Genomic DNA, 40,693 nt, shown 5'->3' with positions numbered 1-40,693 from the left:
GCAACGGAAGTAACTGTGTGGGTTATGATAATGCCATGGCGCGGAATTATAGGGCCTTTAGAAGAGGTATTTTTTCAAATTGGGGAGGGCCAGCGTCTGATTGTGACCATATAAATATACGAAATTGTATTTTAGATATAGATAATAATTTTCACCTAGAATACACCACTGGTTTCTCCACTGAAACAGTCTCTCATAAACTTTATGGTAGAAAATTAAATTAGAAAATTCTTCTCTGGCTTGAATGGATTATTATTTTTAATGTTTATCCGTTACTTTCCCCAATAAATAGTGTTCTTAAAATCAAAAGATCCTTCGGAAAACAACAAGAAACAAGTTTTTGTGTTTTTGCATCAGGATAACAGGTTCAGTAGAAAAGTGGGTAAAAGGTAATTGGTAATTTATATTATCTGTCATCCTTATGGAGTGAAACTCCGAAGGGTCTTTTAATTTTTCACATATCGAGAATTATCGTGGGGAAACAAGCGAACAAGCATTTTATTTTTTAATAAAACATGTCGAAAAAGAATCGGGAAAAGAGGGGCTAGGCGCGTCAAAAAAATAATTTTATCGAAAGATCAAAGAAACGGATGAACGAGTCGAACTATTCTTCAATCGTTATTTTGATATATACAAGGATTGAAAATTAGGATAAAACACCTGAAAAAGGATAAAGAAATCTTTTTTTGTAATTACTTCCTGAGAAAAATCATTCATTTCACATTATAAAGATTACAATTGTCAGTTAATTCCTTAATTTTGTAGCAAAATTTTAATTTCACATCCTGATTGATGGATTATGGGGGCAAGTTCTAAAATTAAAGATTACGTACTTTTTACCAAGTTTAGATTATCATTTTCAGTAATCATATCTGCTTTGTCAGGTTTTTTGTTTGCAGGAGGTGGAACATGGATAGAGGCATTCTATCTTTTAATTGGTGGCTTACTTGTTACAGCAGCAAGCAACGGAAGCAATCAGATTTGGGAAAGAAACTTGGATAAAAAAATGTCGCGAACAGAAAAGCGGCCTTTACCAAGAGGATCAATGCATATAGCCGAAGCGGTTACAGTAGTTGTTTTATCTTTAATCGTTGGTTCGTGGATGTTGTATCAACTCAATCTTAACGCTATGATTTTAGGTTTAACAGCCTATGTTTCTTATGCGTTTATATATACACCACTTAAACAAGTAACTCCTTGGTCTGTAATTGTAGGTGCCTTTCCTGGTGCAATACCACCCATGCTTGGTGCAATAGCGGTTACGAATGAGTTTTCTGCAATGCCTGGAGCTTTGTTTTTTGTGCAGTTTGTTTGGCAGTTGCCTCATTTCTGGGCCATTGCTTGGGTTGCCCACGAAGATTATCAAAAAGCAGGATTTTACCTGTTGCCTTCACGGTCTGGAAAGTCCAAAACATCTGCGTTTAGAATAGCGTTGTCTGCTCTCTTACTTGTTCCTTTTACATTATTTCCATGGGTGTTAAACTTTGTAGGTGCTTTTAGTGTTATGGCTGCATCAATATTAGGCTTGTTGTTTTTTCTATATGCCTACAAACTTTATCTCACATTGTCAGATAAAGACGCAAAAAAATTAATGTTCGCATCGTTCATTTATTTACCTTTGATACAGTTTGTCTATGTAATAGATAAGTATTTCTTTTTTTCAAATTAACGATGCCAAATTATAAAATATAAAGTCATGAAAAAGAATTTCGATGATTCCTATCCGATTGAAGTCCAGACTAAAGTGAAGAGAAACTTGGTTTGGGTGGTTCTTTTAAGTATTTCGATGATGTTTGCAGGGTTTACCTCGGCCTACATTGTTTCAATGGGTGATAGCTTTTGGGTTAAGGTAGATATTCCCACCGCTTTTTTCATCAGTACAGCAATCATTATCCTGAGTAGTATTGTCTTGTTTTTAGCCAATAAAGCTGCTAAAGCTAGCGATGTGAAAAAAGCCCGCGCATTTATTGTTGTTACTTTATTGTTAGGGATTGGTTTTGGTGTTTTTCAATTTATGGGATACAAATCCTTAGTTAAAAGTGGAGCGCATTGGGTGACACATATTATTGTGGATGATGGGCGCTATGGAGATTATTATGAGATAAAGAAAAATGGCGAATATCTGACTGTAGAAAACAACCAGTATTACTATAAAGGAGAACAACTAACAGGAGAAGATAAAAAGGCATTCAAAACCTTTGCAGCACAGTTTAATGTTCAGCAGTTATCAGATCTAAAAAACAAAAACATCAATTACGAAAACTTTACTTTACTTTATAAAAGTGAACCCCTAAGTTTTATTGATGGAGAATTTATACGTCCGAATGGAGAACGATTGGAGGAGCTCGATTTTCAGCGTTTGAGGTATTTAGTGCAAAATATTCAAGATGACCGTGCAGATTTCTTCATGCAAGGAGAAATGGGAAAAGATTTTAAACTGTATTATAACGGAAATGAACTAGATTATAAGGAGCGTACCCTAATGTACAAGGGAAAACCATTAAGTGCAAATCTCCAAAATAAGCTTTTAAGAGGTAATTCTGATATGAGTACTGCTTATTTTTATGTTATAACCATTTTACATTTGCTTCATGTAGTCGCTGGATTAATCATGTTGATTGTGATGGCAAGTCGTTCATATACAGCTGAAAACGCTTACAAAATGTCGATTTCTCTTGGAGCTGGATCTATCTTTTGGCACTTTTTAGGTGTATTATGGATCTATTTATTACTATTTTTACTTTTTATTCATTAAATTCGCACAAAACAATTTTAAAAAAATGTCTGGACACACTTCTAATGAGATGAAAGCTGAAGCGAGCTGGGGTGGAAAAGCCTCTCCGTTTAGCGTTAGTTACGGTAAGTTAATGATGTGGTTTTTCCTCGTATCGGATGCCTTAACATTCGGTGGGTTTCTTGTAGCCTTCGGTTTAACAAGGTATTCATATGGTGGAGCATGGCCGATTGGAGAAGAAACTTTCGACGCATTGCCGTTTTTGAGTGGTAGTTATCCTTTAGCTTATGTTGCTTTGATGACTTTCATTTTGATAATTAGTTCTGTTACGATGGTACTTGCCGTTGAAGCAGGACACAGAATGGATAGAAAAGGAGTAACAAAATGGTTATTTGCTACAATTATCGGTGGACTTGTTTTTATTGGTTCACAAGCCTGGGAATGGTCGCACTTTATTCATGGAACCAAATTTGGTCGTGTTGAATTAAGTGATGGCTCGATTGCAACAGCAAAGGGTAAGTTTGGAGAAATCCAAAGCTTTGAAGTGGTACGTCCAGGAGCCCATTATGCGGGTGTTGGAACTCTAATTACCAATGACAATATCACACAGGAAGACGGTGATTTAATGCATGCTTTTCAACATGCAGCAGCAAAAAGAAAACTTACGGGGACTGCAGGTGCAATGATGATTACATTGCATGATGGAACCGTTGCTAAAGTAAATAAGGAAGCCGATCAAGATCTACAATTAATTGTAAAAGTTCCTGGAAATGATCATGCAGTATCATCTGCAGCTGATGAAAGCACGAGAATAAGTGAAGAGGAAGGATCTGTTTCATTATATTATGAGGCTTTGTCAAAAGGTAATGTCGTTTATGGCGCTAACCTTGACGAAAACGAATATGGACCGCAAACTTATGGACACTTCTTTTTCTTTGTAACAGGGTTTCACGGTTTCCACGTATCTATAGGAATCATTTTGAATATTGTAATCTTCTTAAATGTTCTGAAAGGTACTTACCACAGAAGAGGACATTACGAAATGGTTGAAAAAGGTGGTCTTTATTGGCACTTTGTTGATTTAGTTTGGGTATTTGTATTTACCTTCTTTTACCTAATATAAATCAGATAAAATAGAAATTTAACGCATTATAAATTTTAGAACATGGAAGAAAGAGACGACATAATAGAATATTCTTTGTACAACCATCACTCAGAAGAGGAAGGTAAAAAGCAAAGAAAAAAGATTTGGAAAGTAACCTTAATCTTATCTATAGTTACAGCTGTAGAGGTGCTTTTTGGTGCTATGGTGAAACAAGGTAGTAGCATGTGGTTAACAGTAAAGGTACTTTTTATTGTGCTAACTGTAATCAAAGCTGCTTATATTGTACTTACTTTTATGCACCTTGGCGATGAAAAGAAAACCCTTAAATGGATTGTGCTTTTACCGTATCTTATATTTATGATTTACCTTATTTTTATTGGATTAACAGAGGGAGCAGCACTCTTTCCACGTATGTAATTCTTTTAATAGAAATTAATTATTTTGGATAAAACAAATAATACAAAAAGGGGCTTCTGGAAGCCCCTTATTTTAATTTTGGTGGTTTTCGGACCCGCAATATTGCTTATTTTGATTTCAATGGGGAGATGTAGACATAATTTCCAAGAACTCCCTGTGTTTGCTGAAATGCCAAAGTATGAATTTGTAGGTGCAGATGGTCAACTCATAACAAATGAAACACAAGAAGGGAAAGTAACTCTTTTTACTACCCTTCAAACTACTTGTCCGCAACAGTGCGCAATTGATATTTTTAAATTTAATCTACAGATCTATCAAGATTATAGAAAAAATCAAAAGGGACTCGGACACGTAAAGATTATTTCTATCGTTACTGATGAAAAAGGAAATCCTGTAGATAATCTCGATGAATTATTGTTTACGATGAACGACATGATTGAAGGTTATGACTCTTCGATATGGAATTTAGCAACTGGTGATCCAAAGCAGATTTATGATATTGAAAATAATGGCATAAACTTATACTCAACCACTTCGGATAGCGCTTTTGCAAAAAAATCTTTCTTAGAAACCATGCTTATTGTTGATAAGGAAAATCAATTACGTTTAGTAAGGCGTGGAAACCAAGAAGGATTGATTAGAGATTTCAAACAACATGTTGCACTTTTAGAAAAGCAGTATGACAAAGCAGAAAAAGAACAAGATTAATTTCGATATCAACTCAACTCCTTTTATTTTAAGAAACCTTAAAGTAATACCCATTTTATTGGTTTTTCTTTTTTATGTATCGTGTGAAGATCAAAAAAGTACATCAAAAGAGGTTGATTTACCATTTATAGGACATCATGATATAGCCTTTGAAGAAACGGAAGAATATAAAGTTGGTGACACCATTTTTCATACCGTTCCTTCTTGGACGTACCTAACGCAGGATTCAATTATGCTTTCATCTGATGAAATTGATGATCAAATTTGGATTGCCGATTTTTTCTTTTCCTACTGTCCAACCATTTGTCCACCAATGACAAAAGCAATGCGTGAGTTAACAGATTCCTTATCCCAATATCGCACTGAGCTTACTTTTCTTTCTTTCTCAATTGATCCCGATCGAGATACGCCTTCAAGATTGCGCTTATATCGAGATAGACATGATGCAACTGCTGAGAATTGGTACTTTCTTACTGGCGACGAAGCAGCAACTCATCGTTTAGGAATTGATGGATTTCAATTGTTTGCAAATGCAGATGAAAATGCACCAGGAGGTTTTGCACATAGTTCAAACTTTGTATTAATTGATAAAAATCAACATATTCGTGGTCTATATGACGGACTAGATCCTGAAAGCAGATCAAAATTAATCCACGACGCAAAATTATTACTTGATGGAAACTAAAAATCCTTCACCACAAAAAGTGAAATCTTTTAAGCGACTAATTCTTGTTCTTTCAATTATTATCCCTTTGTCAGTTGCCCTTTTATTTGAAATTAAAGTCGATGGTTTAGATTTTTCTTTTTTACCTCCTATATATGCCTCTATTAACGGTATTACTGCTGTTCTTCTTGTAATTGCAGTTCTGGCTATTAGAAATGGTAATGTGAAGCTACACCAAGGTCTTATGAAAACTGCTTTGGCTTGCTCCTTAGCTTTTTTAGTTTTATATGTTTTGTACCATATTTCAGCTGAAAGTACTTCCTACGGAGGTCAATATCCTATGATTTACTATTTTATTTTAATATCGCATATCATCCTAAGTGTAGGTGTTGTTCCACTTGTACTTTATACTTATTTTTATGCATGGAAAGGAGACTTTAAAAGACATAAAAAGTGGACACGTTTTTCCTTTCCTATATGGCTTTATGTTGCCGTGACTGGAGTTGTAGTTTATATTATGATTTCACCTTTCTATGGTAATTAACAGTAAATATTCCTATTCTTTTGTAACGAAAATCTATTGAAGGTAATCATTTATTTGCCTTAATAGTGATAGATCTTCAAAAGTACTACTTGTTTACCACGAAGGCATAAATAACGCCAGGTAACCAGCCTACCAAGGTTAATAACAGACTAATGCCAAACTTGGCACTAATACCATGATTTAAAAATACTGAAAGTGGTGGAAGAAGAATATTTAATAGTATTGTTAGCATATTTTTTTAGATTAAAATATAATAAAAATGAACAATCTAAATATAAACACCTTACTGTCAACTGTTAATGTTTATTAATGTTCATTACTTTTTACTTTAATTTTATTTTATCTATCAGATTTTATGTTTCTTTCTGACACATAAAATATACTTCATGAAATTATTCTCCTTTTTTGCGCAAGTTAATAATCAAAATCTTACTGATTTAGCGAATTCATTTACTCAATTTATCGACCGGTTGATTAATGCTGTTCCAAATATAATCTTGGGTCTTGTTATCATAATCCTAGGTGTTTTAATTGCCACTTTATTTGGAAACTTTGCGCGAAAACGTATTTCTAAAAGAACTCAAGATCCTTTAATGAGTAAGTTTCTAGGTAGAGCAATAAAGATTTCCTTTATCTTACTTTTTGTAATGATTGGTTTGAGAGCTGCCGGATTAGGTTATATCGCAACAGGCATATTGACTGCCGCAGGAGCAAGTGCGCTTGTGCTTGGATTTGCATTTAAAGATATTGGCGAGAATTTTATTGCAGGTGTTATTTTAGCTTTTAAACGTCCCTACAACGTAAATGATACTGTTGAGATTGGTTCTCATTTTGGTAAGATTAAATCGTTAGAGTTTCGGTATACGAAATTAAAAACATTTGATGGTAAAGATGTTTATATTCCAAACAGCGATGTGCTTACTAAACCCGTTATTAATTTTACAGAAGATGGTTATTTTAGATGGGATTTCGTTGTGGGAATTGCCTATGAAAATAATATTGATGAAGCTAAATTGATTATTAATAATACACTCGACAATATTAAGGATGTAATTTCTGATGAAGAACACCAAAATTTTGTGATTGAAAAACAGTTGGCAACAAGCACAGTTAATCTCCAAGTTTTCTTCTGGGTCGACACCAAGGATTTCCGTAAGAGTGCTTTAATTACAAAAGGTCATGTGATCAAAAAAGTAAAAGAAGCCCTGGAGAAGGGTGGATTTTATATGCCGGCAGATATTCAAGAAATCAAGCTATATGGCGGGGAAAAAGATTTCCCAATCCGATATTCGAAGTAAATTAACCTTTAATAATCAAAATTACTAATCTACTTTAGGATTTACATTAGAAAAAATTAAGTAATCTTATTGATTAGTTTTAGTTCCTTTATAATCGTTTAGATTCTGTTTTGTATAACGCTTATCAGGGATCAAGACTAATTGTTGGGGATTAAGCATAAATTTTAGTCAATCGGAATAAAAAACATCATTAAAACTTTAAGTATAAAAGTGGTTAAAACCACTCCCACCTCAACTTTTGAGACTGATCTCTTGTCAATACATTTAACCCGGATTATTAACTCCTTTAGTCGTTGAGCTCGCAGGCTCGGTTCATGCATTTAATTTTAAATCTATTCTAGGCACAAGTCCTAAAGTAATATATGTATATTTCGCGGGGCTTGTAACGACGAATAGATCAAAATTAAATCAAAATCTTACAAATACACAAGTATCCAAAAATGGGTTTCTCAAAGTTTATAGTAAATATAGTTAAAATATTGACTTACAGATGTTAATATTCTTAGACTTTAAGATTGGTGAATAATTTGGGTTAATAAATGAATACCTTGCTATTTAAAAACAAAAAACCGACGTATTTCTACATCGGTTTTTTAATTCAAATATGATAATTATTGGATTTATAACCTTTCAATAACTCCTGCTGCACCCTGACCTGTACCTACACACATCGTTACAACACCATATTTTTCATTACGTTTTTTCAATTCATTCATTATTTGAACTGTAAGTTTTGCACCAGTGCACCCTAAAGGATGTCCTAAAGCAATTGCACCGCCATTCACGTTAACAATATCTGGGTTTAATCCAGCTTCTCTTATAACGGCAAGTGACTGAGAAGCAAATGCTTCATTTAATTCAAATAGACTAATGTCATTTAGTTTTAATCCAGCCGAACTAATTGCTGCTGGGATAGCATCTACTGGCCCAATTCCCATAATTCTTGGCTCAACTCCAACTACATTGTATGAAGCTAATCGCGCCACTGGTTCTAAACCTAGTTCTTTGACCATTTTTTCAGACATAACGAGTGTAAAAGCTGCTCCATCACTAGTTTGAGATGAATTACCGGCAGTAACACTACCACCTTGAGCAAACACAGGGCGTAAACGAGATAAAGCCTCTACTGAAGAGCCTTTTCTTGGACCTTCATCAGTATCGACCGTGTAGTTTTTTACCTGCCTCTTTTCGTTTTCATCTAAATAAATATGTTCAACGTCAATAGGTACAATGTCGTCTTTAAATCTACCTTCTGCTATTGCTTTTAAAGCACGTTCATGAGATTGAAGTGCAAATTTATCTTGGTCTTCACGAGAAACATCATATTGTTTGGCAACTGCTTCCGCAGTTAATCCCATACCCCAATACCAAGTTGGATTCTCTTTTCCGACTTTCGGGTTAGGAACAATTCTCCATCCACCCATTGGCATTACAGACATAGATTCAACACCTCCTGCGATGATGCAATCCGCCATTCCCATGTTTATTTTAGCGGTTGCAATAGCAATTGTTTCTAAACCTGAAGAACAGTAACGGTTTACGGTTACCCCTGGCACCTTATCAGTGTCTAATCCCATTAAAGAAACTAAACGTCCCATGTTTAATCCTTGTTCTGCTTCTGGACTTGCATTTCCAACGATTACATCATCTATACGTTTTGGATCCAAATTAGGAACATCTTTCATGATTCGTTTGATAACATTAGCGGCTAAATCATCAGGACGGTAAAAACGAAATCCTCCACGACCTGATTTTCCAACAGCTGTTCTATATCCAGTAACTATATATGCATTTTTATTTGTCATTTTCTATAAGTTTTTAAGATGTTATTTTAATAAAGCAATAAAACATGACTTCTTTTCAAACAACATCTGTGATTATTTAAAGTCTTTTAATTTCTCAACACTTTTCCTTTCTTAACCATACTTTCTAATCGCTCGAGTGTCTTGCGTTCTGCACATAACTCTAAGAAAGCCTTGCGTTCAAGGTCTAAAAGATATTGTTCTGAAACTTGAACACGTTCAGATATATCACCACCACAAAGAACATTTCCTAATTTTTCAGAAATTAACTGATCATGTTCAGACATATAATTTCCAGACATCATTGAATGCGCTCCTACATAAACGATTCCCAATCCTTCTTGACCAGAAATGGTAATGTTTTTCTCTTTTGGAGGTGCAGTATAACCTTTATTGGCTAACTCTAAACATGCAGCCTTTGCTCTTGTTAACTGACGTTCACGACTCACGATGACTTCATCTGTTCCTTCACGTAAATAACCTAAATCGAAAGCTTCATGAGCAGATGTAGATACCTTGGCTTGTCCTATAGTTAAAAATCTTTCTCTCAAACGGTTAATTCTAATGTCGCCATCTTTTAATCCATCAGAAAATCGCTTAGCGAATTCTTTTGATCCACCTCCACCAGGGATTAAGCCAACACCAAATTCTACCAAACCAATGTAAGATTCTGCGTGAGCAACAACTTTATCAGCATGCATTGATAACTCACATCCACCTCCAAGGGTAAGATTGTGCGGAGCAACAATTACTGGGGCATCAGCGTATCTTACACGCATCATTGTGTCTTGGAAAGCCTTTACAGAGAAGTTTAATTCATCGAAGTCTTGTTCTACGGCCATCATAAAAATCATTCCGACATTTGCTCCAGCACTAAAGTTTTGCCCGTTATTGGAAATAACCAATCCATTATATTTTGTTTCGGCTAAGTCTAACGCTTTATTGATTCCGTTAATTACTCCACTACCAATTGTATTCATTTTGGTATGGAATTCTAAATTAATAATTCCATCTCCTAGATCTACAATGGTTGTGTCTGCATTACTCCAAACTGTATTTTCATCGCGTAATGCATCTAACATTACTATATCCTCAGTTCCTGGAATTACTTTGTAAGATTTAGATTTTAAATCATAAAACAGCTTTTGTCCATTTTCTTTTTTATAGAATTTGGTTACCCCGTTTTCTTTCATATCAAGAATCCACTGAGCTGCTTTTTTACCTTCTTCTTCAATGAGTGCTAATCCTTTGTCTAAACCTAGGATATCCCAAGTTTCGAATGGACCAAGTCCCCAGCCAAATCCAGCTTTAATTGCGTCATCAATTTGGTATAAGTCTTCCGCAATTTCTGGTACGCGATTACTGGCGTATGCAAATAAACCTCCAAACATTTTCTTGTAAAATGTTGCAGCCTTATCTTTTCCTTGAATAAGCATTGCTGTTCTTTTCTCAAGATCATCAATAGGCTTAGCCATATCTAAAGTTGGAAACTTAACTTTTTTCTGGTCTGTGTATTCTAATGTATTTAAATCGAGTGAAAGAATCTTTCTTTTTCCATTTTCATCTTTCGTTTTCTTATAAAATCCTTGCCCTGATTTTGAACCCAACCATTTATTGTCTACCATTTTGCTGATAAAATCGGGTAGTTCAAATAAATTATTTTCTTCATCCTTCGGACAATTGTCTTTAACGCCATTAGCAACCAGTACTAAAGTGTCTAATCCAACGACATCAGCTGTTCTGAATGTTGCAGATTTTTGTCTACCAAGCACCGTTCCGGTTAATTTATCAACTTCTTCTACCGTTAAATCAAGTTCTTTAATACTATGGAATAAAGACATGATGGAATAAACACCGATTCTATTTGCAATAAATGCTGGTGTATCTTTACACAATACTGTTTTCTTACCAAGGAATTTACTTCCGTATTCCATGAAGAAATCAATCACTTGTGGATTCGTTTCTTTTGTTGGAATAATTTCTAATAATTGTAAATAACGAGGAGGATTGAAAAAATGTGTTCCGCAGAAATGCTGTTTGAAATCTTCAGATCGATCTTCTAACATCATGTTGATCGGAATTCCAGAAGTATTGGATGTAATTAAAGTTCCAGGCTTTCTATATTTTTCAACATTTTCAAATACCGATTTTTTAATGTCTAAACGCTCTATCACCACTTCAATGATCCAGTCAGCTTCACTTATTTTCTGCATATCGTCTTCCAAATTTCCAGTGGTAATGCGATTTGCAAATTCCTTTTTATAGATAGGAGAGGGGCTCATTTTTAATGCAGATGCCAATGCAGTATCTACAATTCTGTTCCTAACAGGTTTATCTGTAAGCTTTAATCCCTTTTTTTCTTCTTTTTCATTTAGTTCTTTGGGTACAATATCCAATAAAAGAACTTCAACACCTATATTGGCAAAATGACAGGCAATTTGTGATCCCATCACTCCAGATCCCAATACGGCAACCTTATTTATTTTTCTTTCCATTATTTTTTAATTATTAGTTTATAATAGTTATAGATTTGAGTTCATCTTCAACATGGTCATCAACGATTTCCATGACTTCAAAAAATGCTTTTAGTTTTTTATCTGGTATTGATTTTAAGAGTCTTTCATTAAATTCAATAACTACCTTTTTAACTTCCTTCCTTAGAATAACGCCTTGTTCAGTGAGGAAGATGAGCACTTTACGTTTGTCGTCTTTGTCAATCTCACGATATATATAGCCTTTTGTTTCCATGGTTTTCAGTGTGCGAGATAAACTGGTCGGTTCCATACCCATTCTTGGACCAAGCTGAGTACTGGGTGTACCTTCCTTATCGACAATTAATAAAATAAAACCAATCGACATAGTAAGACCGTGCGCCTTGGCTTTTTGATTATACATTCTTGATATCTTGTGCCAAGCATGACGTAGATAAAAATCTACATAATTATCTTTTTGTGAATGCTCCATGGAGGTTAAAAGTACAAAATATTATTAAGCATGCACAATAAAATGCATAAAAAAATATTTTGACTTAGTTGATTTTCCGATATGCTTTTCTAGCTTCAGTAACAAATAAGCTTCCGGGATAGTCACGCATGATTTTAAAGTAGTATTTTGCAGCGAGTTCATTATTGAAAAGATGATTTTCATGAATTTGTGCAATTTGATATAGTGCGTCATCAGCGAGGATATCATCCGCATGGTTATCCACTACTTCTTGAAGGTATTTAATTGCTTCTTTCCATTTTCCTTGGTTTTGGAAAGCCTCTGCTTTCCTCATCAATATATCGTCTTTTAATTTATGATCTGGGAATATGTCAGTTATAGAATCATAAAGTGCGAAAGCTTCATTGTATTTATGTTGCTCCAACAATAAGTCGGCCTTAGCAAACTGTCGCATGGCAACAAAGTTTGAATCTAAACCGAGGTTGTCGGTAATTAAAATAGATAAATTCATGGCGTCATTAGCAATTAATCTTGTAGTTGCTTCTTTTAAAACATCGAGTTGGGATTGTGCAAAAAGAAAATCCCCATCATAATAGAAAATACGAGCATTTTTAAACTTCGCTTCTTGGCCAATAGGTTCGTATTTTAGTTTCTTTTCAACTTGCATGTAGAGCAAAGATGCCTCCCACACGTCATCTTGAAGTACGAGTATATCAGCCAAAAGGGTTTTAATCTTTGCTTCTTCTAAATCATTGTACTTTGGTAATTCTAGTGCTTTTTCCAATGTGTTCTTTGCTGCTTCACTTTGATTACCATAATAGGCTTGTATATAGGCTTTTTCTCTAATGATAGGTAATGCTTTTCCATTTTTAGGCATCCGTTCAAGCGCATTTTCATATTCTTGGATCGTTTCTTGAATTTGTGATGCGGTGTAATTTCTTAAGGTAGTAATTTCTTTATAGCGGGTGTTTAATAATCGTTGCTCAGCTGCATAATAATAAGGTGAGTCTGTTCCTAAATTAATAATGTATTTAAAAGCATTTCTAGCGGTTGAAAATTGGTTACTTCTCGAAGCTTGATTTCCTAATTTATATACTTCTCTTCCATCGTTTGCCGTTCTTCTATCTAATCCTTTGGCTTGAATTAAAGCAGCTGGAAAGTTTTTCTTTTGGATTAATGCCCAAATAAGTAATTCAGAGTATACGTTGTCATTCGGATTTTTTTGAATTTTTCGAATTAATTCATTTTGGAACATTTTAAATCGCTCATTATCCTCTTCTTCAAAGTCAATCATTCTCGGTATAATTCGCTTTAAAGAAGAGATCATCCCAGGATTATAGTCTAAAAGGTTAATATAAGACTGTATCATCAACTCTGTTTCATTAAGCGCGCCATACACTTCTGCATATTGAATGTGTAATGGATAACGACCTTTGAGGATTTGATCACCCTTTTTTAAAGTTTGTAAAGCCAGTTGATGTTTCCCAAGTGCTGAAAATGACTTTTGAAGATCAATAACGATTCTAGGACTTGCAGCCAAGTTATCGATTAGGGATTGATAAATTTTATCCGCTTTTCGGGTATTATTCTGTCTTTCATATTCTTCTCCTAAGGCGACTTGATATTCCAATTTATTGGGGTATATCGATCCTTGTCTTTTAATCAATGCTATTGCAGCTTTATCTTCACTTTTATTGCGTAAACACGTGAGATAACGACTGTAGATAAAATCAACTGGATTTTTATTGTATACTTTCTCAAAATACGGGAGTGCCTTTTCACAATCTCCTTCATTGAAGTAATAATTAGCCAATTGTTCATCTGTGCTTTGTGCAAAGCATGAAAATGAGATAAACAAAAATAATATGTTAAAGAGGATTTTATTCATTAGTTACTGCTGAATTCGCTTCACTTATTTTTTTGATTTGAGGGTGAAGTGTGTCAAAAGCATTATATTGTTCATGCTTCGTTTTTATGAAAAAAGCCAATGTTTCTTCTATTTCTTCAATTTTCCCTTTTTCAAAATTGATAAATTCTTGATATTTATCGCGATCATTTACTCCATTCTCAATATCGTGCTTTAGGTCACTAAGCTTTTCCCTAACTTCTGGGATTGCACTTTTTACTTTTGATAAATTCTTCGAATTTTTTGATAAAACCTTACGAATATCTTTGTAAGCATTCATTTTGTTTGCAAGATCGTAATTCATAGTGTCAGCATTATAATTGTCTTTGACGTTTTGTATTGTTTCTCTTACAGTAAAAATAATCTCCGTACTCGTAGCTTGTGTTGTATCAATTGCTGCAGTTTCAAGACTATCAAGTGTGTTTTCCATTTGATTGATTTCAGCAATGTGCTCATTTTTAGTATTGTCACTACAAGCTGCTAACATTAATGTTAAAAATAACACGCCATAAAAAGTTGTTTTCATATATCTGATTGTTTATTATAATCAAACTTACGAAAAACAAATCTTTATTCAAATGGGATTAGAAAATCAATTTTCAGGAGGCCGTTTCACTGGATTATTAACTTCTTTTGTTATTGACCTTGGAAGTTTATTTCGATTTGCCCAATAGATTGTAATGCAGTTGTTCATATAGGTGGACTTGGGAGAAGTGTAAATATTTTAGTGAGGTTAAATCCTTGTATTAATTAAAAAAGGGAGATTACTTATTTTAATTTCAGTAACCTCCCTGTTGTATCAATATTTAGAAAAACTTATTTTAATTTTCTTGCAACTTCTTTTTCTTCGTAAGCTTCAACAATATCTCCTTCTTTAATATCATTAAATTTATCGATATTTAAACCACATTCGTAATTGTTTTTCACTTCTTTTACGTCGTCTTTAAATCTTTTTAAAGATCCTAGCTTTCCTTCATGGATTACTATTCCGTCACGTATAAGTCGAATATTTGAATTACGTTGTATGTATCCAGAAGTAACATAACAACCTGCAATTGTACCCACTTTCGTTATGTTAAATGTTTCACGCACTTCAGCAGTACCAACAATTTCTTCTTGAATATCTGGCGATAACATTCCTTCCATCGCAGATTTCAATTCTTCAATTGCTTTGTATATAACAGAATAAAGTCGAATATCGATTTGTTCATCGTCTGCTAATTTCTTAGCGGTTACTGTAGGTCTCACTTGGAAACCAATAATAATCGCATCTGAAGCTGAAGCTAAGTTTACGTCTGCCTCTGTTATTGCACCAACTGCTTTATGAACGATGTTGACTTGTATTTCTTCTGTTGATAACTTGAGTAAAGAATCAGACAGCGCTTCAATAGATCCATCAACGTCACCTTTTACAATGATGTTAAGTTCTTTAAAGTCTCCAATGGCTAATCTTCTACCGATTTCATCCAGCGTAATGTGCTTTTGAGTTCTTAGCCCTTGTTCTCTGTATAATTGTTCACGACGTGTTGCAATATTTCGTGCTTCACGTTCATCGTCCATGACATAAAATTTGTCTCCAGCACTTGGAGCACCATTGATTCCGATGATTGAAACAGGTGATGATGGCGGAACAGCCTTCATATTTCTTCCTTTTTCATTCAACATGGCACGCACTCTTCCTGTATGTTTACCCGCCAGAATAATATCACCGACTTTTAGCGTACCACCTTCAACTAACATATTGGTAACATAACCTTTTCCTTTGTCAAGAGAAGATTCTAAAACAGTACCAATTGCGTTTTTATTAGGGTTTGCTTTCAGTTCGAGTAAATCCGCTTCCAACATTACTTTTTCAAGTAATTCATCAATGTTTTTACCATGTTTTGCAGAAATTTCTTGCGCTTGATATTTACCACCCCATTCTTCAACTAGAAGGTTCATGGTAGAAAGCTGTTCTTTAATTTTATCTGGGTTTGCACCAGGTTTGTCAATTTTATTGATTGCAAAAACCATAGGTACACCAGCAGCTTGTGCGTGAGATATAGCTTCTTTTGTTTGTGGCATCACGTCATCATCAGCAGCAACAATAATTATGGCTACATCTGTTACTTGTGCACCACGCGCTCTCATCGCAGTAAAGGCCTCGTGACCAGGTGTATCTAGAAAAGTTAAACGTTTTCCATCCACATCTACTGAGTAAGCACCAATATGCTGTGTAATTCCCCCGGCTTCACCGTCAGCAATTTTTGCTTTACGAATATAATCGAGTAAAGAAGTTTTACCGTGATCCACATGTCCCATTACTGTAATAATAGGAGGACGATCTTCTAAGTCTTCAGGTTTATCTTCAGCCACTGGAATAGAATCTTGTACATCAGCAGATACAAACTCTGCTTCAAAGCCAAATTCTTCAGCTACAATTTGTATGGTCTCCGCGTCTAATCTTTGGTTGATTGAAGCAAAAATACCAAGTGACATACATGCAGAAATCACTTCTGTAGATTGAACGTTCATCATGGAAGCCAACTCAGAAACAGAAACGAACTCAGTTAATTTTAAAATTGACTGTTCTTTTTCTTCTTGTTGAAGTTCTTTCTCACGTTTTTCTGCATAGGAATCTCTTTTAGCACGTCTATTTTTTGACCCTTTAGATTTTCCTCCTCCAGATAAGCGTGCTAAAGTTTCCTTAATTTCTTTTTCAATATCTTTTTCGGTAATTTCCTTTCTAGGTTCAGCTTTCTTCTTGCCTCTACCTGAATGATGTCCTTTATTACCTTTTTTATTACCAGAAGGCTTATTGGTATCAACCTTTTTGATGCGCTTCCGTTTCCTTTTATTTTCGTGTTCTTTTTTCTTCGGTTCTTTCTTTTCTGGAAGATCGATTTTACCTACAACAGTAGGTCCACTTAATTTCTTTCTCGTAACAGAAATAAGTTCCGCTTTTTTCTCTTCTTTTTGTTCTTTTTCCGGTTTTTTCTGCTCTTTTTCTTTAGCAACAGGCTTTTTCTCTTCCTGTTTCTTTTTCACGGGAGCAGTTTTTTTAGCGGCTGGTTTCTGCTCTTTTTTCTTGCCTTTATCTTTCTTCTTCTTGTCAGGACGAGTACGTGTGTCAATTTCCGAAAGATTAATTTTTCCGATAACATTCAAACCAGAGCCGCCTTCTACTTTAGATTTTGGTTCCTCCTTTATCATTTTCGGAGCTTTATCTTCGGGCTTCTTTTCTTCCTCTTCCTTTTTAGCTTCAGGCTCTTTAGATTCTTCCGCTTCTTTTTCTTCTATCTTTTCTTCTGCCGGAACCTCCTCTTGAGTAGGTGTTTCAGTAGTTGCTGTTACTTCCTCCTGTTCCTTTTCAACCGTTATCGGTTCAACAGGATCTTCCTCTGGAGTTTCATCAACAGGAACGCTTTCTTCTTCCTTAGTTTTAAGAGAAACAGTCTTTCTTTTCTCTCGTGAAATCGCTTTCTTTCTTGCTTCCTCTTTTAAGGATTGATCATCAGCAAACTCTTCACTAAGCATTGCGTAGTGTTCAGGTTCCAATTTCGTGTTTGGATTAGAATCTATGTTAATTTCTTTTGAATTCAAGAAATCAACCAACGTTGCAATACCAACGTTTAATTCTCGTGCGACTTTGCTTAATCTTTTTACTTTACCGGCCATATATTACGTCCTTCCTATTAATCTTTTGTTTTTATTTAAATGCCTAAGTTAAGGTTTGTAATTAATCTATTCAAACTCTGACTCTAAAATCTTAAAGACTTCACGAATCGTTTCTTCTTCAAGATCGGTTCTTTTGATTAATTCCTCAACTTTGATTTCTAAAACTGATTTTGCAGAATCACAGCCAATAGCTTTTAATTCATCAATAATCCAGCTATCTATTTCATCTGCAAATTCTTCTAAATCTACATCTTCTACATCTTCAGCGCCTTCTCTATAAACATCAATTTCGTATCCTGTTAATCTTGATGCTAATTTAATATTAAATCCACCTTTACCAATTGCAAGCGAAACTTGGTCGTTTTTCAAGAAAACATCAGCACGCTCTTCCTCTTCAATAATTTCTACGTTTGTAATACGTGCAGGCGATAAAGAACGTTGGATGTATAAAGCTGCATTGTTTGTGTAATTAATAACATCAATGTTTTCATTACGCAATTCACGCACTATACCGTGAATTCTTGAACCTTTCATACCTACACAGGCTCCAACTGGGTCTATACGGTCGTCATAAGACTCCACTGCCACTTTTGCGCGTTCACCAGGTACACGAACAATTTTCTTGATCGTAATAAGGCCATCAAAAACTTCAGGTACTTCCAATTCAAACAGACGTTCCAAAAATTCTGGAGCAGTACGCGACAATATAATTACTGGCGTACTGTTTCTCATATCTACCTTGGCTACCACAGCACGTACAGGTTCTCCTTTTTTGAAATAATCAGAAGGTATTTGTTCTGATTTTGGGAGAATTAGTTCGTTTCCTTCATCATCTAGAATTAAAATCTCCTTTTTCCATACTTGGTAAACTTCACCTGTGATGATGTCTCCAATTCGGTCTTTATAAATCTTATAAAGTTGATCTTTTTCTAATTCTAAAATTCTAGAAATTAAATTTTGACGCAATGAAAGTATATTACGTCTTCCAAAATCTTCAAATTTAATTTCCTCTGATACTTCTTCACCTACCTCAAAGTCAGGTTCAATTTTTACTGCTTGAGAATATGCTATTTCAGTGTTTGAATCTTCTACTTCTCCATCTGGAACAATTTCTTTGTTTACCCAGATTTCAAAATCGCCTTTGTCAATATTTATGATCACGTCACAATGCTCGTCAGTTCCGTATTTTTTCTTTAAAATAGAGCGAAATACGTCTTCTAAAACACGCATCATTGTTTGCCTGTCTATGCTTTTAAACTCTTTAAATTCTGTAAAAGATTCTATTAAATTAAGGCTATTCATGAGTTCATTTTTTAAATGATATTATAATTTTTGTTTCTTTTATTTCATCGTGTTTGAATTCATGCTCTTGCACGACGAGTACTTTTTTCTTTTTTCCTTCTAAGCGTTCTTTTGTGGATGTTTCTAGTATAATCTTTTCTTTATCCGCATGTTTTAAAACGCCTTCTATTGTTTTATTTTTCTCTTTTAAGTGAACTTTTACTTCTTGTCCTATGTTTTTTATGTATTGTTTCAACACACGAAACGGCTGATCTAAACCAGCAGAAGAAACTTGTAGTTCAAAATCTTGCTTTTCTCTATCTAAATTGTGTTCAATATTTCTTGAGACAGAAACACATTCAGTAATTGAAACATTGCCATCTTCTTTGTCTAACTTAACTTGAATTACATTTTTTGTAGAAATTAAGATTTCAACGATAAAAAGACCGGAATTAAGTTCTTCAATCCGTTCTAAGGCAAGCTTTTCTATTTCTTTCTTCTTCAGCATATTTACAAAAAGAGGGGACTTGTTGTCCCCTCGTTCTATTCAATTTGATTATAAAACATTGCAAATGTAGTTAAAATATTTTAAACAACAATATTTTATTTTTAAAGAGGGCGTTTCTTAGTTTTGACAAAAGAATATATGGAATGTAATTTCTAGTCTGTAAAACTTAATGAGTATATAATCGCTCTTATTCTGTTTATGTCGAAGTTGGCTGGAAACGTAGGCGGTGCATCGATATATCCACTAAGTGCAACAATGGTATTTCTGTGCGGGTGTTTAAAGTGAAAACTCCAAAACCTTCCGCCAGAGGGTTCTGCTTCACCAGTAAACTTGAACAATCCTTTAAATTCCCATCCTTCAATATCACCAATTTTAATTTTATGGTATATAGGTTTTACTGCTGGATGATTTTGTGTCCCCATATAAACGCCTTCAATTTCATGTTTTGCGTAATATTTTAAAATTGTGTCACGCATGATCATTAAATTCTCTGGTTTTAGTTGTCGTTCATCTTTAAAAGGATATTCCCAAATCATTAATCCACTCTGAATAAAATTAACTTTCGTGTCTGTATAAGATGAATTTGTTGTTTTCATCTCCATATTCCGAGTCCGATTTGGAAAAAGCAAAATGGCGTACTCGTCACTTATCGATTCATACCTTAAATTATCTGGTAGTTTTAAGTTGATGCCAAATTGTTTTGCCAACTTCTGGTTTACATGATTGTTTTCATTTTTTGCATGACGATAATATTCTCGTTTCCATTCCTGTCGTTCGTAAATTTTAAATAAATAATTGATTTCCTCTTGGATTAATTCGTATACATCATTGATGTCATGCGCTTTTAATTTCGTATATAACTGTGTCTTTGCGTAGTAATCTTCCAGAATTTCCATTTTCGGTTGATTCTTTTTATACTTTTCATTGAGATCTATTTCAATTACATTTCTAAGTCTTGTGGATAACTGTTTAAATTTCGTAGGTGTTCTATGGACAATTTCAAAGTAAGGCGTGTAGGGATAATAGGGTTTAATTGGAGCTGAAAAGACAGAATCAAACAATACTTTTAGTTCTTTAGTATATATCGTGTTTTCAGCTACAATAATTAGTTTTCCTGGTTTTCCAGTATATTGAGAAATTGAGCCTTTCTTTATGATTTGTCTATCATCGGTTGGTATTTCATTATTATTGTTTTGTAGGCTTTGCTGCTTTTTATTGTCTTTGCGTGTTAACGTTTCAGTTGAGTCGCCGCAAGAAAAGAGTATAAATGCTGTAAACAACAGTAAGTAATAATATTTCATGATCATTTTTTTTTAAAATAAGCTAACAACTATCATGCATTTTCTTTTTGTTAAAAAGAAATCATTTTATTTCACGCGTATTTTCTGACCTACTTTCAAATCACGGTAATTTACGCCTGGATTTAACTTTTTAATTTCATCAATTGAAATCCCCCGTTGTTTAGCAATGACCCACAAATTTTCACCAGATCGAATTGTATGTAGTGTTCCCGTTGTTGGTTCTTTGTAAGGCTTTTTGGTGTTTTTTTCTTTGCGGTTTGTTTTTTAGTTGAGGGTTTTCCGTTTGTGTAAATTGTTAATCTTTGTCCGATACTTAATCGAGTAGATCGTAAATTGTTCCAATTCATGATGTTTCTTACGCTAGTTCCATATCTTCCAGCAATGTGTCCAAGCGTTTGTCCTGAACGCACATAGTGTACAGTAACCGTTTGATCAACTTCCTCTTCCTCTACAATCGTTTCATAAATTAAGGAATCTAAACGATAAATACTATCTTCAAAATTAATCCATTCACCAATATACGACGTTGGAATCTGAATACATTGTGGGGGTGTTGTTTTGGGTATGTAAGAAGTTTTGTAAATTGGATTAAGTGCTTTTATGTCGGCAACAGACCAATTGATTAACGAATCAATTACTTCCATGTGCAGTCCATCTTTTAAGCAAACCGTATCAATTTCAAAATCATGAAACTTTGCCTCTCTAGCTCTTACATTATGAGCTGCATGATAGGTGAGCATATAAGACATAGCGATAAAGTTGGGCACATATCCTTGTGTTTCTCTCGGCAAATAGGGACGAATTTCCCAATATGTCATTTTTCCACCTGAACGGCGAATGGCTTTGTTTACATTTCCAGGGCCTGCATTATAGGCAGCAAGTGCCATATTCCAATCATTATACATGCTGTGTAGCTTTTTTAAATATAAGCATGCAGCTTCGGTAGCCATTTCTGGATCCATTCTTTCGTCAATATAGGAATTTTGTGTTAAGCCGTAATATTTTCCTGTTCTGTACATGAATTGCCATAAACCTAAAGCCCCAGCTCTTGATTTTACTTGTGGGCGCAGTCCACTTTCAATTACGGATAAATATTTAAGTTCTATTGGCATATTGTGTTTTGCCAATTTTTCTTCAAACATATTAAAATAAAGTTTTGATCTTCCCAGAACAATGCTGGTAAACCCTCTTCTATTTTTTGTGAAGAATTTTAAAACGCTGAGCACATCTCTATTGCAATCCAAATGAAAAGGACTTTTTTCATTCATTTCATCTAAGCGCATGCAATATATAGAGTCAGAAAAAACGGGTACATCCTTGTCGGTATACCCAAGTGACTCAATTATAGAGTCTGTTTCATGGTCTGTAGAAGCGTAATCTCTATAATACTCTTCTAATGTGTTTTCTATAACCCGTAAAAATTTTTCATGTTGAATTACTTCTGTGCTATCCGTTGGTTTGTCTTCATTTTCCTGTGCCCATAGCGGAGTAGCTCCTAAGAGAATTAGTCCAATAAATGCTATTGTTCTTACGTGTTTTTCCATTAACAAAATTCCATTAAATAAGCAGAGATATCTATCAATTCTTTTTCGCCAAAGTGTTTTCCAATTAATTGTAAGCCAAAAGGCATTCCGTTGCTATGTTTGCCTAATGGTAAAGAAATAGCTGGGTTTCCAGAGAGATTCGCTTGAACCGTATAAATATCTTGAAGATACATATTAATAGGGTCTTTCACTGCGTTTAATTCAAATGCTGTTGAGGGAGTAGTCGGTAGTAAAATACAGTCATGTTGATTTAAAATCTCAAGAGTACGGTCTTGAATCAAACGTCTCACTTTTTGAGCTTTTGTGTAATATGCATCATAGTAGCCTTGTGATAAAACAAATGTTCCGGCCATTATTCTACGTTTTACTTCCTCTCCGAATCCTTCTGATCTAGATTTAACGTAAGTTTCTTCAACTCCTTTTGCTGCTTTACTTCGGTAGCCAAAGTGAACACCATCAAATCTTGAGAGGTTTGAAGAAGCTTCTGCTGTTGTGAGAACATAATATGTAGGCACAATTTGTTCGATGTAAGAGAAAGAAACGGGAATGAGATCATGACCATCAGCGCGTAAACAATTTACCAATTGTTCAGTTCTGGCTTTAATTTCGGGATCAATTCCGTCTGTGTCTAACGTTTCTTTAATGTAGGCTATTTTTAATTTACTCTTTAAAGGTTGTGGTGTCAAGGATGGCACTTCCTTTGAGGAAACAGTACTGTCATATTCGTCTTTTCCCGCCATTATTTCCGTAACCAAAGCGATGTCTTTAATGTCGTTGGCTACGGGGCCAATTTGATCGAAAGAAGAAGCATAAGCGATTAATCCATATCGACTAATTCTTCCGTAGGTAGGTTTAAAACCAATTGTTCCTGTGTAGGATGCGGGTTGACGTATAGAACCACCAGTGTCACTACCCAACGCAACTGTGCATAAATTTCCAGCAACTGCTGTAGCACTTCCGCCCGATGAACCTCCAGGAACATAATCTTCATTGAGCGCATTTTTAACACTTCCATACGCTGAGTTCTCATTTGAACTTCCCATTGCGAATTCATCACAATTTAATCTACCAACAATAATAGCATCCTCTGCTATCAAACGCTCAATTGCAGTAGCGGAAAATACAGACTCAAATCCCTCTAATATTTTAGAAGCAGCTGAAACTTTATGGTTTTTGTAACATATATTGTCTTTTATGCCAATAACCATTCCAGCCAAACGACCTGCTTTTCCTGCTTTGCGTTTTTCATCAATTGCAATGGCTTGTTTTGTAGCAGATGCTTCAAAAACTTCAAGATACGCGTTTAATCCATCACGTTCTTTGATGTTTTCTAGGTATTTATTGAGAATATCTTGTACCGACCGACCTTTTTTAAGGGCAGCTTTAATTTCCGTAAAAGTTCTATACATGAATAAGTAGATTTAACATATTTCTTGTTGTTTTCATTTTCTTGTGTACCACCTTCATCTTCGTCGTTTTTTGTGGCGTCTTTGAATTCTTTCATTCCTTTACCTAATCCTTTCATTAGTTCTGGAATTTTTCTACCTCCAAAAAGAAGTAAAATTACTACCACAACAAGCACAATCTGCCACGGGCCAAACATTCCTAATATCATTTTGCTTCGAATTTAATTTCCACAAAGTTACGCAATATTGTATAAAACAAAGCAGATACCTTGTAAAGTTTATTATGAATAACCAAATAAGATTATTTCTAGAAGAACTAAAGTTATCTTTTGCTTTGATTATTAAATGAAAAACGAAATTGAACAAAGAATATTACATTTGTACGAAAAAAACGATATGAAAGTTGGTGTAATTGGTGGTGGAGCGGCTGGTTTTTTTGCTGCTATTTGTGTAAAGACCAATTATCCCGATGCCGAAGTAATTCTTTTGGAGCAATCAAAAAAATGGCTTTCAAAAGTCAAAGTATCTGGTGGCGGACGCTGCAACGTTACCAATGATACAACATCAATTTCCGAATTGAGCAAAGCTTATCCGAGAGGAGGGAAGCAATTAAAGAAGTTGTTTCCTCATTTCAATACTGTTCATATTCGTGAATGGTTTTCGGTTCGTGGAGTTTCGCTTTATGCGCAAACCGATAAACGGGTTTTTCCTACTACTGATGATTCACAAACGATTATTGATTGCTTTTTAAAAGAAGCCAATACTTTAGGTGTTCAAATGAAAAGCCAAGCATCAGTAAAAAAGATTGCGCCATCTGCCTCAGGAATTCAATTGTATTTTGATGAAGTAAATGCCGTTACTTTTGATAAAGTTATTGTTGCCACAGGAGGTTCACCAAAGTTAAGCGGTTTAAATTGGCTTTCTGCATTAGGACACCAAATTGAAACTCCTGTACCAAGCTTGTTTACTTTTAATATGCCTCAAGAAAAGGTTAAGACTTTAATGGGAGTTGCGGTAAATAATGCAACTACTCGAATACAAGGAGAGAAATTAAGTGCAAATGGACCTTTATTGATCACACATTGGGGCATGAGTGGTCCTGCAATTTTAGTTCTGTCTTCTTTTGGTGCGCGAATGTTGGCAAAAAAGCAGTATCAATTTAATTTACAAGTTAATTGGACAAACGAACAAAATCAAGAGCTTGTTCGAGCGGTGATTAACAAAACGATCGAAAACAATGGTCAAAAACAAATTCAAAATGTACGAATTTATGATCTTCCCAGTCGTTTGTGGATTTTTTTATTGGAGAAAGCTTCCTTGACTTTAACCCAAAAATGGGATGAAATCGGTAAGAAAGGAACACATAAACTCGTGGAAATTCTAACGAATGATGTCTACGAGGTAAAAGGAAAGACTACTTTTAAAGAGGAGTTTGTTACTTGTGGAGGCGTAAGTTTTAAAAGTGTAAATTCGAAAACCCTAGAAAGTAAACATGTGCCTAACCTTTTCTTTGCAGGCGAAGTTCTAGATATTGATGCAATTACAGGTGGTTATAATTTTCAAGCTGCATGGACAACGGCTTTTATTGCTGCCAAATTAGGACAATAAAAAAAGACGCAACATTTTGTTACGTCTTTTCAAATCTTAAATATTTATTTTTACTTTTCAAATTTCAATAAAACCTTCGAATTGTTATCCATCAATATCAATTGGCCATCTTGAATCTTGTATTTGCTAACTTTGTGCATTGCTGCTAAAAATTGCTTAGGGATTTCCATGTTTGCACACATTTTTTTTGTTGACATCATCTTGCTTAGATTTAAATCAACATTTGAGAAGCTCTCAATTGTAGCGTTATAGTTATTACAACCATCCGTTCCTCCAATCATTCTTTTTTGTTCATCCACAACAAAAGTAGGGGTTTGACTTCCTTCAATTTGATTTCCTTCGATTTCTACAGTTTTCCATTCACCTCTCAATGCTGTATTAAACGAAGTGGTTTTCACCTTGATGAAACTTAAAATCACTTTTTCATCAGCGTTTAAAAACAAAAGTTTTCCTTCTTCAATTTTATATTGTGCTATTTTTGAGAGTGTACTGAAGTAGTCTCTTTCAATGTTTTCATTTGCACATTCTTTTAATGTTCCTAGTCCATTTTTCAATTTTATGTATTGTGTACCCAGATGTTCAATTTCATTTTGATAAAGGTTGCACCCACCATTTCCAGAAAACTGCATGGCTGAGATATCTATTTTTAAAGTCGGTACACTTACCATTTTGTTGATGTTTCCACCATTTATGGTTGCTAAAATCCAATTTCCATTTAATTTTATTCTTGGATCAATTTGAGAAGAAATTGTTTTTACAAACGTATAGTTACTTTGGTCTTTCTCTTTGCTAACCTCAATTTGTTTCATTTTACCTGCTTCAAACTTGAATTCCTCTATTGGTGTCTTCATTGTTTTCCACTCTTCTTCATCAAGTGATTCGTTTTCATTTACAATCAAACATGGGTCGTTATCACATTCGGTTTGATATCCTGCAACCCACATAGTCTTGTTTTTCGAAGTTGAGCATGATTGCAGAATCAATAATCCAACCAAAAAAGAAAGTATACTTTTTATACTCATCATATATTATTTTTCTGCAAGTGTATCCAAAAGGCACACCAAAGAGAAGTCTTAATTGTTATCAAAAGTTAATTTTAGAAGTTAGGAGTTAACGAATGAGTTTTGAAAAAGTCATCAATGTATTTTATTGCTTCTTCCTCTTCGTCTACAACTTTAAAGAGATTCATGTCATCCGCAGCAATATTACCTTCTGTTATCATGGTGTTTTTAATCCAATCGATAAGACCTTTCCAATAATCAGAACCAATAAAAACGATAGGTTTTTTCGCTATCTTTTTGGTTTGAATGAGCGTTAAGGCCTCAAATAGCTCGTCCATTGTTCCGAACCCACCTGGTAAAACCACAAATGCCTGGGAGTATTTAACAAAAACTACTTTTCGAACAAAGAAGTAGTCAAATTTTAGATTAGAATCTTGATCAATGTATTGATTTCCACTTTGCTCGAAGGGCAGATCTATATTTAATCCTATAGATTTACCTCCACCTTCTTGTGCTCCTTTATTTCCAGCCTCCATAATTCCTGGACCGCCACCTGTAATTACACCATATCCTCTTTCAGCAAGCATACGTGAAATATTCACAGCTTTTTTGTAGTAGTTATGATCGCCCAATGTTCTTGCAGATCCAAAAACAGATACGCTAGGACCTATGCGTGCCATACTTTCATATCCTTGCACAAATTCAGACATAATTTTAAAAATAGCCCAACTATCGTTTGACTTTATTTCATTCCAATCTTTTCCTGGTTTATGACTCATATTATCTATTTAATTCAATTTTTAAATATTTAGCAGTTATACTTTCTTTATTTTTTTCACCAACTGCTCAGGTGTTCCGTATCCTACAATTTCACCACCATTTCTTCCTCCTTCAGGGCCAACATCAATAATGTAATCAGCTACCTTAACAATATCCAAGTTGTGTTCAATGACCAACACGGTATTTCCTTCTTCAACTAATCTATTCAAGACATCCAATAACATACGTATATCTTCAAAATGCAAACCTGTTGAAGGTTCATCCAAGATATAAATAGTATTTCCTGTACTTCTTTTTGATAATTCTGTAGCTAATTTAATGCGTTGCGCTTCTCCACCAGAAACAGTTGTTGATGGTTGACCGAGCTTAACATATCCCAAGCCAACAGAAAGCAAAGTAGACAATATACGATGAATCTTTGGAATGGGTTCGAAAAATTCAGTGGCTTTTTCAATAGTCATGTCTAAAACATCAAAAATAGACCTGCCTTTGTAGCGTACTTCTAGCGTTTCCCTGTTGTATCTTTTTCCTCCGCAAGTTTCACATTCGACGTAAACGTCAGGAAGAAAGTTCATTTCAATTAATTTAAGCCCTCCACCTTTACATGTTTCACATCTACCACCTTTTACATTAAAAGAAAATCGCCCAGGTTTGTATCCCCTAATCTGAGCTTCAGGCAGGGATGCGAATAAGCTTCTTATTTCATCGAAAACCTTGGTGTATGTCGCTGGATTGGAACGAGGTGTTCTGCCAATTGGATCTTGGTTGATTTCAATAACTTTATCTACGTTTTTTAATCCCTCAATTTTCTTGTAGGGTAGCGGCTCTTTCACACCATTGTAAATATGTGCATTTAAAATGGGGTAGAGCGTTTGGTTAATGAGTGAAGATTTACCACTACCAGATACTCCAGTAACACAAGTGAATGTTCCTAAAGGTAAAGTAAGATTTACATTTTTAAGATTGTGTCCTGTTGCTCCCTTTAGCACTAGTTTATTCCCATTTCCTTTTCGTCTCTTTTTTGGTGTTTCTATTTTCTTTTTATCGGAGAGGTATTGCGCTGTTAATGAATTGGCTTTTATTAAGTCTTTATAATTACATGCATTAATGATTTCTCCTCCTCTAACGCCAGCTCCTGGTCCAATGTCTACAACAAAATCGGCAGCTTCGATCATTTCTCGATCATGCTCAACTACAATAACAGAATTACCAGCATCTCTTAATTGTTTTAAAGATTCAATCAATCGGGTGTTGTCTCTTTGATGAAGTCCAATGCTAGGTTCATCTAATACATATAGTACATTCATTAACTCGGAGCCAATTTGAGTCGCCAGCCGAATTCTTTGTCCTTCTCCTCCTGAAAGTGTTCTTGCAGAACGATTTAAAGTCAGATAATTTAATCCTACAGATAAGATGAATGAAAGTCTATCATTTATTTCTTTAAGGATTTCTTTTCCAATTTTCATTTCAGATTTGCTCAACTTTGGAGGCAATTGCTTAAAGAAATGAGCGAGTTCATCAATGTCTTTCTCTACGAGTTGACCAATATGTTGATCATCAATTTTAAAATGGTGCGCTTCTTTTTTTAATCGTGAACCTTCGCATGTAGGACATGTTTTTTTGTTCATAAAAGATTGTGCCCATCGTGTAATCTTAGCTGAAGTTTTTTCAGCAATATGTCGGGTTAAGAAATCGATAATACCCTCAAATGAAGCTACGTTTTTACCTAGGCTGTTTCTTGTCGCCTCTCTTCCATACAAAATTGAGGTTAAAAGCTCTTGTGGAATTTCTGATAAAGGTGTGTTGAGCGAGTATCCTTCTGCTTCCAAAAAGGTCGAAAGTTCACCAAAAATCCATGTTTTTTTGTATTTACCTAATGGAGCCAAACCTCCTTTTTTAATTGAGAGCGAATTGTCAGGAATAATTTTGTCTAAATCTATCACCGAAACCTCTCCTAAACCATTGCAATTTGAACATGCTCCATAAGGTGAATTAAAAGAAAATAGATTGGGCTCTGGATCTGGATAGCTGATACCTGATGAAGGACACATTAAGGTCCTACTGAAATGTCGCACTTCTTTTTCTCCATGTTTTACGACCATCATTGCCTTATCTCCAACATCCATACTTGTTTCGACCGCTTTTTTTAGTCTCTTTTTGTCTTTTGGATCAACTTTTAATCTGTCTACTACAAGTTCAATATCATGGACTTTATATCTATCAACCCTCATGTCTGGAGTAATGTCAACAATTACTCCGTCCACCCGCATTTTGGTATATCCCTTTTTGCGCATTCGGTCAAATAGTTCTCTGTAATGTCCTTTTCGACCTTTAACTAAAGGCGCAAGAAAAATCATCTTCTCATTTTCGTAATCTTCGGTAATTAATGAAACAATTTGATCGTCTGAGTATTTCACCATTTCTTCACCAGAAATAAATGAGTATGCTGTACCTATTCGTGCATACAGTAAACGCATAAAATCGTAGACCTCTGTAATTGTTCCAACTGTTGAACGTGGGTTCTTTGAAACCGTTTTTTGTTCAATTGAAATAACAGGCGATAATCCTTCTATTTTATCAACGTTTGGCCTGTCCATTCCTGATAAAAACTGGCGTGCATAGGCAGAAAATGTCTCAATATATCGGCGCTGACCTTCTGCAAAGATAGTATCAAAAGCGAGTGAGGACTTTCCGCTGCCGCTCAACCCTGTAAAAACAACTAATTGATTTCTTGGCAGTGTTAAGTCAATGTTTTTAAGATTGTGTTCTTTCGCTCCAAAAATTTCTATTTGATCCTTCATACTATTTTGCACTTCTTTACATATGCTTAACCTTCAATGAGGCCAAGTTGTTCATTATTTAATGGGATTTTAAAGAAAAATGTATCTTTTCGGTTAACCCTAAAATCTCGTCCTCTTATCCATGGATTCAATTTGCGTAAAATTTTAATTGAAATATTTTGTTCTTTTGACCATTCATATAGGTTTGAAATGTTTGAATCGATAAGAATTTCCTTGGTAATGTAAGGTGGGTATAATGCATTGGAGTCGATGTGAAATCCGTAGGCTTTAGGATTCTCAAATACTAATTTTACCGCTATAACTCGAAAAACATAACGTGCTGTTTCTGGATTGAGTGAGAGATCAAAAAAACTGCTCATCTTTTGTCGTTCCAAATTGTCAGCCACTCCATACATTCCTAAATTATATGAAGCTGTGGCTAACGTCCATTTTCCAAAACGTTCATAGGCTTTTTTTAAATATTTACATGCTGCACGGGTACTTTTCTCAACATGATACCTTTCATCAACTTGTTGATTTACCTTTAATCCATATTCTTTTGCAGTAGGTTTCATGAATTGCCAAAACCCTTTCGCACCTCTTGGACTCGTTACGTTTTGAAGTCCACTTTCAATAACTGCAATATACATTAAGTCTAGCGGTACATTTTCTTCGATAAAAACCTTTTTGATTATTGGAAACCATCTGTTTGCTCGTTTCATCATTAAGATGGTGTTGGAATGCCAAAAGTTATTTATAACAAGCTCATTATCCATACGTTCTTTTAGGTCAATATCTGAGAAATCGATGTTTTCACCTGCAAAGGAAATTTGCTTTGGGACTTTCGGGAGCACAAAATGGTTTTTTGGAGTTGATGTTTTAATGTTTTCTTGAACAAGCGGTGGTTTTTCAGAATGACTGTTGGTACATGCTGTTAGGAAAATAAATAGAAGAGAGAATACTAAGAGCTTAGTCATTGTTGTTTTACTTTGGGAAGACAAAGATAATTAAAACAAAAGCAAATTTCCTTAAATAAATGTTATCTGAAAAAAGGTAGTTCTCAAAAAATCAAAATTTTAGCCTTTTGGAGGATGATATTTTAATGTATTTCTGTACAATGGGATAAAAATCACCAAGAAAAATAGTAAACCAAAAAATGCAATCCAATACTTTCCAATAATTAAGAAATAAGAAAGACAAATGGCGTAGCCGAAAGAGAATATACTGATGAGTAAAAAGATAAGCCATACTTTAAAATCAGAAAATCCTCGATAAACAAGATGATGTGTTGTATGATCTTTTCCTCCCAGCATTATGGAGTCACCTCTTTTTCTCCGGTTAATTACCACCGTTAAGGTGTCTGCAACAGTGGGTGTAAATGCGGTAAGTACTAGAAATAAGCTAGTCCATGAAGGCACTTCATAGATAGCGGGTAAATTCCAAAGTGCTTTTATTCCAAAGAAACTAATGAACAGTGCAATAAACTGACTTCCTGTGTCACCCATAAACATTTTGGCGGGGTGAATATTGTACATTAAAAAACCAAGAAGAGCGCCAACTTCTGCTATGATTAAAAACATCCATAATAGATTGTTAGGATCATTGATCATTGCCAATACCACAAAACATGTTGTCAATATAAAAAAAGAAACCGTACCCGTAATACCGTCCATGTTGTCGAGCATGTTTAAACTGTTCATAACAGCAACAACCCATATTACGGTAATTAAACCATCTATAATTGGTTGATGAAACACATCTACGGTGTTGTTGCTAAAAACAAAAATTAATCCACATGAAATCTGACCGATAAGTTTTAATAGAGGCTTTGTGTTGTAAGCATCATCAGCGACTCCAATGCCAAAGGCTAAGGTTGCTGCGGCTATAAGACCTATAAACTCAATTTGGTTAAAGATGTTTTCGGTTGATGAAACCGAAGCATAAATAAGTACGGAGATAATAAAAGTAAAATACAGACTAATTCCGCCTAAAGAAGGTTTTGATGCATTGCTCCACCTTACCGTTACGTCATTCTTGTTTCTGATCCCTAGGTTTTTAGCAAAGCGAAGAATCAATTTGTTAATAATTAAAGAGATAATTAATGCCGCAATAAAGAATGTAATATATTCAAATAAGAAGTTAAATTGCACAATTGTATTTTTGTTAATCCTTACTTAAAAGGTGTGACAAAATTAACAAATTCTTGATAATGCTTATCCTTTTCTGAAAGTAAAGGTTTTTTTTCCCCCCAATCAATATTCAATTTTTTATCATTCCATTGTAGCCCACCTTCGCTCTCAGGATGATAGAATTCTGTACATTTATAACTAAATATGCTATTGTCTTCTAGGGTAAGAAACCCATGTGCAAATCCTTCAGGAACATAAAACTGCTTTTTATTTTCGGCAGATAAAATAATTTTAAAATGTTCACCATACGTAGGGGAGTTTTGACGCAAATCAACAGCAACATCCAGAACCGCTCCTTGTACTACACGTACTAACTTTCCTTGGCTGAAGGGTGGTTTTTGAAAATGCAGACCTCTAAGCACGCCTTTTTGAGACATTGATTCATTGTCTTGAACAAAATGAACCTGTTTATTTGTTTTTTCTTGCCAAAGTTGTTCATTGAATGATTCAAAGAAGTAACCTCGGTTGTCTCCAAAAACTTTGGGTTCTAAAATAATTAAGTCTTTAATCCCTGTATTTGTAATTTTCAAAATAATGTAATTTCAATTTAGCTTTCACTGTAATACCCTCCGTAATTTCCACCATAGGTGTTGCTTTTGGCATCTACAGCATTTAAAACGATGTTGATATTGTTAATTTCATCAATTTCTGAAATTTCTTTAAGTTTTTCAACAAAATAACGCTTAGAAAAATTAGCCCTAAATACGTATATAGGAACGTCAACTTTACTTAATAATTGAATGCCGTCAGAAACAAGTCCAACCGGGGGATTATCAAAAATAATGGTGTCGTATTGTGTCTTAACTTGTTTGAATACATCTTCAAAATGTTGACTGAGTAATAATTCTGAAGGGTTGGGCGGAATTGGGCCGGCAGAAATAAAATCTAAACCTTTTAATTGAGAATGCTGAATAACATCGTTTACTGTACAATGCTTTGCCAATAGATTACTCATTCCTTTAATGTTGTCACTACCAAAACCGAGGTGAACTTTTGGTTTTCTCATATCTAAATCAATAACTAAAACCGACTTTCCAGACATTGCAATTATACCCGCCAGATTTAAAGCAATAAATGTTTTTCCTTCTCCTGAAATCGTTGAGGTTATCGCAATCGTATTTACATTTTGCTTGACAAATGATAAATTGGTTCTTAATGTTCTGAATGATTCGCTTATGGCTGATTTTGGACGTTCATTAACAATCAATGAAGAATTAACTGCTTTTGCTTTATTGATCGAAACAGAACCTAGGACACCTATGTTTTTTGGTAATACTGTATTCAAATCAGTGATTTGATTAATTTGGTTAAATGTTAAATACCTCAATAATAATAAACCAATTGAAAAACTAAAGGCTAAAAAGAGTGTAGCACTATAAACCATACTTTTTACAGGAAAAACAGGTGAGGAGGCACTTGAAGCACTATTTAGTATTTTGTTATTGGATGCATATCCTGCGTTTGAAATAGAGTAGATTACTTTTTTCTCATTTAAAAGTGAGTAATATTTTTCATTTAACTCTTGAATATTAATTAGGCGGTCTAATTCCATTTGTTTCTCTGGAAGATCAAAATACCGATTTTCTAATTCTTTAATATCTTTTGAAGTGATTTTTAATTTCTCTTCTGTTCGTTCGATGAGTGCATCTATGATTCTGGTAATGCTTTCTTTGCGAATTGTGATACGTTTTTCAAGCTTTTGTATGATATCGTTGTTTTGTGTTACCTTGTAGGAAAGGTCTTCCTTGCGTTCTATTAATTCATAAAGCTCTTGGATTTGTTTGGTTAAACTGCCTTCATACGACTGACCAATAATATTAGGAATTAAGCGATAAACATCATTGCTATTCGGGTCACTATTTAATTTTTCTTTTACTACCTTAAGCACCCTTATTTCCTCAATGATGTTTCTTTCTTCTGTTCTTAGGAACTCTATTTTGGATGAGATAGAACCACTTAAATGTTCAGGGTTTGTTATGTTTTCATTACGTTGAAAGCGCATAACACTGTCTTTAGAGATACTTAATTCTCTTGTTAATGAATCAAGTTGAGAAGCAATAAACCCCAAAACGTTTTCTGCACTTTCTTTTTTTAAACCTTCGTCATATTTAAAAAAACTTTTGGTGAGTGCAGTTATAATATCTTTAGCAAAGGTTGGACTGTGGCTGCGATAGCTAATTTCAACCGTTTTAGCCTTTTGGTCAATTGGTCTTATGGATAAGTCGTCATGAAATCTTGAAGAAACTGTATTGAGGTCATTAAAAACAAAATACAACTGATTCGTTTCCGCATCAGTTTTTAATTCTTGGAAGTCATTAACTTTCATTTTTATATCAAAGAGATTGTTCTTTAATATTTCATTAGGTTGAATGGCTATATGATGTGCTTTATTTTGATGCGTGAAATTTAAGAAAATTTTGTTGCCTTCTGTGGTAATGTTAATAGGCGTATTGAGTAAGGATGAATCTTTTAAGAGTAAAGGTGAAATTTCTAGATTTCCTTGTCTGTATCTTTGCTCGGTGAGAAACTCTCCTTTAGCATATAATGAGATCTGTAAAGGAAGCTGTTTTATCGCTTTCTTAAACAAAAGTTGAGAACGCAATAATTCAATTTCTTTAGCAATAGAGCCTTCTGTTCGTACATCGCTTAAGTCGAGTAAATCAGCCCCTTGATTTTCGCTGTTAATTTGAATAAGCATCCGAGACTCATAAACGGGTTTTGTATATCTTAAATAAAGAAATCCTAAAACAATAAATAAACTAAAAATAAGCACGCACCAATACCAGTTTCGTTTGATCACAATTTTTAAAATATTTGTGTCAAAAGTCGTATTAACGAATAGCTTTTTTTTGTTCACCTCCATTAGTTCAAGGTCAAAATTACAGAAATAATAACAATGGCTGATGAGATTAAAGAAATGATTGGCGTTGTTTCCTTTAAAATTTCTCGTGTGAGTTGTCGTGAAGGTTCAACATAAATATAATCGTTTGACTGAACAATCATATCTGCATACTTTAATCCATTAATAGTACTTAGGTCAATTTGATAAACTTTTCTTCCTTCAGTGGTTTGACGCATGACTTTTATGATATTTGCTTTTCCACGTTCGGTTATGCCGCCAGCTAAAGCAATAGCCTCCATTAATGTCGTGTTGTTGTTATTTATAGGAATAACTTTAGCGTCACCTCCTGTTCCTGGAAAAACGATTACCCTGCGATTGGTAACTTTTACTTGAACAAAGGGATCAATATAGTTTGCTGAATATAATTGACTCAGTTTTTCTTGTACTTCAATGATGGATAGGCCGCCAACCTTTACCAATCCTAATAAGGGTAGTTCTACTTGACCGTCATTTCTTACCAAATATTGAATATTGTCTGTTTTATTTATTTGTTGGTTACCAGCCGAGTTTTCATTGACTCCAGATGAAATGTCAATAATTCTCTTTCCGTTTTCTACAAAAACTGTAAATGCTATTTTATCGTCTGGTGCTAATCGGTACGCATCGGCAGGTGAAATCGGAATGTTATCTACAATAACTTCATTTTTTTTTGTTTTAAACATGATGTGGCTATTTACACTACATGCGCTAAAAAACATTGACAAAATGAGGAAGAAGAATAAGGGTAGCTTGGATTTCATGACTTACAATAATGATTTATAATAGCTTTTCATGTTTTTAACTAATTGATGATAACTAAATTTATTAATCGTGCTTTGAGCTCCTAAAGTAGAGAATTTTTCTCGTAAAGCCTGATTTTCTATCAGTAAACGTAGTTTTTTAATATAAGTTTCAAAATTCTCTCTCTTAATCACAAAACCAGCTTTTCCATCTTCCAGAATGTCACGAACTCCACCAACATCTGTAGAAATAACTGGCAAACCAGCTGCTTGAGCTTCAATAATACTGACTGGAGTTCCTTCGTTTTTAGAGGTCAAACAAATTATATCCATCCCTTGATTAAAAGTAGCGATATCTAATATCCATGAAGTCATAATTACAGCTTCAGGATAATGCTCGTTTATTTCCTCAACTCTTTTTTGAATATGTTCTTTTTCACTACCATCGCCAACAATGAAAACTTTAAGTTTTGCTGGCGTTTGTTTTAACACTTCGGAAATTACATCAAGAAAGTAGTCGTGGTCTTTTACAGGAGCCAAACGACCAATTATGGCAATGGCAATTTCATCATCTTTGAGGTTGTATTGAGCTCTCGTTTCTTTCCGTTTTTGGACTTTATTTTGGGTGAATTTTTCTAAATCAAATCCTAAAGGAATCACTTTTGTCTTACTTTTAGGAGCAATTCTATGCACTTCGCATAATTCTTGCTTTTGAAGTTCACTAATCGCAATAATTCCTGAAGTTTTTCTTGCCAAATAACGTTCTATTGACTTAAACAATTGGGTTTTAGCCTTTCCAAAGTAGGAGTGAAAAACATGACCATGAAAAGTATGCACAACCACAGGGATGTTTAGAGAAATAGCCGCTGCCCGACCCAAAAAACCAGCTTTAGATGCATGCGTATGCACAATATCAGGTTGAATTTCTTTCAAAATTTGTTTTATCTTTTTGTATGCTTTAAAGTCAGTTTTTGGATCTAAGCTTCGCTGAATTTCTGGAATAATTATGGGCTCAATTCCGTATTGATGTAAAATATGATGAGAATCCTTTTCGCCTTCATCAGGAACTCCACCAATTAGGGTTGTTTCAAAATCATCTCCCAAAAACTTGGTCAAAAAAGTTGCATTGAAAGTCGGTCCTCCAATGTTAAAACGATTGATGATTCTTACCACTTTTATTTTTCTGTCCATCGGTCGTACCAATTTTGGAATACTATATAGGCCCACATTGTTACAGTGGCTTCTTCTTCTCCTAGCTCAAAATCTGCTTTTAATTGCTCCACTCCAGAGAAAGAAAACACATTTTGTTCTTCTATAAACGAAGTGTCAAACCACTTCGGATTCACCACTTCTTCCCAAGTTGATTTTATCCAATCGTGCAGAGGAATTTCAAATCCTTTTTTAGAACGAGAAAACACCTCATCTGGCAAAACCTCACGGAATGCGTCTCTCAAAATTCGTTTTCCTATTCCTTTATCATATTTGTATTCTTCTGGAAGACCATTTACAAAATCTACCAAATCTCTGTCTAAAAACGGAGTACGCACTTCCAGAGCATGTTGCATACTCATTAAATCAACTTTTTTGAGCATGTCGTTAGGCAAAATAAGTTGCTGATCCATTCGTAAAAAGTCATTCAAGGTATCAGATTTTGGCTCTACATGTGCTTTATACGGACTGCTTTTTAACAATAAAGCATCGCGTCGTTTCTTGGAAATAAATTGGGCTAACATCCAATAAGAATCTGGCCATTTGTGCTGCAATAAATCTCCAAACTTTTTCAATTGACGAATTTTATTGGCGAATTTCCCTCGTCGATTTCCACCAGTCAATTGAGGAGCAAACTTAGTGACTACTTTCAATAAAATTCCAGGTTTTTTACTTCGAATATATGCTTTGTGTTTGTTGTATCCTGCAAATAACTCATCTGCACCATCACCGGAAAGACAAACCGTGACTTGCTCTTTTGCGGCACGAGATAAAAAATACATTGCTGCTGCACTAGAGTCCGCAAAAGGTTCGTCAAATGCGTCCAATACTTTTTGAAAAGATTCAACCACCGATTCTTTTTCTAATTGAACAGGATGATGCTGTGAACCTATATGTTTGGCTACATTTTTTGCATATGCTGATTCATCGAAATAATCATTCCCGACAAAACCAATAGAAAAAGTGTTTACCGATGTCTTAAAGTTGGCTGTAACGGCAGAAACAATAGAACTATCGACTCCTCCGCTTAAAAATGTACCAATCGGAACATCTGCGTTCAGTCTTTTTATAATGGCATGTTCTAATTTCTGCTTTACTACTTTTGTAGCCGCTTCGTAAGACATTTCTACTTTCGGAGCATTATGCACAGAATAATACTGAATGATATCAATGTCTTTTCCCTGAACTTTTAAATAGTGTCCTGGCAATAACTTATGAACACCTTCAATCATTGTATCAGGTGCGGGAACATAAGTGAATTGAAAATAAGCATTCAACGCTTTATTGTTTATTTTGGAATGCTTCAGGAGATGTTTAAAAGCTGTAAGTTCAGAGGCAAAAAGCACTTCATTTTCTTGAATAGAAAAAAGCAAAGGATTAATTCCGATATGATCTCTTGCTAAAATCATTTCGTCTTCCTTTTTATCGTAAAAAGCGAAAGCAAAACAACCTTCCAATTGGTCGATTCCAGCTGTTCCGTTTTCAATCAAATGATACAAAAGTACTTCAGTATCAGATGAGGTTTCAAACAAATATTCTTTTTTGAGTAAATCGTTTTTAAGTTCGGGAAAATTGTAGATTTCACCATTAAAAACAATAGTATAACGTTTTGATTTATCATAAAATGGCTGATTGGAACGTTCTTTCAAATCGATGATCGAAAGACGGTTGTGCCCTAGGACGGTATTTCCAAATGTTTTTACATCAAAATGGTCTGGTCCACGATGCGTTTGACTGAAAAGTGCTTTGTTTACACGTTTTTGGTCTAAATCTTGGAGGTTTCCTGAAAGTTTTTTCAATCCAACTATGCCACACATAATATTTTATCGATTTTTATACAAATTTAAAATCTCGCTATGAAGATAACTTTTGTTTGGATTTTCTGCTTCATTTTTATCAATTTATCTGTTGGTCAGCAACAATACAACTCGGTACAGCAAGCAATTCATCTGTTTTCTGATCATGATGCTCTTCAAAATACTGGAATTAGTTTTTTGGCTTACGACATTGAAAAAGACAGCATTATTGCACAACTCAATCATGAAACAGCGATAATTCCAGCTTCTACAGTTAAACTTTTTACAACCGCCACTGCTTTTGAGGTGTTAGGGAAAGATTTTAAACCAAAAACATTTTTGTATTCCCGTGGAGAAGTTGATAGCACAGGAACGTTGAATGGAGATCTAATTATTCAAGGATTTGGCGATGCAAGTCTAGGCAGTAAATATTTTAACGATGAAGAGAGTCAATTTGACTTTTTAAACGAATGGATTAAAGCAATAGAGAGTGAAGGCATTCAAAAAATCAATGGAAAAATTATAGCCGATGGTTCTGCTTTCGGTTATGATGGCGCTCCAAACGGCTGGTCATGGGCAGATATGGGGAATTATTACGGAGCAGGGCCAAGTGCTTGTGCCGTTCACGATAACATGACGCGTTTGCATTTTTCTACACCAGCGCAACTGAATTACCCAACTCGGCTCGATTCTTTAACACCAACAATTCCAGGTTTCCAACTTTTTAATCAAGTAACAACGCATAGTTCAAGAAGAGATAAAGCTTATGTTTATGGAACGCCATTTTCTTATCAGCGTTTTGCTATTGGAAGCATTCCGAGAAGTAAATCTAATTTCGAAGTCAAGGCTAGCATTCCAGACCCAGAATTATTACTGGCTCAGATTTTTGAAAAATCATTAGAAGAAGCAGGAATTGAAATTAAGGAATCAGCCGTGGGTATGCGCTCACTTTTACAAATCAATGCAGACACAACAATTCATTACGCGGAATGTAAAAAGTTACTTGAATATGAGGGAGAATCAATTGCCGATGTGGCTTATTGGACTAATTTGAGAAGCGTTAACTTTTTTGCCGAACAATTATTGAGTCTTTCTGCTTATGAAAAGGAAGGTGTTAATACCACAGATAAAAGTTCAAAATTCGTCAATGATTACTGGGAACCTCGTTTGGGCATAAAAATGATGCAAACCGACGGCAGCGGACTTTCAAGAACGAATGCGTTTAGTGCTTTACATTTTGTGGAGTTGCTAAAATACATGCATAAGTCAGAAAACTTTTCAGCCTATGAAGAAACACTTCCTATTGCTGGAGAAAGTGGAACCTTGCGAGGTGTTTGTCGTGGTCAAGCTGCCCAAGGGAGAATGAAAGCCAAAAGCGGAACCATGAATCGCATAAAATCATACGCAGGATATATTGACAGTAGAAACGGAAAGAAGATTGCTTTTGCTTTAATTGTGAACAACGATGATTTGAGTAATTATCAGCTGGTGAAGAGAATGGAGAGGGTTTTTAATGCGATGGCGAACTATTAGAGCGTGGCTTTTGGTGGTTTTGAAAAAGAATGACAAAACGCACAACAGAATGAGCGATTTTTAGAAAAAGTGTTGATTTGGGAGTGCGATTTGGGTGTTAAAATAAAATGGCTCTAATTGAGAAAAAGCGAAATGGTTTAATGCTCATAACGGTCGAGTATATGAAAAGTAGCGCTGAAAAAGTGCGCAAACCATTCGGTTAAACTCAAGCCGAATTTTTAAATTTTACTATTTATCTTTCTTTTCTCAATTAGCCAAATTTAAAAATTTGGCGACCTCGAAAAAGTGCCCGAACCCTTGTATTTGCAACTGCTCGCGCTATTTTTTATATACATTGTGTGTGCCCAGCATGGGCATC

Annotated in this window: 33 protein-coding genes and 1 pseudogene; 11 read left to right on the top strand and 23 right to left on the bottom strand. The window is 34.7% G+C overall.

All coding sequences use genetic code 11. From position 1 onward, the window contains the following. The 8 genes from CW751_RS15590 to CW751_RS13975 all read left to right on the top strand — a co-directional run. Positions 1-224 (top strand): hypothetical protein (locus CW751_RS15590; protein ID WP_205677839.1); only part of this gene is annotated, 224 nt, incomplete at its 5' end. A 575-nt stretch (positions 225-799) separates the two neighbouring features. Further along, positions 800-1,669, top strand: a complete 870-nt coding sequence (gene cyoE, locus CW751_RS14005) for a heme o synthase (protein ID WP_101335657.1) — start codon at positions 800-802, stop codon at positions 1,667-1,669. Positions 1,670-1,696: 27 nt separating this feature from the next. Then, positions 1,697-2,755, top strand: coding sequence for a cytochrome c oxidase subunit 3 (locus CW751_RS14000; RefSeq protein WP_101335656.1), 1,059 nt, complete (start codon positions 1,697-1,699; stop codon positions 2,753-2,755). 25 nt (positions 2,756-2,780) lie between these two features. Then, entirely contained in the window at positions 2,781-3,857 is a 1,077-nt protein-coding gene (locus CW751_RS13995; RefSeq protein WP_101335659.1) for a cytochrome c oxidase subunit 3, read from the top strand. A 42-nt stretch (positions 3,858-3,899) separates the two neighbouring features. Beyond that, positions 3,900-4,256 (top strand): cytochrome C oxidase subunit IV family protein, encoded by a 357-nt coding sequence (locus CW751_RS13990; protein WP_101335655.1) that lies wholly within the window; start codon positions 3,900-3,902, stop codon positions 4,254-4,256. A gap of 120 nt (positions 4,257-4,376) precedes the next feature. Beyond that, on the top strand, positions 4,377-4,964 hold the full coding sequence (locus CW751_RS13985; protein ID WP_133122232.1) for an SCO family protein: 588 nt from the start codon (positions 4,377-4,379) through the stop codon (positions 4,962-4,964). Beyond that, positions 4,936-5,649 carry an SCO family protein gene (locus CW751_RS13980; protein WP_101335653.1) on the top strand — a complete coding sequence of 238 codons (714 nt, stop codon included), beginning with the start codon at positions 4,936-4,938 and terminating at the stop codon, positions 5,647-5,649. Before CW751_RS13985 ends, CW751_RS13980 begins: the two co-directional genes overlap by 29 nt. Further along, positions 5,639-6,172: a DUF420 domain-containing protein gene (locus CW751_RS13975; RefSeq protein ID WP_101335652.1), complete on the top strand. Its 534-nt coding sequence runs from the start codon at positions 5,639-5,641 to the stop codon at positions 6,170-6,172. Before CW751_RS13980 ends, CW751_RS13975 begins: the two co-directional genes overlap by 11 nt. Before the next feature lie 85 nt (positions 6,173-6,257). Here CW751_RS13975 and CW751_RS13970 read toward each other — a convergent pair whose 3' ends face one another. Then, positions 6,258-6,404, bottom strand: coding sequence for a YqaE/Pmp3 family membrane protein (locus CW751_RS13970; protein WP_101335651.1), 147 nt, complete (start codon positions 6,402-6,404; stop codon positions 6,258-6,260). A 154-nt stretch (positions 6,405-6,558) separates the two neighbouring features. On the opposite strand from CW751_RS13970, the gene CW751_RS13965 reads away from it, so the two are divergent. Beyond that, positions 6,559-7,470 (top strand): mechanosensitive ion channel family protein, encoded by a 912-nt coding sequence (locus CW751_RS13965; protein WP_101335650.1) that lies wholly within the window; start codon positions 6,559-6,561, stop codon positions 7,468-7,470. Positions 7,471-8,090: 620 nt separating this feature from the next. Here CW751_RS13965 and CW751_RS13960 read toward each other — a convergent pair. The 12 genes and pseudogenes from CW751_RS13960 to tatA all read right to left on the bottom strand — a co-directional run. After that, positions 8,091-9,275, bottom strand: a complete 1,185-nt coding sequence (locus tag CW751_RS13960) for an acetyl-CoA C-acyltransferase (protein WP_101335649.1) — start codon at positions 9,273-9,275, stop codon at positions 8,091-8,093. A gap of 86 nt (positions 9,276-9,361) precedes the next feature. Beyond that, positions 9,362-11,767: a 3-hydroxyacyl-CoA dehydrogenase/enoyl-CoA hydratase family protein gene (locus CW751_RS13955; RefSeq protein ID WP_101335648.1), complete on the bottom strand. Its 2,406-nt coding sequence runs from the start codon at positions 11,765-11,767 to the stop codon at positions 9,362-9,364. A gap of 13 nt (positions 11,768-11,780) precedes the next feature. Next, positions 11,781-12,236 (bottom strand): MarR family winged helix-turn-helix transcriptional regulator, encoded by a 456-nt coding sequence (locus CW751_RS13950; RefSeq protein WP_101335647.1) that lies wholly within the window; start codon positions 12,234-12,236, stop codon positions 11,781-11,783. 64 nt (positions 12,237-12,300) lie between these two features. Continuing rightward, positions 12,301-14,103 carry a tetratricopeptide repeat protein gene (locus CW751_RS13945; RefSeq protein ID WP_101335646.1) on the bottom strand — a complete coding sequence of 601 codons (1,803 nt, stop codon included), beginning with the start codon at positions 14,101-14,103 and terminating at the stop codon, positions 12,301-12,303. Continuing rightward, positions 14,096-14,647, bottom strand: coding sequence for a hypothetical protein (locus CW751_RS13940; RefSeq protein WP_101335645.1), 552 nt, complete (start codon positions 14,645-14,647; stop codon positions 14,096-14,098). Before CW751_RS13940 ends, CW751_RS13945 begins: the two co-directional genes overlap by 8 nt. A gap of 290 nt (positions 14,648-14,937) precedes the next feature. Further along, complete coding sequence (infB, locus tag CW751_RS13935) at positions 14,938-17,778, bottom strand: translation initiation factor IF-2 (RefSeq protein ID WP_101335644.1); 2,841 nt, start codon at positions 17,776-17,778, stop codon at positions 14,938-14,940. Positions 17,779-17,844: 66 nt separating this feature from the next. Beyond that, on the bottom strand, positions 17,845-19,080 hold the full coding sequence (gene nusA, locus CW751_RS13930; RefSeq protein ID WP_101335643.1) for a transcription termination factor NusA: 1,236 nt from the start codon (positions 19,078-19,080) through the stop codon (positions 17,845-17,847). A gap of 4 nt (positions 19,081-19,084) precedes the next feature. Next, positions 19,085-19,567, bottom strand: coding sequence for a ribosome assembly cofactor RimP (gene rimP, locus CW751_RS13925; protein WP_101335642.1), 483 nt, complete (start codon positions 19,565-19,567; stop codon positions 19,085-19,087). Between the two features lie 152 nt (positions 19,568-19,719). After that, the gene (locus tag CW751_RS13920; RefSeq protein ID WP_165779319.1) at positions 19,720-20,868 is read right to left on the bottom strand and encodes a DUF4837 family protein; all 1,149 of its coding nucleotides are present in this window, start codon (positions 20,866-20,868) and stop codon (positions 19,720-19,722) included. A gap of 122 nt (positions 20,869-20,990) precedes the next feature. Next, positions 20,991-22,412: a lytic transglycosylase domain-containing protein gene (locus tag CW751_RS13910; RefSeq protein WP_101335639.1), complete on the bottom strand. Its 1,422-nt coding sequence runs from the start codon at positions 22,410-22,412 to the stop codon at positions 20,991-20,993. Further along, on the bottom strand, positions 22,412-23,821 hold the full coding sequence (gatA, locus tag CW751_RS13905; protein ID WP_101335638.1) for an Asp-tRNA(Asn)/Glu-tRNA(Gln) amidotransferase subunit GatA: 1,410 nt from the start codon (positions 23,819-23,821) through the stop codon (positions 22,412-22,414). The genes CW751_RS13910 and gatA overlap by 1 nt, the downstream gene beginning before the upstream one ends. A gap of 23 nt (positions 23,822-23,844) precedes the next feature. Next, positions 23,845-24,027: pseudogene (gene tatA / locus CW751_RS15745) on the bottom strand (twin-arginine translocase TatA/TatE family subunit); the annotation flags it as partial. A gap of 136 nt (positions 24,028-24,163) precedes the next feature. Between tatA and CW751_RS13895 the strand changes: the two are divergent. Beyond that, on the top strand, positions 24,164-25,426 hold the full coding sequence (locus tag CW751_RS13895) for a BaiN/RdsA family NAD(P)/FAD-dependent oxidoreductase (protein WP_240612584.1): 1,263 nt from the start codon (positions 24,164-24,166) through the stop codon (positions 25,424-25,426). Between the two features lie 50 nt (positions 25,427-25,476). Here CW751_RS13895 and CW751_RS13890 read toward each other — a convergent pair whose 3' ends face one another. The 10 genes from CW751_RS13890 to asnB form a co-directional block, all read right to left on the bottom strand. After that, positions 25,477-26,451 (bottom strand): META domain-containing protein, encoded by a 975-nt coding sequence (locus CW751_RS13890; RefSeq protein WP_101335636.1) that lies wholly within the window; start codon positions 26,449-26,451, stop codon positions 25,477-25,479. Positions 26,452-26,522: 71 nt separating this feature from the next. Beyond that, on the bottom strand, positions 26,523-27,206 hold the full coding sequence (locus CW751_RS13885) for an LOG family protein (RefSeq protein ID WP_101335635.1): 684 nt from the start codon (positions 27,204-27,206) through the stop codon (positions 26,523-26,525). Positions 27,207-27,242: 36 nt separating this feature from the next. Then, entirely contained in the window at positions 27,243-30,008 is a 2,766-nt protein-coding gene (uvrA, locus tag CW751_RS13880; RefSeq protein WP_317045824.1) for an excinuclease ABC subunit UvrA, read from the bottom strand. Between the two features lie 26 nt (positions 30,009-30,034). Continuing rightward, positions 30,035-30,964, bottom strand: coding sequence for a lytic transglycosylase domain-containing protein (locus tag CW751_RS13875; RefSeq protein ID WP_101335634.1), 930 nt, complete (start codon positions 30,962-30,964; stop codon positions 30,035-30,037). Between the two features lie 99 nt (positions 30,965-31,063). Next, positions 31,064-32,137 carry an MraY family glycosyltransferase gene (locus CW751_RS13870; protein ID WP_165779317.1) on the bottom strand — a complete coding sequence of 358 codons (1,074 nt, stop codon included), beginning with the start codon at positions 32,135-32,137 and terminating at the stop codon, positions 31,064-31,066. Between the two features lie 20 nt (positions 32,138-32,157). Further along, entirely contained in the window at positions 32,158-32,706 is a 549-nt protein-coding gene (gene rfbC, locus CW751_RS13865; protein WP_101335632.1) for a dTDP-4-dehydrorhamnose 3,5-epimerase, read from the bottom strand. Positions 32,707-32,723: 17 nt separating this feature from the next. Next, the gene (locus tag CW751_RS13860) at positions 32,724-35,033 is read right to left on the bottom strand and encodes a polysaccharide biosynthesis tyrosine autokinase (protein WP_205677838.1); all 2,310 of its coding nucleotides are present in this window, start codon (positions 35,031-35,033) and stop codon (positions 32,724-32,726) included. A 5-nt stretch (positions 35,034-35,038) separates the two neighbouring features. Then, positions 35,039-35,740 carry a polysaccharide biosynthesis/export family protein gene (locus tag CW751_RS13855; protein WP_165779315.1) on the bottom strand — a complete coding sequence of 234 codons (702 nt, stop codon included), beginning with the start codon at positions 35,738-35,740 and terminating at the stop codon, positions 35,039-35,041. A gap of 81 nt (positions 35,741-35,821) precedes the next feature. After that, entirely contained in the window at positions 35,822-36,988 is a 1,167-nt protein-coding gene (locus CW751_RS13850; protein ID WP_101335629.1) for a glycosyltransferase, read from the bottom strand. After that, positions 36,973-38,823, bottom strand: coding sequence for an asparagine synthase (glutamine-hydrolyzing) (gene asnB / locus CW751_RS13845; protein WP_101335628.1), 1,851 nt, complete (start codon positions 38,821-38,823; stop codon positions 36,973-36,975). Before asnB ends, CW751_RS13850 begins: the two co-directional genes overlap by 16 nt. Positions 38,824-38,862: 39 nt before the next feature. On the opposite strand from asnB, the gene dacB reads away from it, so the two are divergent. Then, on the top strand, positions 38,863-40,335 hold the full coding sequence (dacB, locus tag CW751_RS13840; protein ID WP_101335627.1) for a D-alanyl-D-alanine carboxypeptidase/D-alanyl-D-alanine endopeptidase: 1,473 nt from the start codon (positions 38,863-38,865) through the stop codon (positions 40,333-40,335). Positions 40,336-40,693: the final 358 nt, after the last annotated feature.

Origin of the sequence: Brumimicrobium salinarum (assembly GCF_002844555.1) — a bacterium.
Classification (GTDB): domain Bacteria; phylum Bacteroidota; class Bacteroidia; order Flavobacteriales_D; family Crocinitomicaceae; genus Brumimicrobium; species Brumimicrobium salinarum.
Note: the sequence above shows the minus strand (reverse complement) of the source record. Positions and strands in the feature narration are given on the sequence as shown.

Excerpts from the sequence above, each read along its gene's own strand:
- cyoE (WP_101335657.1), top strand. The coding sequence starts at position 800 with ATGGGGGCAAGTTCTAAAATTAAAGATTACGTACTTTTTACCAAGTTT.
- CW751_RS14000 (WP_101335656.1), top strand. The coding sequence starts at position 1,697 with ATGAAAAAGAATTTCGATGATTCCTATCCGATTGAAGTCCAGACTAAA.
- CW751_RS13995 (WP_101335659.1), top strand. The coding sequence starts at position 2,781 with ATGTCTGGACACACTTCTAATGAGATGAAAGCTGAAGCGAGCTGGGGT.
- CW751_RS13990 (WP_101335655.1), top strand. The coding sequence starts at position 3,900 with ATGGAAGAAAGAGACGACATAATAGAATATTCTTTGTACAACCATCAC.
- CW751_RS13985 (WP_133122232.1), top strand. The coding sequence starts at position 4,377 with ATGGGGAGATGTAGACATAATTTCCAAGAACTCCCTGTGTTTGCTGAA.
- CW751_RS13980 (WP_101335653.1), top strand. The coding sequence starts at position 4,936 with ATGACAAAGCAGAAAAAGAACAAGATTAATTTCGATATCAACTCAACT.
- CW751_RS13975 (WP_101335652.1), top strand. The coding sequence starts at position 5,639 with ATGGAAACTAAAAATCCTTCACCACAAAAAGTGAAATCTTTTAAGCGA.
- CW751_RS13970 (WP_101335651.1), bottom strand. The coding sequence starts at position 6,404 with ATGCTAACAATACTATTAAATATTCTTCTTCCACCACTTTCAGTATTT.
- CW751_RS13965 (WP_101335650.1), top strand. The coding sequence starts at position 6,559 with ATGAAATTATTCTCCTTTTTTGCGCAAGTTAATAATCAAAATCTTACT.
- CW751_RS13960 (WP_101335649.1), bottom strand. The coding sequence starts at position 9,275 with ATGACAAATAAAAATGCATATATAGTTACTGGATATAGAACAGCTGTT.
- CW751_RS13955 (WP_101335648.1), bottom strand. The coding sequence starts at position 11,767 with ATGGAAAGAAAAATAAATAAGGTTGCCGTATTGGGATCTGGAGTGATG.
- CW751_RS13950 (WP_101335647.1), bottom strand. The coding sequence starts at position 12,236 with ATGGAGCATTCACAAAAAGATAATTATGTAGATTTTTATCTACGTCAT.
- CW751_RS13945 (WP_101335646.1), bottom strand. The coding sequence starts at position 14,103 with ATGAATAAAATCCTCTTTAACATATTATTTTTGTTTATCTCATTTTCA.
- CW751_RS13940 (WP_101335645.1), bottom strand. The coding sequence starts at position 14,647 with ATGAAAACAACTTTTTATGGCGTGTTATTTTTAACATTAATGTTAGCA.
- infB (WP_101335644.1), bottom strand. The coding sequence starts at position 17,778 with ATGGCCGGTAAAGTAAAAAGATTAAGCAAAGTCGCACGAGAATTAAAC.
- nusA (WP_101335643.1), bottom strand. The coding sequence starts at position 19,080 with ATGAATAGCCTTAATTTAATAGAATCTTTTACAGAATTTAAAGAGTTT.
- rimP (WP_101335642.1), bottom strand. The coding sequence starts at position 19,567 with ATGCTGAAGAAGAAAGAAATAGAAAAGCTTGCCTTAGAACGGATTGAA.
- CW751_RS13920 (WP_165779319.1), bottom strand. The coding sequence starts at position 20,868 with ATGAAATATTATTACTTACTGTTGTTTACAGCATTTATACTCTTTTCT.
- CW751_RS13910 (WP_101335639.1), bottom strand. The coding sequence starts at position 22,412 with ATGGAAAAACACGTAAGAACAATAGCATTTATTGGACTAATTCTCTTA.
- gatA (WP_101335638.1), bottom strand. The coding sequence starts at position 23,821 with ATGTATAGAACTTTTACGGAAATTAAAGCTGCCCTTAAAAAAGGTCGG.
- CW751_RS13895 (WP_240612584.1), top strand. The coding sequence starts at position 24,164 with ATGAAAAACGAAATTGAACAAAGAATATTACATTTGTACGAAAAAAAC.
- CW751_RS13890 (WP_101335636.1), bottom strand. The coding sequence starts at position 26,451 with ATGATGAGTATAAAAAGTATACTTTCTTTTTTGGTTGGATTATTGATT.
- CW751_RS13885 (WP_101335635.1), bottom strand. The coding sequence starts at position 27,206 with ATGAGTCATAAACCAGGAAAAGATTGGAATGAAATAAAGTCAAACGAT.
- uvrA (WP_317045824.1), bottom strand. The coding sequence starts at position 30,008 with ATGAAGGATCAAATAGAAATTTTTGGAGCGAAAGAACACAATCTTAAA.
- CW751_RS13875 (WP_101335634.1), bottom strand. The coding sequence starts at position 30,964 with ATGACTAAGCTCTTAGTATTCTCTCTTCTATTTATTTTCCTAACAGCA.
- CW751_RS13855 (WP_165779315.1), bottom strand. The coding sequence starts at position 35,740 with ATGTTTAAAACAAAAAAAAATGAAGTTATTGTAGATAACATTCCGATT.
- CW751_RS13850 (WP_101335629.1), bottom strand. The coding sequence starts at position 36,988 with ATGGACAGAAAAATAAAAGTGGTAAGAATCATCAATCGTTTTAACATT.
- asnB (WP_101335628.1), bottom strand. The coding sequence starts at position 38,823 with ATGTGTGGCATAGTTGGATTGAAAAAACTTTCAGGAAACCTCCAAGAT.
- dacB (WP_101335627.1), top strand. The coding sequence starts at position 38,863 with ATGAAGATAACTTTTGTTTGGATTTTCTGCTTCATTTTTATCAATTTA.